This window comes from Paratissierella segnis (assembly GCF_014385195.1).
Lineage (GTDB): Bacteria > Bacillota > Clostridia > Tissierellales > Tissierellaceae > Paratissierella > Paratissierella segnis.
Genome location: NZ_JACRTG010000001.1, coordinates 1 through 57,671 on the forward strand (window position 1 = coordinate 1; position 57,671 = coordinate 57,671).

Annotated in this window: 52 protein-coding genes and 1 pseudogene (1 of these 53 running past the window's edge); 50 read left to right on the forward strand and 3 right to left on the reverse strand. The window is 34.5% G+C overall.

All coding sequences use genetic code 11. The annotated features are described in order from the left end of the window. Positions 1 to 115: 115 nt before the first annotated feature. The 8 genes and pseudogenes from nifJ to H8707_RS00040 form a co-directional block, all read left to right on the forward strand. Positions 116 to 2,905: pseudogene (gene nifJ, locus H8707_RS00005) on the forward strand (pyruvate:ferredoxin (flavodoxin) oxidoreductase); the annotation flags it as partial. Between the two features lie 124 nt (positions 2,906 to 3,029). Beyond that, positions 3,030 to 3,941: a UDP-N-acetylmuramate dehydrogenase gene (gene murB / locus H8707_RS00010; RefSeq protein WP_394354616.1), complete on the forward strand. Its 912-nt coding sequence runs from the start codon at positions 3,030 to 3,032 to the stop codon at positions 3,939 to 3,941. After that, positions 3,942 to 4,715 (forward strand): PHP domain-containing protein, encoded by a 774-nt coding sequence (locus tag H8707_RS00015; RefSeq protein ID WP_262428090.1) that lies wholly within the window; start codon positions 3,942 to 3,944, stop codon positions 4,713 to 4,715. Continuing rightward, positions 4,716 to 5,582, forward strand: a complete 867-nt coding sequence (gene rapZ, locus H8707_RS00020) for an RNase adapter RapZ (RefSeq protein ID WP_262428091.1) — start codon at positions 4,716 to 4,718, stop codon at positions 5,580 to 5,582. Further along, positions 5,583 to 6,581 carry a gluconeogenesis factor YvcK family protein gene (locus H8707_RS00025; protein WP_262428092.1) on the forward strand — a complete coding sequence of 333 codons (999 nt, stop codon included), beginning with the start codon at positions 5,583 to 5,585 and terminating at the stop codon, positions 6,579 to 6,581. A gap of 266 nt (positions 6,582 to 6,847) precedes the next feature. Next, a complete protein-coding gene (locus H8707_RS00030) occupies positions 6,848 to 7,180 on the forward strand; it encodes a PadR family transcriptional regulator (protein WP_262428093.1) in 333 nt (110 codons plus the stop codon). Beyond that, positions 7,129 to 7,965 carry a hypothetical protein gene (locus H8707_RS00035; protein ID WP_262428094.1) on the forward strand — a complete coding sequence of 279 codons (837 nt, stop codon included), beginning with the start codon at positions 7,129 to 7,131 and terminating at the stop codon, positions 7,963 to 7,965. The genes H8707_RS00030 and H8707_RS00035 overlap by 52 nt, the downstream gene beginning before the upstream one ends. Positions 7,966 to 7,983: 18 nt before the next feature. Continuing rightward, positions 7,984 to 8,673, forward strand: coding sequence for an SGNH/GDSL hydrolase family protein (locus H8707_RS00040; RefSeq protein WP_262428095.1), 690 nt, complete (start codon positions 7,984 to 7,986; stop codon positions 8,671 to 8,673). Between the two features lie 70 nt (positions 8,674 to 8,743). On the opposite strand, the gene H8707_RS00045 is transcribed toward H8707_RS00040, so the two are convergent. Then, a complete protein-coding gene (locus H8707_RS00045; protein WP_262428096.1) occupies positions 8,744 to 9,784 on the reverse strand; it encodes a M42 family metallopeptidase in 1,041 nt (346 codons plus the stop codon). A gap of 164 nt (positions 9,785 to 9,948) precedes the next feature. Between H8707_RS00045 and H8707_RS00050 the strand changes: the two genes are divergently transcribed. The 15 genes from H8707_RS00050 (at position 9,949) to H8707_RS00120 (ending at position 26,452) form a co-directional block, all read left to right on the forward strand. Next, entirely contained in the window at positions 9,949 to 10,350 is a 402-nt protein-coding gene (locus tag H8707_RS00050) for an NUDIX hydrolase (protein WP_262428097.1), read from the forward strand. A gap of 9 nt (positions 10,351 to 10,359) precedes the next feature. Next, a complete protein-coding gene (gene whiA / locus H8707_RS00055) occupies positions 10,360 to 11,313 on the forward strand; it encodes a DNA-binding protein WhiA (RefSeq protein ID WP_262428098.1) in 954 nt (317 codons plus the stop codon). A 2-nt stretch (positions 11,314 to 11,315) separates the two neighbouring features. Then, positions 11,316 to 11,582 carry an HPr family phosphocarrier protein gene (locus H8707_RS00060; protein WP_262428099.1) on the forward strand — a complete coding sequence of 89 codons (267 nt, stop codon included), beginning with the start codon at positions 11,316 to 11,318 and terminating at the stop codon, positions 11,580 to 11,582. A 2-nt stretch (positions 11,583 to 11,584) separates the two neighbouring features. Beyond that, the gene (locus H8707_RS00065) at positions 11,585 to 11,971 is read left to right on the forward strand and encodes a GrdX family protein (RefSeq protein ID WP_262428100.1); all 387 of its coding nucleotides are present in this window, start codon (positions 11,585 to 11,587) and stop codon (positions 11,969 to 11,971) included. A 901-nt stretch (positions 11,972 to 12,872) separates the two neighbouring features. Then, on the forward strand, positions 12,873 to 16,304 hold the full coding sequence (locus H8707_RS00070; protein WP_262428101.1) for a DNA polymerase III subunit alpha: 3,432 nt from the start codon (positions 12,873 to 12,875) through the stop codon (positions 16,302 to 16,304). 158 nt (positions 16,305 to 16,462) lie between these two features. Then, the gene (locus tag H8707_RS00075) at positions 16,463 to 16,657 is read left to right on the forward strand and encodes a hypothetical protein (protein ID WP_262428102.1); all 195 of its coding nucleotides are present in this window, start codon (positions 16,463 to 16,465) and stop codon (positions 16,655 to 16,657) included. Between the two features lie 29 nt (positions 16,658 to 16,686). Continuing rightward, positions 16,687 to 17,646 (forward strand): 6-phosphofructokinase, encoded by a 960-nt coding sequence (gene pfkA / locus H8707_RS00080; RefSeq protein ID WP_262428103.1) that lies wholly within the window; start codon positions 16,687 to 16,689, stop codon positions 17,644 to 17,646. A gap of 13 nt (positions 17,647 to 17,659) precedes the next feature. Next, on the forward strand, positions 17,660 to 19,417 hold the full coding sequence (gene pyk, locus H8707_RS00085) for a pyruvate kinase (RefSeq protein ID WP_262428104.1): 1,758 nt from the start codon (positions 17,660 to 17,662) through the stop codon (positions 19,415 to 19,417). A 250-nt stretch (positions 19,418 to 19,667) separates the two neighbouring features. Continuing rightward, on the forward strand, positions 19,668 to 21,326 hold the full coding sequence (locus H8707_RS00090) for a phosphoenolpyruvate carboxykinase (ATP) (protein WP_262428105.1): 1,659 nt from the start codon (positions 19,668 to 19,670) through the stop codon (positions 21,324 to 21,326). Positions 21,327 to 21,746: 420 nt separating this feature from the next. After that, the gene (locus H8707_RS00095) at positions 21,747 to 22,175 is read left to right on the forward strand and encodes a PTS sugar transporter subunit IIA (protein ID WP_262428106.1); all 429 of its coding nucleotides are present in this window, start codon (positions 21,747 to 21,749) and stop codon (positions 22,173 to 22,175) included. Between the two features lie 136 nt (positions 22,176 to 22,311). Then, positions 22,312 to 22,578, forward strand: coding sequence for a PTS sugar transporter subunit IIB (locus H8707_RS00100; protein WP_262428107.1), 267 nt, complete (start codon positions 22,312 to 22,314; stop codon positions 22,576 to 22,578). Positions 22,579 to 22,613: 35 nt separating this feature from the next. Further along, positions 22,614 to 23,918 (forward strand): PTS ascorbate transporter subunit IIC, encoded by a 1,305-nt coding sequence (locus H8707_RS00105; protein WP_262428108.1) that lies wholly within the window; start codon positions 22,614 to 22,616, stop codon positions 23,916 to 23,918. A 58-nt stretch (positions 23,919 to 23,976) separates the two neighbouring features. Next, entirely contained in the window at positions 23,977 to 24,972 is a 996-nt protein-coding gene (locus H8707_RS00110; protein ID WP_262428109.1) for a phosphotriesterase family protein, read from the forward strand. Position 24,973: 1 nt separating this feature from the next. Further along, entirely contained in the window at positions 24,974 to 25,699 is a 726-nt protein-coding gene (locus H8707_RS00115; protein ID WP_262428110.1) for a creatininase family protein, read from the forward strand. Positions 25,700 to 25,711: 12 nt separating this feature from the next. Next, positions 25,712 to 26,452 carry an SIS domain-containing protein gene (locus H8707_RS00120; protein ID WP_262428111.1) on the forward strand — a complete coding sequence of 247 codons (741 nt, stop codon included), beginning with the start codon at positions 25,712 to 25,714 and terminating at the stop codon, positions 26,450 to 26,452. Between the two features lie 49 nt (positions 26,453 to 26,501). Here the strand turns inward: H8707_RS00120 and H8707_RS00125 are convergent, their stop codons facing one another. After that, positions 26,502 to 27,218 (reverse strand): copper homeostasis protein CutC, encoded by a 717-nt coding sequence (locus H8707_RS00125; RefSeq protein WP_262428112.1) that lies wholly within the window; start codon positions 27,216 to 27,218, stop codon positions 26,502 to 26,504. A gap of 80 nt (positions 27,219 to 27,298) precedes the next feature. Further along, on the reverse strand, positions 27,299 to 29,329 hold the full coding sequence (locus tag H8707_RS00130) for a BglG family transcription antiterminator (RefSeq protein WP_262428113.1): 2,031 nt from the start codon (positions 29,327 to 29,329) through the stop codon (positions 27,299 to 27,301). A gap of 250 nt (positions 29,330 to 29,579) precedes the next feature. Between H8707_RS00130 and H8707_RS00135 the strand changes: the two genes are divergently transcribed. From H8707_RS00135 to H8707_RS15190, 27 genes are all read left to right on the forward strand, one after another. Continuing rightward, entirely contained in the window at positions 29,580 to 30,428 is an 849-nt protein-coding gene (locus H8707_RS00135) for a CvfB family protein (RefSeq protein WP_262428114.1), read from the forward strand. A gap of 64 nt (positions 30,429 to 30,492) precedes the next feature. After that, positions 30,493 to 30,813 carry a putative heavy metal-binding protein gene (locus H8707_RS00140; protein WP_262428115.1) on the forward strand — a complete coding sequence of 107 codons (321 nt, stop codon included), beginning with the start codon at positions 30,493 to 30,495 and terminating at the stop codon, positions 30,811 to 30,813. 133 nt (positions 30,814 to 30,946) lie between these two features. Further along, entirely contained in the window at positions 30,947 to 31,315 is a 369-nt protein-coding gene (locus H8707_RS00145; protein ID WP_262428116.1) for an arsenate reductase family protein, read from the forward strand. Next, positions 31,305 to 32,969, forward strand: coding sequence for a 23S rRNA (uracil(1939)-C(5))-methyltransferase RlmD (gene rlmD, locus H8707_RS00150; protein ID WP_262428117.1), 1,665 nt, complete (start codon positions 31,305 to 31,307; stop codon positions 32,967 to 32,969). Before H8707_RS00145 ends, rlmD begins: the two co-directional genes overlap by 11 nt. A 239-nt stretch (positions 32,970 to 33,208) precedes the next feature. Then, the gene (locus H8707_RS00155; RefSeq protein ID WP_262428118.1) at positions 33,209 to 34,720 is read left to right on the forward strand and encodes a hypothetical protein; all 1,512 of its coding nucleotides are present in this window, start codon (positions 33,209 to 33,211) and stop codon (positions 34,718 to 34,720) included. A 90-nt stretch (positions 34,721 to 34,810) separates the two neighbouring features. Further along, positions 34,811 to 35,119: a hypothetical protein gene (locus tag H8707_RS00160; protein ID WP_262428119.1), complete on the forward strand. Its 309-nt coding sequence runs from the start codon at positions 34,811 to 34,813 to the stop codon at positions 35,117 to 35,119. 72 nt (positions 35,120 to 35,191) lie between these two features. After that, positions 35,192 to 36,031 (forward strand): ParA family protein, encoded by an 840-nt coding sequence (locus tag H8707_RS00165; RefSeq protein ID WP_449406480.1) that lies wholly within the window; start codon positions 35,192 to 35,194, stop codon positions 36,029 to 36,031. Beyond that, positions 35,988 to 36,911 (forward strand): ParB/RepB/Spo0J family partition protein, encoded by a 924-nt coding sequence (locus H8707_RS00170; RefSeq protein ID WP_262428121.1) that lies wholly within the window; start codon positions 35,988 to 35,990, stop codon positions 36,909 to 36,911. Before H8707_RS00165 ends, H8707_RS00170 begins: the two co-directional genes overlap by 44 nt. Before the next feature lie 33 nt (positions 36,912 to 36,944). Then, the gene (locus tag H8707_RS00175; RefSeq protein ID WP_262428122.1) at positions 36,945 to 37,844 is read left to right on the forward strand and encodes a helix-turn-helix domain-containing protein; all 900 of its coding nucleotides are present in this window, start codon (positions 36,945 to 36,947) and stop codon (positions 37,842 to 37,844) included. Between the two features lie 74 nt (positions 37,845 to 37,918). Next, positions 37,919 to 38,272: a DUF7768 domain-containing protein gene (locus H8707_RS00180; protein ID WP_262428123.1), complete on the forward strand. Its 354-nt coding sequence runs from the start codon at positions 37,919 to 37,921 to the stop codon at positions 38,270 to 38,272. A gap of 69 nt (positions 38,273 to 38,341) precedes the next feature. Continuing rightward, on the forward strand, positions 38,342 to 38,821 hold the full coding sequence (locus H8707_RS00185; protein WP_262428124.1) for a PcfB family protein: 480 nt from the start codon (positions 38,342 to 38,344) through the stop codon (positions 38,819 to 38,821). Continuing rightward, positions 38,818 to 40,590: a VirD4-like conjugal transfer protein, CD1115 family gene (locus H8707_RS00190; protein WP_262428125.1), complete on the forward strand. Its 1,773-nt coding sequence runs from the start codon at positions 38,818 to 38,820 to the stop codon at positions 40,588 to 40,590. The genes H8707_RS00185 and H8707_RS00190 overlap by 4 nt, the downstream gene beginning before the upstream one ends. A 54-nt stretch (positions 40,591 to 40,644) precedes the next feature. Then, positions 40,645 to 40,860, forward strand: coding sequence for a Maff2 family mobile element protein (locus tag H8707_RS00195; protein ID WP_073184654.1), 216 nt, complete (start codon positions 40,645 to 40,647; stop codon positions 40,858 to 40,860). Positions 40,861 to 40,863: 3 nt separating this feature from the next. Beyond that, positions 40,864 to 41,733, forward strand: coding sequence for a VirB6/TrbL-like conjugal transfer protein, CD1112 family (locus H8707_RS00200; protein ID WP_262428126.1), 870 nt, complete (start codon positions 40,864 to 40,866; stop codon positions 41,731 to 41,733). A 20-nt stretch (positions 41,734 to 41,753) separates the two neighbouring features. Beyond that, positions 41,754 to 42,161 carry a PrgI family protein gene (locus H8707_RS00205; protein WP_262428127.1) on the forward strand — a complete coding sequence of 136 codons (408 nt, stop codon included), beginning with the start codon at positions 41,754 to 41,756 and terminating at the stop codon, positions 42,159 to 42,161. Next, positions 42,106 to 44,511 (forward strand): VirB4-like conjugal transfer ATPase, CD1110 family, encoded by a 2,406-nt coding sequence (locus H8707_RS00210; RefSeq protein WP_262428128.1) that lies wholly within the window; start codon positions 42,106 to 42,108, stop codon positions 44,509 to 44,511. Before H8707_RS00205 ends, H8707_RS00210 begins: the two co-directional genes overlap by 56 nt. A 60-nt stretch (positions 44,512 to 44,571) precedes the next feature. Beyond that, positions 44,572 to 45,996, forward strand: a complete 1,425-nt coding sequence (locus H8707_RS00215) for a hypothetical protein (RefSeq protein WP_262428129.1) — start codon at positions 44,572 to 44,574, stop codon at positions 45,994 to 45,996. Positions 45,997 to 46,065: 69 nt separating this feature from the next. Further along, positions 46,066 to 47,826: a C40 family peptidase gene (locus H8707_RS00220; RefSeq protein ID WP_262428130.1), complete on the forward strand. Its 1,761-nt coding sequence runs from the start codon at positions 46,066 to 46,068 to the stop codon at positions 47,824 to 47,826. Between the two features lie 10 nt (positions 47,827 to 47,836). Continuing rightward, entirely contained in the window at positions 47,837 to 48,088 is a 252-nt protein-coding gene (locus H8707_RS00225; RefSeq protein WP_262428131.1) for a DUF4315 family protein, read from the forward strand. Further along, positions 48,075 to 48,791: a DUF4366 domain-containing protein gene (locus H8707_RS00230; RefSeq protein ID WP_262428132.1), complete on the forward strand. Its 717-nt coding sequence runs from the start codon at positions 48,075 to 48,077 to the stop codon at positions 48,789 to 48,791. Before H8707_RS00225 ends, H8707_RS00230 begins: the two co-directional genes overlap by 14 nt. Then, the gene (locus H8707_RS00235; RefSeq protein WP_262428133.1) at positions 48,791 to 48,958 is read left to right on the forward strand and encodes a hypothetical protein; all 168 of its coding nucleotides are present in this window, start codon (positions 48,791 to 48,793) and stop codon (positions 48,956 to 48,958) included. The genes H8707_RS00230 and H8707_RS00235 overlap by 1 nt, the downstream gene beginning before the upstream one ends. Then, positions 48,958 to 51,042 carry a type IA DNA topoisomerase gene (locus tag H8707_RS00240; RefSeq protein WP_262428134.1) on the forward strand — a complete coding sequence of 695 codons (2,085 nt, stop codon included), beginning with the start codon at positions 48,958 to 48,960 and terminating at the stop codon, positions 51,040 to 51,042. Before H8707_RS00235 ends, H8707_RS00240 begins: the two co-directional genes overlap by 1 nt. Positions 51,043 to 51,046: 4 nt before the next feature. Further along, positions 51,047 to 51,232, forward strand: a complete 186-nt coding sequence (locus H8707_RS00245; protein ID WP_262428135.1) for a hypothetical protein — start codon at positions 51,047 to 51,049, stop codon at positions 51,230 to 51,232. Further along, entirely contained in the window at positions 51,219 to 52,787 is a 1,569-nt protein-coding gene (radC, locus tag H8707_RS00250) for a RadC family protein (RefSeq protein ID WP_262428136.1), read from the forward strand. The genes H8707_RS00245 and radC overlap by 14 nt, the downstream gene beginning before the upstream one ends. 3 nt (positions 52,788 to 52,790) lie before the next feature. Next, positions 52,791 to 53,012 carry a transposon-transfer assisting family protein gene (locus H8707_RS00255; protein WP_262428137.1) on the forward strand — a complete coding sequence of 74 codons (222 nt, stop codon included), beginning with the start codon at positions 52,791 to 52,793 and terminating at the stop codon, positions 53,010 to 53,012. Between the two features lie 86 nt (positions 53,013 to 53,098). After that, positions 53,099 to 54,274, forward strand: a complete 1,176-nt coding sequence (locus H8707_RS00260; protein WP_262428138.1) for a PIN domain-containing protein — start codon at positions 53,099 to 53,101, stop codon at positions 54,272 to 54,274. Positions 54,275 to 54,347: 73 nt separating this feature from the next. Next, positions 54,348 to 57,671, forward strand: the 5' portion of a protein-coding gene (locus H8707_RS15190; RefSeq protein ID WP_449406481.1) for an SNF2-related protein. It continues 4,185 nt past the right edge of the window; only the first 3,324 of its 7,509 coding nucleotides appear in the window; its start codon is at positions 54,348 to 54,350; its stop codon lies off the right edge, out of view.

Consider the following 57,671-nt stretch of genomic DNA (forward strand, 5'->3'; position numbering starts at 1 on the left):
GTTTATCCATTAAACTTATCATCCCCTAGCCTCCCTATGAATTGTCATAGGGTTATTATATATTTCTTCTAGAGGAATTTTCAATTAGAATTTGGGGTACTTTTAGAATATCATATACATGAGGGAAATCAGCAAATTGACCGGAAGAGAATATAAACCTTTCAATTATTACGGACATGAAGAAGCTGAAAGAATAATAGTTGCTATGGGTTCTGTGACTGAAACAGCTGAAGAAACCGTTGATTATTTAGTGGCTAAGGGTGAAAAGGTTGGCTTAATCAAAGTTCATTTATACAGACCGTTTTCAGCTAAATATTTCTTTGACGTATTACCAAAGACAGTAAAGAAAATTGCTGTTTTAGATAGAACAAAAGAAAAAGGTGCAGATGGAGAACCTCTATACCTAGATGTTAGAAATATATTTTATGAATCAGACTTTAGACCTGTCATCGTAGGCGGAAGATATGGATTAGGATCTAAGGATACGACTCCATCACAAATTTTGTCCGTATATGAAAATTTAAAGACCGATAAACCAAAGAATAGATTCACTATAGGAATTGTAGATGATGTTACCAATACTTCCTTGGAAATCAAAGAAGTAATTAAAACAGAACCTGCAGGAACAATCAAGTGTAAATTCTGGGGTTTTGGATCAGACGGTACAGTTGGAGCGAATAAACAAGCTATTAAGATAATCGGCGATGACACTGATATGTATGCACAAGGATACTTTGCATATGACAGTAAAAAATCAGGCGGAGTTACAATTTCTCACTTAAGATTTGGCCATGAACCTATTAAGTCAACATATTTAATTACAGATGCAGATTTTATGTCCTGTTCAAAGCAATCATACGTATATCAATATGATTTATTGAGAGGGCTTAAAAAGGGTGGGACATTCCTTCTTAATTGCATTTGGGATGAAGAAGAATTAGAAAAGAATTTACCGGCTAAAATGAAGAGATTTATTGCTGAAAATGATATTGACTTCTATACAATCAATGCAACTAGAATTGCAAGTGAAATTGGTTTGGGCGGAAGAACAAATATGATTATGCAATCCGCATTTTTCAAATTGGCAGAAGTGCTGCCTTTGGACGAAGCTGTAGAACATTTAAAGAAATCTATAGTAAGTGCATACGGCAGAAAAGGTGAAAAAATTGTTAATATGAACTATGAGGCAGTTGATAGAGGTATAGATTCATTAGTCAAGATCAATGTTCCGGATGCTTGGAAAAATGCTAGAGATGAAGAACCAGAGGATCATAAATCACCGGAATTCATCAAGAATGTAGTAGAACCTATGAATAGACAAGAGGGAGACGATCTACCGGTAAGTACATTTGTAGATAGAGAAGATGGAACATTCCCGCAAGGGACTGCAGCTTATGAAAAACGTGCTATAGCTGTTGATGTACCACATTGGATTAAAGAAAATTGTATCCAATGTAATCAATGTTCATTTGTGTGCCCGCATGCTGTAATCAGGCCTATATTGGTAGATGAAGAAGAAAAATCAAATTCCCCTGAAACTTTTGAAACAATAAAACCAATTGGGAAGGGATTTGACGGATTAACATATCGTATGCAAGTATCACCACTTGATTGTACAGGGTGCGGAAACTGTGCCGATGTATGTCCTGCTAAAGAAAAAGCTTTGGTTATGCATCATTTTGAAGATGAATATGAAGTACAATCAGAAAATTGGGACTTTGCAATGACTGTTAAATCAAAATCGGATTTGTTTGAGCCAACGAGCTTAAAGAATAGTCAATTCCATCAACCGTTGTTGGAATTCTCAGGAGCGTGTGCAGGATGCGGAGAAACCCCATATGTTAAATTAATGACTCAATTGTTTGGAGATAGAATGCTTATTGCAAATGCTACAGGATGTTCATCAATTTGGGGAGCATCTGCACCATCAACTCCATACTGCAAGAATCAAAAAGGTCAAGGACCTGCATGGTCTAACTCCTTATTTGAAGACAATGCTGAATATGGATATGGTATGGCAGTAGCTAACAGACAAATTAGAGAAAAAATTGAACTTGCTATGAAAGAATTTATTGAATTGGGATTGGATTCTGACATAAATCAATACTTTAACGAGTGGATGGAAGGAATGGATGATCCTAAAGCTACAAAAGCGGCTGCCGGAATGATTATTCCTAGATTAACTAAGGATACAGGAAATAAAAGAGGAAATGAAATATTAAAATCCATTTCTGAATTAAAAGATTACCTAATCAAGAGATCCGTTTGGGTTGTTGGTGGAGACGGTTGGGCATATGATATTGGATTTGGCGGCTTAGATCATGTATTAGCTTCAGGAGAAAATATTAACGTATTGGTACTTGATACAGAAGTTTATTCAAATACTGGCGGACAATCTTCAAAATCAACACCAACTGCTGCTGTTGCTAAATTTGCTGCTTCCGGTAAAAAGGTTAGAAAGAAAGATTTAGGTATGATAGCTGCAACATATGGCTATGTATATGTAGCTCAAATAGCAATAGGTGCAAATATGAACCATGCTCTAAAAGTATTTAAAGAAGCTGAGAGCTATGACGGACCATCACTAATTATTGCCTATGCTCCATGTATCAATCATGGAATAAGAACGGGTATGGGTACTACCATCAGGCAAGAAAAGAAAGCAGTTGACTCAGGATATTGGCATCTATATAGATATGACCCAAGACTAGCTGATGAAGGAAAGAATCCATTTACATTGGATTCAAAGGAACCTAAAGAATCATTCATGGATTTCATTAACACAGAAGTTAGATATACTTCATTGAAACTAGCTTTCCCGGAAGAAGCTGAAGAGTTATTTAAAGAAGCGGAAGCTAATGCAAAGGCAAGATACGAAGTATATAGGAAAATGGCAAGAGATTAATAATATAAAGGGGTTATCGGTTTAAAGCCGATAACCCTTTTTTAAGTTATCTTACATAATATGAATATGGTATAAATCCAATGTATATGATAAAATAAATAGTAATGATTATGGGGGTGAATTTTTGGAAAGGAAAGAGTTAATTAAACTTTTTGATAATAAAGATATGGGAAAAATAATGTTTGATGAGCCTATGAAAAATCATACATCATTTAAAATAGGAGGTACTGCTGATGTGATGATTATTCCATCTAGTGAAGATGAACTTGTAAGTGCAGTCAAATTATGCAGAGAGAATGATGTGGAGTACTATATTATGGGCAATGGCACTAATTTGCTTGTAAAAGACGGGGGAATGAGAGGCGCTGTTATCAAAATTAATGAAGGCTTGAATAAGGTGGATGTTGATGGAAATAAAGTATATTGTCAAGCAGGTGCATTGATTACCGGAGTAAGCAGAGTGGCATTAATTCATTCTCTTACAGGATTTGAATTTGCAAATGGCATTCCCGGCACTATAGGCGGCGCAGTGACTATGAATGCAGGTGCTTATGGTGGAGAAGTCAAAGATGTAATTACAAGAGTAAAGGCTATAGATAGGGATAATAATATTGTAGAATATACAAATTCAGAAATGAACTTCAGATATAGGGGCAGCAGGGTAGTAGATGAAGGATTGATAGTATTGTCAATGGAAATGGAACTAAAGCTGGGCAATTATGACGAAATAGATTCCATAATGAAGGACTTAACACTTAAGAGAACTTCAAAACAGCCTTTGGAATTACCAAGTGCAGGCAGTACATTCAAAAGGCCTGAGGGCTATTTTGCGGGGAAATTGATTGATGATGCAGGATTGAGAGGACTAAGATATAGGGGAGCGCAGATATCTGAAAAACACTGTGGTTTTGTTGTCAATGTTGACAATGCAACATGCGAAGAAGTCATCCATTTGATTTCCGTTGTACAAAAGACAGTCAGGGACAAATTTGGTGTAGAATTGGAAATGGAGATAAAATTAATTGGAGAGGATTAGATGATCAAAATATTGGGAGATTATCATACCCATACAATATTTAGCAGTGGTTTTAGAAAAAAAGGTACACATGCAACGGGAACCATAGAGGACAATGCCAATGTTGCATTAAAAAAAGGATTAACAACATTGGCAATAAGTGAGCATGGACCCGGCCATTATCTATATGGTGTAAGAAAAGAAAATATACCTTTGATGAAAGAAGAAATCAAAAGATTGAATGAATACTATGTACCCAGAGGACTTACTATTCTATTGGGTGTAGAGGCCAATTTAGTCGGATTGGATGGAGAACTTGATGTGGATGATGAGTTTATCAAATATTTAGATGTTTTGCTAATGGGTTATCATTATGGAGCTATGCCCAAATCTGCAAAAGACGGTTTGGGTCTTTATCTATACAATCCAATATCAAAGGCCTTTAAGATAAATCAGGAAAAGGTCGTAGAAATGAATACTAAAGCCTATTTAAAAGCTATGGATAATTATAAAATTGATATAATTACTCATCCGGGATCAAAGGCAAAGATTAATATTGCCGAGGTAGCAAAAAAAGCAAAAAAGGTCGGTACAGCGCTTGAAATCAGCGCAAAACATAGTGAGCTATCTGTTAAAAGTTTAAATCTACTTAAAGGTATAGATGTGGATTATTATATAAATAGTGATGCTCATAAGCCGGAGGATGTCGGGAATATTGAAAAAGGAATATTAAAGGCAAGAGAAGCTAAGGTACCATTTGATAGGATTAGAAATATGATAGCAGAGGGTGAGTAGATGAAGTTTCTTGTTATAACGGGAATGTCCGGGGCAGGTAAGTCACAGGCAATGAAAGTGATGGAGGATTTAGGATATTATTGTATGGACAATCTACCGCCTGCTTTACTTTCAAAATTTGCAGAACTATGCAGGGAATCAAAAAAACCTATAGATAAGGTTGCTGTGGTAGTGGATATAAGAGGTGGCGAGTTTTTTCAACATCTCTTTGAGAGCCTAAAGGAACTGTGTACCAATGGAGTAAGTTACGAAATTTTATTTTTAGATGCTACTGACAATGTGTTGATAAAGAGATATAAGGAACTTAGAAGGCCACATCCCTTAACGCCTGATGGAAGTTTAATCAATGGAATAACTAGGGAACGAGAATTGCTGCATGAAGTAAAAATAAGGGCTGATTATATCATCGACACTTCAAAGCTATCTCTGGCAATGTTTAGGGAAGAAATATCCAAGATATTTTTAGAAGGAGGAGAAAACCGCAGGATCTCAATTTCTATAACATCTTTTGGGTATAAATATGGAATCCTATTGGATGGCGATTTGATATTTGATGTAAGATTTTTACCAAACCCATATTATATTCCTGAGTTAAAGAAATATTCAGGAGAAACCGAAAGCGTTAAAGAATATGTATTTAAATGGAAGCAAACGAATATTTTTATATCAAAGGTAATAGAATTATTAGAGTTTCTTATTCCGTATTATGTAGAGGAAGGAAAGACTCAACTGGTGGTTGGTATAGGTTGTACAGGAGGATTCCACCGTTCCGTGGCTATAGCCAATAGAATAGGAGAAATACTTATAGGAAATGGACATAGAACTATAATTAGTCATAGGGATAGGGACATAGGAGGGAAGATATAAATGAGTTTAAGAAAAAATGAAGGACCAAATGTTGTTGTAATAGGAGGAGGAACAGGGTTATCCATATTGTTAAGGGGATTGAAAGAATTTACTACCAATATTACAGCAATTGTAACCGTAGCAGATGATGGCGGAGGTTCCGGCATCTTAAGGGAGGATTTGGGAATGCTCCCTCCTGGAGATATCAGAGCTTGTATACTTGCATTGGCAAATACTGAACCGACGATGGAAAAATTGCTGAATTTTAGGTTTGAAAATGGTATGCTAAAAGGTCAAAGTTTTGGGAATCTTTTTATTGCAGCAATGAATGAGATATACGGAAGCTTTGAGATGGCGGTGAAAGAAACCAGTAATGTATTGTCAATAACGGGTAAGGTCTTGCCGATGACAATTGACAATATAAATCTATATGCAGAATTGGAAAATGGAATGATAATTAAAGGGGAGTCCAATATACCTGAAGAAGTTAAAAGAACAGGAAGCAGAATAAAAAAGGTATTTATTGATTCCAAAGGTTCGTATCCGTTAGAGGATGCAATTAACGCAATAGATATTGCCGACTTGATAGTCTTAGGGCCGGGAAGCTTATATACCTCGGTAATGCCTAATTTTTTGGTGAATAATATGATAGATAAAATATATAATGCTAAAGCACCAAAGGTATATATATGTAATGTAATGACACAGCCCGGTGAAACAGACGGATATGGATTGATAGATCATGTTCAGGCAATTTTAGACCACAGCCGAGAAGATTTATTGGATTATGTCATTGTAAATACAGAAGAAATTCCGGAGGAAACCTTAAATAAATATACTACTGATGGTTCCGCTCCTGTAATAGCAAAAGAAGGAGATGAGGAGATATTAAATTCTAAAAATATAGAATTAATATCCGATAATCTTATAGATATAAAGAAGGATTATATCAGGCATGATAATATAGAATTGAGCAAGTTATTAATAAATATTGTAAGGTCAAAAGCTACAGCCATGTAGTTAGATACATGCATACAGTGCAGGTAGGTTATCACGTCTACCTGTACTTTTCTTTTATGGGATTCTTCTATAATACTTATACTATAGCCTAATCTATTTAGGCTTATTTGTGATGCTTATGTCTAAGATTCTCTATTAACTTTTCTTGGCCTTCTTAAAATTATATAATTTTTTCTTAAGAGCAATTTTTAAAATTTTAATTATTGACGGATATTAACAATAATGTTACAATATATCTAACCTGATTAGGTATCGGAGGAGATGAATTGAGTTATTCAAGCGAAATTTTAAGAGGTAATACAGAAACCATTATTTTAGCCATTCTCATTGAAAAAGATTCTTATGGTTATGAAATTATGAAAACTATCATAGAACGCGGAAAAGGGTTAATAGATATAAAAGATGCTACTATCTATACTGCCTTTAAACGTATGGAAAAGGATAAATGGATTGAAAGTTATTGGGGAAATGAAGAAAGTGGCGCAAGAAGGAAATACTATAGAATTACCCCCGAAGGTAGGGATACATATATTCAGAAAGTTAATGAATGGAAAGAAATAATTACTATAATGAACAATTTGATTGGGAGTGGATTATAATGGAGGAAAAATTAAAAGAATATGTAAATAGAAAGTTTCGACTATATCCCAAAACAAAAGAGATTGTAGAAATCCGCGATGAGCTATATTCCATAATGATAGATAAGTATAATGATTGTTTGAATATGGGGATTACAAAGGAGGAGGCTTATAAAAGCGCAATTGAAATGATGGTTGATTATAAGGATGCAATTAGAGAAGTGGAAAAAAGTGGTACTCTTGGAGCCTTAAAAAAGGTCATTGTAAATATGGGCTCATTTACTACATTTTACTTCATTACTCTAACATTTATATATTTATTTGTAAGTGTGGTCATTCTAAAATCCTTCAAGAAAACATGGTTAATAGCTGTAGGTGGATCCTTTATATATTTAATATATTTTTCAATAAGTTTATATAAATACGCCAAGTTATTTAATTTCAAAACACTTAGCAGATGGGGGATAGCATTTATTTATATTAGCTTAATACCATTAATCTATGTTTTTCCATCATTATATTTATCTGTGGTACATTCAAAAAATATATGGAATCGTAGCTGGCTTGTAGTTATAATTATAGTATTTTTTTACATAATAACAGATTATATAGTAAATAAAAAGTATATGTCAATTGTAGAGAAGGATATTCTGATTTTTGCTTCAGGGCTTTTATTAACAACATTTTTATATTTATTTATATCAATGAAGTTTAACGTTTGGGGAATTGCTTGGATTTTATATGTGCTTTATTTATCATTGATATCGCTTATATTCTATATTTGTAGAAATAAAAGAAGGAATTAAAAAAGAGAGGTATTAATTATGAGCCTTATAGATATTTGTGTTTTTGGAGATTCTATTGGCAAAGGAATAGTATTACAGCCTGAAACCAGCCAATATAAAATAATTAGAGTGAATTTCGAGAAAATATTTGGATTTAAAGAAGTAAATATTAAAAACTATTCTATGTTTGGATGTACTGTTTCGAAAGGTTTATCAAATGTTGAGAGGCATGCAACTGAACTTACGAAATATAAGAATATTTTTTTAGAATTAGGAGGAAATGATTGTGACTTTAATTGGAAGGAGATAGCAGAGAATCCGGGAAAAGAACATCTTCCTAAAACACCTATTATTGAATTTAGAAGATTATATGAGAACTTAATAGAAGAAATACGTAATAACAGCGGTAGCCCAATAATGATTAATCTCCCTCCTATTGATCCGGAAAGATATTTTAATTGGATTTCCAAGGGGCTAAATAAGAAAGGCATATTGCAGTGGCTTGGCGATGTTAATATGATTTATCGATGGCAGGAAATGTATAATGTAGAGATTATGCTATTGGCTACTAAAATGAGTGTACCAATAATAGATATACGTTCCGCATTTTTAAAACATAATAATTATAATGAATTCTTATGCCTTGATGGTATTCATCCAAATAGTGATGGGTATGAATTAATCTATAAGACTGTTGGTGAGCAGTATATGTTTACTAAGGGGTATTAAAAGCTCCTCGTGTCAGGTGAGTTACACGAGGAACTTTTAATTTTCATCAATTGTGACTGTTATGATGATTTTATTTACTCATTAGATAGGCTATTCCAAGCTTTATAGTATTTTCTATTGCATCTCTATGGGTTCTTTCAAAGGAATGAGAAGCATCTACTCCGGGTCCTATCAGCCCAACTTTGAAGTCATGTCCGGCTCTTAAAGCAGCCGAACCATCGGATCCGTAATATGGATAAATATCAATTTTATAATTCAAATTATTTTCTTTAGCCAAATTGATTAAATTTTTCCTTAACCCATAATCATAAGGCCCTGAGCTATCCTTTGCACATATGGTTACGGAGAATTCATCCGAGGTTTGTCCTTCACCGGGGGCTGCCATGTCTACCGCAATAAATTCGAAAGTTTTTTCGGGAATAGAGGCAGCTGCACCATGACCAACTTCCTCATAATTGCTAATGAAAAAATTTGTAGTATATTCAGGTTTTATATTATTTTCCATTAAATATTTGCCAATTCCCAGTAATGCTGCAACTCCTGCTTTGTCATCTAAATGACGAGATTTAATAAATCCTGAATTTGTAAAAATACATCTCGGGTCAAAGAAAACAAAATCGCCGACATTGATTCCTAATTCTTTAACATCTTCAGCTGTATTTACAATCTCATCAATTCTTATTTCCATATTTTCCATATTTCTTTTGATGGTTTCAGTTTCTTCTCCGTGAACATGGGATGAAGCTTTTGTAGTCATGAAGGTTCCTGTATATTTTTTCCCTTCCAAAGTCTCTATTTCCACATGTTCTCCTTCAATTGTATTCCAAACATAGCCACCCAATTGAGTAATCTTCAATCTTCCATTACCTTTAATTTCCTTTACCATACCACCTAAGGTGTCAACATGACCGGATAAGGTAATCTCCTTTTCCTTATTTTTACCTTCTATTGTAGCAATAAGGGCATTTTTATTAGTCCTCTTTGTAGTAAGTCCAAGTGTTCTAAACTCATTTTCTACAAAATTAATAGCTTTTTCTGTGTTTCCGGTAGGACTTGGGGTTTTTAATAAGATTTCTAATTTTTCTAACACATAATCCATAGATATATTCATAATTTCACTCTCCTTATATTCTCTATTGTAATTATACCCTATTTGGGAAGCATATGGTATTTAAGTATATTTTTTAAAATAGAATAAAAGTTCTTCAAAAGTGTAAACAAATGTAGTATAATTGTAATAATATTCTAATTACGATTTATCAGGAGTTGGTATGTATGGAAGAGATAAGCTCTGGAGGTGTAGTTGTATTTGGAAATACTATTTTATTGTTAAAGAAATATAATGGAGATTGGGTATTGCCAAAAGGACGTTTAGAAAAAGGTGAAAACATTAAAAAGGCGGCACTGCGTGAAGTGTTGGAAGAATCAGGAGTTAAAGGTGAAATCATTGATTATATAGGATCAGTGCATTATAATTACAAGAACTTAAAAGAAGATGAAATGGTGTCAAAAACAGTGCATTGGTATTTGATGAAGAGCAATACTATGGATTGTATTCCTCAAAAAAAGGAAGGGTTCATAGATGCCATGTTTGTACACAAGGAGAAAGCAAAGGACCTAGTAAGATATGCTGACGAAAGAAAAATAATTCTCAAGGGAATTGAGTTGATAAAATGAGGTGATATTATGTCCTTTTCTTCAAATACAAAGAATGAATTGTCAAGAATTGCGATTACAGACAGCTGTTGTTCACTAGCTGAATTAGCAGCTATGGTGAGGATGAATGGTACAATACAAATATCGGGCAAAGCCACAATAAATTTGAAATTTACCACTGAAAACGCAGCAATAGCAAGAAGAATTTTTTCTTTATTAAAGTTTCTTTACAATACGGAAGTTGAAGTGATGGTGAGGAGAAATAGACAATTAAAAAAGAATAATAATTATTTGATTGTAGTAAATGATAAGAATATATCCAGTAAAATATTACAGGATATTGGATTTATTGATGAATATAATTTAAGCATTTTTAAACCTTATTTTAAGGTTCCCGAAAAAATAATTGAGAAAAGATGCTGCAAACGTTCCTATATAAGAGGCGCTTTTTTAGGAGGAGGCTCTATTAGTAATCCTGAGAAGACATATCATCTGGAGTTTGTCACCAATAATGAGGAACATGCAGTTGACCTATTAAATATAATTAATTATTTTGGGTTAAATTCAAAAATAGTTACTCGAAAAGAGAATTTTGTAGTATATTTAAAAGAAGGCGAGCAAATAGTTGATTTATTGAATATTATAGGGGCGCATCAAGCCTTACTTAAATTAGAAGATATTAGGGTATTAAAGGATGTAAGAAACAATATCAATCGCATAGTCAACTGTGAAACTGCTAACCTTGGTAAGACAATAGATGCATCATTGAGACAGATCGAAAGCATTGAAATAATAAGGGATAAGATGGGATTAAATAAATTGCCCAAAAATTTAAGAGAAATTGCAGAGATAAGGATAGAAAATACTGACGCAAGCCTTAAAGAGATAGGTATGATGCTAGACCCTCCGGTTGGAAAGTCCGGGGTAAATCATCGATTTAAAAAATTGGAAGAAATAGCTGATAAATTGAAAGGGGAGAATTAATAATGGAGAAAATAACAGTAAAGCTTACAAATCCAGAAGGATTACATGCCAGACCGGCAGCTTTATTTGTTCAAGCCGCAAATAAATACTCAAGTGATTTGGAATTGGAAGCTAATGGGAAAATAGTAAATGGTAAAAGCATAATTGGAATTATGTCTTTAGGCGCTTTTCAAGGTGAAGATATTACCATGACTGCAAAAGGGCATGATCAAAAAGAAATGCTTGAAGAATTAAAAAAGTTATTGGAAGGTGGCTTTAATACGATTTAAAAATGGATAATAGTATAATAGTCACTAACAATAAACTCGTATTTGATAAATATAAGGAAAGTATGGAAGTAGACTATCTGGAGGATATGAATTACTTAAATATCCTTTGTTATGTAAGAGATAGAATACATCAAGGTCATAAATTGTTGACTCATCCCTTGTCTGGGAGTATAAAACCAAATGAAACTCCGTATAAGAGTATAATAATTTCTAAGAATAAACAAAATTTAGATGAAAAAGGCTTAATAATCATTGAAGAAAGTATATTAACTGCAAGAAAATTTCTGGAAAATAAAGCTACACCTAATTGGACAGATAGGGTCTTAAATGATTTCATGATTATTGATTTATCACTTATGGAAAATGTAATCGATAAATTAGAACGTTAAATAAATTAATAAAGTTATTAGTAAAGAATTGGAGATTCCTTTGCATTGCTCGGAATCTCCTTTTTTTATTCTCTTAAATCTCGACCCTAGCAACTCTTCACTCTTAGTTCTTCACTATCTTTTAAATGTATAGATCCTTCGTTTCACTCAAGGATGACACCAGCAGTGAATTGGGGTCTATGAATGCAGTATAATAAATGCTTGCGTCATCCTGAGGTTGGCAGTATAAACTTTACTATCGAAGGATCTCCTCTTTTCAGACCCTAAAGCTTACCCCTAGCAACTCTTCACTCTTGACTCTTCGCTCTTCGCTATCTTTTAAATGTATAGATCCTTCGTTTCACTCAAGGATGACACCAGCAGTGAATTGGGGTCTATAAATGCAGTATAATCAATGCTTGCGTCATCCTGAGGTTGGCAGTATAAACTTTACTATTGAAGGATCTCCTCCTTTCAGACCCTAAATCTCGACCCTAGCAACTCTTCACTCTTGACTCTTAGTTCTTCACTATCTTTTAAATGTATAGATTCTTCGTTTCACTCAAAGATGACACCAGCAGTGAATTGGGGTCTATAAATGCAGTATAATAAATGCTTGCGTCATCCTGAGGTTGGCAGTATAAACTTTACTATCGAAGGATCTCCTCTTTTCAGACCCTAAAGCTCACCCCTAGCAACTCTTCACTCTTAACTCTTAGTTCTTCGCTATCTTTTAAATTGTGAATTGTGAACTGTGAATTGTGAATTGAATTAGGTTGTGAACTGTGAACTGTGAATTGAATTAGGTTGTGAATTGAATTAGGTTGTGAATTGAATTAGGTTGTGAATTGAAACTGTGAATTATATCAATTATATGGTAGAATTGATATAGGAAATAAGTTATATTGAAGGGAAAATTGAAATGACTATAGACAAATTTGTTCATCTGCATGTTCATACGGAATACAGTCTCTTAGACGGCTCCGCTAGGATCAAGGATTTAATTCAAAGGACAAAGGAATTGGGCATGGAGGCTGTCGCCATAACGGATCATGGCTCCATGTTTGGAGTTATTCAGTTGTATAAAGAGGCTAAAAAAAATGGTATCAAACCGATTATTGGTTCGGAAGTTTATGTTGCAATAAATAAATATACGGAAAAAGAGCAAAAAGATAAAAATCAATATCATTTAGTCTTGTTGGCCGAAAACAACATAGGATATCAAAACTTAATGAAAATTGTTTCAGAAGGGTATGTCAATGGATTTTATTATAAACCAAGGGTGGACCATGACATATTGAGAAAATATAGTGAAGGTATCATTTGCTTATCTGCATGTTTAGGAGGAGAAGTCCAGCAGCATATATTGAACAATAATATGGATAGAGCTATAGAAGTGGCATCCATATATAGGGATATCTTTGGGAAAGATAATTTCTTTTTAGAATTGCAAAATCATGGATTGCAAGAACAGATTCAAGTGAACAACGCTTTGATAAATATAAGCAACAAATTGGACATACCTTTGGTAGCTACCAATGATGTGCATTACTTAAAAAGGGAAGATTCCTTAGTACATGATGTGCTTTTATGTATTCAAACAGGCAAGACGGTAGATGAAAAAGACAGAATGAAGTTTCCAAATGATGAATTTTATTTAAAATCTCCGGAAGAAATGGAAAGCCTATTTAAAGGTCAAAAAGAAGCTTTAGAAAATACTATTTGGATTGGGAATAGGTGCAATGTAGAGCTGGATTTTGACACTCTCCATTTGCCTGAATTCAAGGTACCTGATGGATATACAAATGTTGAGTACCTTAGGGAATTGAGCCTGAATGGTATAAAGCTAAGATATGGGGAAATTTCCAAGGAAATTATGGATAGATTTGAATTTGAATTTAATACGATTGTAAATATGGGATATACAGATTATTTTTTGATCGTATGGGATTTTATAAGATTTGCTAAAGACAACGATATTATGGTCGGGCCCGGCAGAGGTTCAGCTGCAGGCAGTATAATCTCATATGGGTTAGGTATAATTGATATTGATCCTTTGGAATATGGTTTATTATTTGAAAGATTTCTAAATCCGGAAAGGGTAACTATGCCGGATATAGATATAGATTTTTGTTATGAACGCAGAGAAGAAGTAATTCAATATGTCGTAGAAAAATACGGAGCGGATAGGGTTGCTCAAATAGTGACGTTCGGAACTATGGCTGCAAGGGGCGCTATAAGGGATGTAGGCAGAGCTCTTAATATGCCGTATGGTCAGGTTGACTATATTGCAAAACAAATCCCCAATGAGTTGGGGATTAATATAACAAGAGCTTTGGAAATAAGCAAGATTTTAAAAGAAGAATATGATAACAATGAGGAAGTCAGGCATTTAATTGATATGGCAATAGCAGTCGAAGGGTTGCCCAGGCATACTTCAACTCACGCTGCCGGTGTTGTCATATCAAAGGAACCTTTGACCAATTATGCGCCATTATTGAAGAATAATGATGTTATAGCTACCCAATACAATATGACAGAATTAGAAGAATTAGGGCTTCTAAAAATGGACTTTTTAGGTTTAAGAACTTTGACGGTAATTCGAGATGCGGTCAATTTGATAGAAAAAGACCATGAAATAAAAATTGACTTTGGTAATATGACCTATGATGATCCCGTGGTTTTTGAAATGTTTGCTAAGGCGGAAACCCTAGGCATATTTCAATTTGAAAGTCCGGGGATGCGTGCTTTCTTAAAAGAATTGAAACCCAATGTATTTGAAAATCTTATAGCTGCAAACTCACTATATAGACCCGGACCCATGAATCAGATACCCACTTTTGTGGAGTGTAAAGAGGACCCAAACAAAATAAAATATTTACATCCCAAATTGGAGCCTATACTCAATGTAACCTATGGCTGTATAGTCTACCAAGAGCAGGTTATGCAGATTGTAAGGGATATTGGTGGATATTCAATGGGTAGGGCTGATTTAGTCCGCAGAGCTATGGGTAAAAAGAAAATGGATGTAATGGAGAAGGAAAGACAGAACTTTATAAACGGTGCGCTTTCTAATGGAGTAGATGAAAAATCAGCATCAAAGATATTTGATTTGATGATTGACTTTGCCAAATATGCCTTCAACAAATCCCATTCAGCTGCTTATGCAGTAGTTGCATATAGAACCGGTTGGCTTAAATGTTATTATCCTGTGGAGTTTATGGCTGCTTTAATATCTTCAGTTATGAATAGTACCACATCAGTATCTTTATATATTCAGGAATGTAAAAGATTAGGCATAGAGGTACTGCCCCCAAATATAAATGAATCCTATGGTAAATTTACCGTAATAGATAATAAGATTCAATTTGGTCTTAGTGCAGTAAAAAATGTTGGAGAAGGGCTAATTAAAGTTATTGTAAATGCAAGAGAAGACGGCCGATTTAAAAGCTTTACCGATTTTGTAGAGAGGATAGTTAAAATCGATTCTTCAGTAATAAATAAAAGGGCTATAGAAAGCTTGATTAGATGCGGGGCAATGGATTCGTTGGGCGGAAACAGAGCTCAATTGTTGTCGATTTTTGAAAGAGCAATTGATGGAATTACTACTGACATGAAGAGGAATATAGAGGGTCAATTTTCGTTATTCGACTCGGATGAAGAAAGTTTTCATAAGGACAATTTACCTGATTTAAAGGAATTTCCACAAAAAAACCTGCTTGATATGGAAAAAGAAATGCTGGGTATTTATGTGTCCGGGCATCCATTAGAACCATATGAAAAGGAACTAAAAATGGTATCCACAATTACCACGTCGGATTTGACTCATGATTTGGATGAGATTTCTTTGGATAACAATCTAATAAGAGATGATCAAAGAGTCACTATTGGCGGAATAATAGTTGAAAAGAAAAATAAGATTACTAAAAATAACAATATGATGGCATTTATTACTTTGGAAGATTTGTATGGCACTATTGAATGCATTGTGTTTCCGACAACCTACGATAGATACAACAATTTAATCAAAGAGGATGAAGTAGTGGTTGTAGAGGGGAAATTATCAGTTTCAGAGGTGGATGAACCAAAGATTATATGTGAGAAATTATCGCCTTTAAATAGATATAAATTGGATAAAATTTATGTAAAGATTTCAAAAGAAAGTAGAAATGACATACTTAATGATATAAAAAAAATCTTGATAAAATACAGAGGAGATACTCCTGTATACCTGTTTATAGAAAAACAAAATAAAACTGTAGTAGCCGATAGATCTCTTTGGATTAAAATGGATAATATAGTGATTAATGAATTGAAAGCATTGCTTGGCAATTCAAATGTCAAAATTTGTTGAAATAGCTTAAAATTATTTATATCATATGTTATAATAAATGCTATTAAGGTATAAAATTTACAGTCTATATTGATGTATTTATTGAAACGGTGTGAGCAATTCAATTAGCGATTTCACTTATGTTTTATACTGATAGTAATTTACAAGGGGGATATACAATGTGGACTACAGTTTATGTAGCTTCAGGTAAGGAGTGGGCAATTGAAGTTGAAAACAAATTGATAGCTGAAGGCTTCCTTGTAAAAAAAGAACTTGTTGAACTAGGAGATGAGGAAGAGATTTATGAGATCTTAGTCCCGGAACTTGAGGCATCCGATGTCCAAGTATTATTATATGAGTTGGGGATTATATAACAAAGGCATAAATATAAGAGGGGGAAATTATGAAAACTATAGGCGTACTAACAAGCGGGGGAGATGCCCCAGGCATGAATGCTGCCATTAGAGGTGTTATAAGGACTGGCATCTACAATAATATGAGAATGATGGGAGTCAAACATGGATTCAATGGGTTAATCACCGGAGATATTGATGACATGGACATCTCATCGGTATCCGATATCATACAAAGAGGAGGAACAATTTTAAGGACGGCACGTTGTGATGAATTTAAAACTGAAGAAGGACAGAAAAAAGCCATAAACGTATTAGAAGTTTTCAATATTGACGGGTTGATTATATTGGGCGGAGACGGGTCATTAAGAGGTGCAAAAGCACTTTCTGATAAGGGCATACCGACTATTGGGGTTCCTTGTACTATAGATAATGATTTAGGTTATACTGATTATAGTATAGGATTTTACACAGCAGTAGAGACTGTTGTAGATGCAATTAGCAAAATAAGAGATACATCATATTCTCACGGAAGATCCAATATTGTTGAGGTAATGGGCAGACATTGCGGTGATATTGCATTATATTCAGGATTAGCCGGTGGAGTTGAAAGTATTCTTTTACCAGAGGTGCCCTTTGATATTGATTCTATTTGTAAAAAGGTTATACAAGGCAAGAACAGAGGTAAGCTTCATAACATAATAGTATTGGCTGAAGGGGTAAGCAACGCTTATGATGTTGCAAAACAAATACTTGATAAGACAGGTATAGAAACAAGAGTAACAGTACTTGGTCATATACAAAGGGGAGGCAGCCCTGTACCATTTGATAGAATTCTTGCAAGCGAAATGGGAAAAATGGCGGTTGAGTTATTGATGGAAGATAAATCCGGTCGAGCGCTAGGTGTAAAATGCAATGATATTTTTGATATGGATATAAGTGAAGCGCTTGAAGTAGAAAAACAATTTGACGTAAATAGATATAACACCGCTAAAATACTATCTATATAGGAGGATAAAATATATGAAAAAAACAAAAATAGTGTGTACAATAGGTCCTGCTTCTGAATCTGAAAGTGTTCTGAAACAGTTGTTTGAAAATGGACTTAATGTATGTAGATTGAACTTTTCACATGGAAGCCATGAGGAACATAAAGGAAGAATAGATACTATTAAAAAGGTTCGAGAAGAAATGAATTTACCAATAGGTATTATGCTGGATACAAAAGGTCCGGAGATAAGACTGGGAAATTTTAAAGATGAAGCTATTGAATTGGAAGAAGGAGATATATTCACTCTTACATCAAGGGATATCATAGGAGATAAAACTATCATAAACGTATCTTATGAAGGCCTTCCAAATGATGTGGTGCCAAACGATAGAATTTTAATAGATGATGGCTTAGTTGAGCTAAATGTATTAGAAATAATAGATGGAACAGATATAAAATGTGTGGCATTGAATGGTGGAGTACTTAAAAATCATAAAGGAGTAAATGTTCCAAATGTAAAAATCAAATTACCGGCAATAACTAAGAAAGACCGAGATGATATTTTATTTGGTATAGAAAACGGAATAGATTTTATTGCTGCTTCATTTATAAGAAAAGCAGATGACGTAACTGAAATAAGGAGAATATTAGAAGAAAATGGCGGGCAAGGAATTGAAATAATCTCTAAGATAGAAAGTCAAGAAGGCGTAGATAATATTGACGAAATTATTGCCGTTTCAGATGGGATTATGGTTGCCAGAGGGGATTTAGGAGTTGAAATTCAAACGGAAGAAATTCCGCTGGTACAAAAAGAATTGATTAAAAAATGTAATATCGTTGGAAAACCTGTAATTACCGCAACTCAAATGCTGGATTCCATGATAAGAAATCCCAGACCGACAAGAGCTGAAGTTACAGATGTAGCCAATGCAATATTTGACGGTACAAGTGCCATTATGCTTTCCGGAGAAACTGCAGCAGGTAAATATCCTGTGGAATCAGTAAAAACCATGTACAATATTGCAATAACTACGGAAAATTCGCTGAATTATCCTGAGATATTAAGATCAAAATCAATGCAGCATGAATTAACAACAACAAATGCTATAGGAAAAGCTACCTGTACAACTGCACAGGATTTGGAAGCAGCAGCAATTATAACATCTACTTCTTCAGGATATACATCAAAGGCAATATCAAAATTCAAACCCAAGGCTCCAATAATAGCAGCTACTCCTTCAGAAGCAGTAGAGAGAAAATTGAGCTTAATATGGGGAGTATATCCTGTGTTAGCGGCTGTCAGCAGCACTACTGATGAAATCATAGATTTCTCCATTGCTTCAGCAATGGCTCATAATTATGTTAAAGAAGGAGATCTGGTTGTAATTACTGCAGGTGTTCCGGCAGGACTTTCAGGTTCTACAAATCTTATTAAAGTTCATACAATAGGTAAAGTGTTGCTAATAGGTACGGGAATTGGCAATAAAGTCGGAACAGGAAGAGTATGTATAGCAAATACGGAAGAAGAACTACTGGCTAAATTTGAAGATAAGGATATTATAGTTTGCTCATATACCGATAAAGAGATGTTAAAATTTATGGAAAGAGCTTCAGCATTTATCATAGAAGAGGGCGGATTGACTTCACATGGAGCTATTCTTGGTATAAATCTGGAAAAGCCAACCGTAGTAGGAGCACATAATGCTACAAAACTGCTTAAGGATGGGGATATAATTACAGTAGATAGTTCTACAGGGCAAATTTATAAAGGTGAAGTCAGAATAATGTAAATAGTTAAAGCTGGTATTATTCTCACGTCAGTGGAGGGTTTTCAATACCCTAATTTATTGCTTGAGTCATTCTTAACGATAGTGAAGAATCCTATATAGGTTTGGATTTAGATATTGTTGGAATATGCAAAAATTAGGGTTTTAATCTTTTTATTGGGGAGAAAATTAATGCAAGGTAGACGCTTTCCCGTTGTTTATTTATTTTAAAATGATATACTTAAAGTAACATATTCAAGGGAGGGGTATTTATATGTCAACTATTAGTAATTTCAGAAGAGAAGAAATTGTTAAGGATAATAAAATATTCAGCTCTATTCGTTCTACCATTGAAACCAGCTTTTATGGAAACAATGTAGTCAAGGTTAATTCTATTAAAGAAGCGTATAAATTGGCAAAAGATTCGCCGGGAACTATAGTAACCGATATGCCGGTTTATAGTCCTGAAGAGATAGGATTGGACTCTGATGCAAAGGTTTTACTATTTAATGACGGAGCAACTGTAGGCAGATTTGCAGGTGCAAGAGTTATAATAGGTGAGCCAAATGTTGATATTAAAGAGTATGAGTTAATATCAAGAGAAGCCATATACGAAAGCAGATATAAAAAATTATATCATTCTGAAGCTATAATAGGCTTACATCCGGATTTTATGATCAAGGCACATTTATTAATTCCGGAAAATTTTGATAATATAATGTATTCTTGGCTGTTAAATTTTCAGTTTTTAAGTCAAAAATATATGCAGATGTACAAAGATTCAAAACAATATCCTGAAGGGGATTTATATGTATTTTCAAATCCGGATTATATTCCGCCATCTCATCCAAATGGGTTAGCTCTGTTTGATCCAATACATAATTGTGCGATGCTTTTAGGGATGAGATATTTTGGAGAACATAAAAAAGGTACCCTTACTTTGGGGTGGAGCTTGGCAAATCGAAATGGTTTTGCTTCCTGTCATGGGGGAATGAAAAGATATAATTTGGAAAATGACAGCAAATTTACCATAGGAGTATTCGGATTATCAGGTTCAGGAAAATCCACATTAACACATGAAAAACATGACGGAAAATATGATATAAATGTACTCCATGATGATGCCTATATAATATCTACAGAAGATGGCTCATCAATTGCATTGGAACCTGCTTATTTTGACAAGACACAGGATTATCCGACTACCCATCCCGCAAATAAATACCTGCTAACAGTACAAAATTGTGGTGTGACATTAGATGAGAATGGGAAAAAGGTAATAGTTGCTGAAGATATAAGAAATGGAAATGGGCGAGCAGTAAAATCTATACTTTGGACCGAAAACAGAGTAAATAAAATAGATGAACCTGTAGATGCCATAGCGTGGTTAATGAAGGATGCAACGATGCCGCCAATACTAAAAATAAAAAATCCTATATTGGCATCAGTTATGGGAGCAACCCTTGCAACCAAAAGAACAACAGCTGAAAAACTTGCAAAAGGAGTGGATATGAATGCATTGGTCATTGAACCATATGCTAATCCGTTTAGAACCTATCCTTTGGCAAATGATTATGAGAAATTTAAAGAGCTTTTTGAAAATAGAAATGTAGAGTGCTATATAATAAATACCAGTCACTTCATTGATAAAAAAATTCCTAAAGAAGTAACATTGAAATTATTGGAGGAATTAGCCCTCAAAAAAGCAAAATTTAAACAGCTTGGAGGATTTACAGAAATAGAATATATGGAAGTTGAAGGCTATAAACCGGATATGAGAGATAAAGACTATAAGGGTATGTGGAAGAACAGTTTGGATTATAGAAAGAAGTTTTTATTAGATATGGAAAGCTTCAAAGGAGGCATAGACAAACTTCCGAAAGAAGCGTTGGATGCAATAATTAGATTAGAAAAAGAACTCTTAGATATGTAAAGAATACTTTTGCAGATGATATTATAAATGCATTGAGATGTGAAATCTTGATGCATTTATTTTATTGTTCAATAAACTTCTCAGACAATTGATTTGTGCAATCTTTGAAGTAGATTCTATCATAAATCCAGTAATTTAAAAATTGCACATTAGTTGTGCAAATATATGCTCTGTTATTTATCTATAAAATAAGTTATCCTTTATTCAGGGTTAATGAATAACCTTATGATCCTTTTTCTGGGAAAATAAATCATACAATTTTTCAAATTTGTAGTGGTATTGCTCTAGTACAAATAAAGTGTAAATGACATTATTAAGTTATAAGTGTTACTAATATTATATATATATTAATGAGGAAAGTGTTATAAATAATCAAACTAATTGAATTGATATATCAATATCATTATATGGAGGTTAAAAGTGATTGAATATAAGTATATTCAGGTAAAAGATGCTATTAAGGATTGGAAAGAAGCGATTAGGATAGGAGCAAAACCTTTACTAGAAGATAATATAATTAGCGATAATTATATTGAACAGATGATAAATAATGTAATTAAAATGGGTCCTTATATAGTTATTGCAGAAAATATAGCTATACCTCATGCAAGACCAGAAGATGGAGCCTATAAATCAGCAATATCTATACTAAAACTAAGAGATAAGGTTAAATTCGGTGAAGAGAGGCAGGTAAATACTATTATTGTTTTAGCTAGTGCAAATGATGAAAAACATATAGAAACATTGAAAAAAATATCAAATGTATTGTCAGATAAAACTAATTATAATAAATTGATCAATACTGAGTCCGTAGCAGAAATATATAATATTTGGAATCATAAAGATTAAATATCTGGATATATGCCCGTAGAATTATTTAATAAGTAATCTAAAATGATATCAAAAACACTTCATAAAATTCTGTGATTCCGGATGCTATGAATTGTGATTAATGCTTTGATTAATGAGGAAAGGAGTTGAATGAATGAAAAACATCTTATGTGTATGTGGCTTAGGACAGGGTTCAAGTTTATTGCTTAGAATGAATGTGGAAGAAGTATTGAAAGAGATGGGTATCAAAGCAAATGTAGATAATGCAGATGTAAGCAGTGCATCAAGCATGAAGGCAGACTATATCATAAGCAATAAAGTATTTGCTGGAGAAATCAGGAGTGATGCTAAAAAGATTTTTGTTGAGAATTATTTTGATAAGGATGAAATAAGATCTGCCTTATCTAAAGAATTGTTGTAGGTGATTTAAGAAATTCAGTAGAAGGGGGAATTAAGATGTCAAACGTTTTCTTATGGATTGCTAATAATATCTTTGGAGTTCCAGCATTTTTAATCGGCATAATAGTTTTATTAGGTCTAGTATTACAAAAATCTGATATTTCCAAAATAATATCTGGAACATTAAAAGCGATCATCGGATTTCTAATAATTAATATAGGTTCTGACATTATAGTAGGGGCATTAAATGTTTTCCAGCCTATGTGGGCAGAAGTTTTTGGGCTATCAAGTAATACTATGCCAACAGGATTTATGGGGTTTGATAAATTTAATGCGACATTTGGCGGATATATCGCTTTAATAATGACATTGGGATTTTTAGTAAATATTTTATTGGCAAGATTCACTAAATTTAAGTTTATTTATTTGACAGGACATATGATGTTTTGGACTACCGCTGTATTTTTAGGTATTATTACACATGTAAAACCCGATGTATCAATGACTTTAGTTGTTCCAATTTTATCTATTATTATGGGTACCTATTGGACGCTTCAACCAGCTTTGACTCAGAAATATATGGTTAAAATTACAGGTACGGATTCAGTTGCTCTTGGACATACCGTTGGAATAGGTGCATGGTTATCTGCAGTTTTGGGGAAATTTGTTGGAGGGAAGAATCCAAAATCTTCAGAAGATATTAAGATTTCCGAGAAATTATCATTTCTAAGAGACTCAAATGTAATTACAGCTTTAACGATGGGTTCACTGTTTATTATAGGAGCAATAGTTTTGATGTTAAAGGGTACGGATGTATCAAAGGAGTTAATAGCAGCTGCGGGAACGCAAAATTTTATTATTTACAGTATAATTGAATCCATAAAATTTGCTGCAGGTATTGCAGTAGTATTATTTGGCGTTAGATTATTTATTGGAGAATTAATACCAGCATTTAAAGGTATATCTACCAAAATTGTGCCCGGTGCTGTTCCGGCAATAGATGCTCCAATAGTATATCCATATGCTCCAAATGCAGTAATATTTGGGTTTTTAGGTGCATTTATTGGTGGGCTAATATGGATGGTTATATTAGGAAATACCGTAGGGTATGTTTTTGTTCCAACAATGATAGTATTATTTTTCCATGGTGCTGCTGCAGGAGTATTTGGGAATTTGACTGGTGGATATAAGGGGGCATTGTTAGGAGGATTCATTATAGCTACTATAGTAGCTATTGGACAATTCTATACAGTTATGTACTTACTTCCTTCCACTATTCCAGATACAGCAGCTTGGGCAGCTGATACAGATATGTTTATAATTGGACCAGTACTTTACTTTATAACAAAGATATTTAGATAATAAATTTCAAAGCAGAGTGGTGGGTTTCTCACTACTCTGCTTTGAGGGGGGTATAAATATGACATTCATTCGAACTCTTTTAGGAGATATACATCCTAAAAACTTAGGAATAGTAAATGGTCATGAGCACATAATATGTAGTCCGCCTTACTGGGTTGAAAAAGGTGAGGATGATCTTATACTAGATAATACTGAGAAATCTCTTGCCGATGTTTTAGACTTTAAAATGTATGGAGGAAATGCAATTGTAGATGCTACTGCTATAGACTACGGGAGAAATGTAGAAGAAGTAGCAAATATTTCTAGATTATCTGGAATACACATTATAGGTACTGCCGGATTTAATAAGAGTTTTTTATGGAAAGCTAAAATTCCAGAACACTTAAAGGAATATACAGGTGAATATGAAACTTTTGAGGATATGATTGAAAAAAAATCTATAGAAAATTTGGTAGAAATGGTAAGAATGGAAATTGAAGTTGGATTAGAAGGAACAAATTACAAAGCGGGGCAAGTTAAATTTGGCACTGGATACAATTCCATAAATCCTCTTGAAATTAAAACCATAAAAGCAGCAGTCATGGTTCATAAATTAACGGGTGCTCCAGTACACTCCCATACTGAAGCAGGAACCATGGCAATAGAACAAATAGAGATACTTGAAAAAGAAGGAATGGATTTAAAAAACGTATCTTTTGGTCATATGGATAGAAATATTGATTTATATTATTATGAACAAATAGCATCTACTGGTGCCTATCTATCTTTCGATGGATTGGGAAAGAACAAATATGGTCCTGAAAGTAATAGGATAAATGCAATAATTAATTTAATCAAAATGGGATATATAAATCAAATTTTACTAGGTGGAGATACAGCCAGAAAGTCTTATTACAGGAGTTATGGATATGGTTTGGGTTTGGAATGGTTATTAAAAAGATGGATTCCACGATTCAGGATTGAATGCGAGAGAGAAGGGCTAGATAGTGAAGAAGTAGTAAACAAATTATTAATTGAAAATCCTAAAAGATATTTAACATTTAAAGAGGTGTAGTATGTATAAAGTAAGTGATTACAATTCAGGAAATATAATGGATGCGTTTGAGGAAAAGAAAAATGTAATCTTACCCCTTGGAGCCATAGAGGCACATTCAGATCATTTACCCTTATCAACAGATATTCTGCTGGTTGAAAAATATACTTTACGTCTAGCAGAGATGACAAATTCTCTGGTTCTTCCTGTTATGCCTTTTGGACAAGTATGGAGCCTTTCCGAGGCACCGGGGAGCATAAATATTAAAGAAGAAAACCTTGTGGGAGTTTTAGTTGATATTATAGAAAGCCTTAACAAAAATGGAGTTAAAATGGTTACTTTAATATCATCACATTTTGGTAACTCCAATGTAATGAAAACTGCTGCCAGAATAGCATATGAGAAGTATCCAATAAAGGTAATATATTTCATCTATCCAGGTATAGATGAAGTTAAGGATGAGTTTATAAACCTAAATGATCATCATTTCTTTTTACATGCTTGTGAGGTAGAAACATCAATGATGTTATATGCAGCTAGTGAACATGTCAATATGGATAAAGCTAAAAAAGGTACTATGAAGGTTCCAAAGGATGTGGATTATACTCCGGTTAAATGGACGGAGTTTAGCGATAATTATATTATAGGAGATGCAAGATTGGCTACGAAGGAAAAAGGAGAAAATGTATTTAGGCATATACTGAAAAAAGCATCTGATATTATTCTATTGGAAAAATCCAAACTATAAGGGGGGTTAGCTTTGAGATTTGAGTATATTGACAAAATCAAACAAATACTTAAAGATGTTGAAGAACTTGAGAGTGAAAATATTATAAAGTCTTGTGAAATCCTTGTGGATGCAATATTGAATAAGAAATCCATATTTATATTTGGAGCGTCGCATGCTGGCATATTGGCAGAAGAAGTGTATTATAGAGCAGGTGGGCTGGTACTATTTAATCCAATATTTGCTAAGGGACTCTCTCTAGATACAAGTCCTATTTCTCTTACGAGTCAGATGGAAAGATTAGAAGGCTATGGAACATTACTGGCTGAAAAGACACCTATAAAATCGGGGGATGTGGTATTTATTCATTCAGTTTCAGGAAGGAACCCTGTTAGCATAGAGTTAGCAATTGAATCTAAAAGAAAGGGTGCTAAGATTATTGCTATTACAAATTTAACATATTCAAAATCTGTATTATCAAGGCATAAATCCAATAAAAATTTATATGAAGTAACGGATTTGGTGATAGACAATCATGGAGATATTGGAGATGCTGCTATAGAAATAAAAGGCCATCGGCAAAAGGTAGGGGCTACTTCTACTGTAATTGGAGCAACTATATTAAATACTATAGTAACGGAGGTTACAAAAATACTTATAGACATGGGTATAGATGTTCCACCTGTTTTCTATAGTGCGAATTTAGATGGTGGAGATGAAAAAAATAAAAAGATAATAGACGAATATAAAGATGTAATTCACTATGAGCTATAGAAATAGGAAATAAATACCTAAGATTTTATTAAATTCTTGGGTATTGATTTTAATTATTTCTAATCGAACTTAAAATATTATTTAAGATATGTTTAGATACTTTTAGATATTTTTCGTTTGTAGAAGGATCAACTGCATATTCTTTTGCTGAAAAGTGAATGAATTTGCATTTAGTTGTATTAAGTAGTCTTGAAACATTTCCTGCATTTACTCCGCCTGCCGGTGATATAGTAATCTTATCTCCATATTTTTCTTGAAGATAAGTGATCATTTCCATTCCTTTTAATATATCACCACTGTGATTTCCACCTTCAGTTAAGACTCGATCAACCCCTAGATCTATTAATTGGATTATACTTTCCTCTAGATCTCTTGAAAAATCAAACGCTTTATGAAAAACTACTTCTTTTGTTCCAATAACGTCAACCATTCTTTTGATATACTCTTTATTTAATTCTCTATTGGATTGTAAGGATCCGAATACTATACCATCGGCACCATTTTTTAAGAGCAATTTAGCGTCTTCTAACATTATTTGTAAATCATATTCATTATAAGAGAAACCGGCTCCCCTTGTTCTGATAATAGTTACTATTGGTAGGGAACACAGTTGTTTAGCCTTCCTAAGAGTACTTATAGTAGGTGTAAGACCAATCAACTCCATGGCTTGATTTAACTCTATTTGATCGACTCCTTCAGCTTCAGATGCAGTTATAACATCTTCCAGCGAGCCACACATTATTTCTACTTTAATTCCATTTATCATATTAACACCACCCTTATTTGATAAAGAATTAATTTTATTGATTATACGTATATAAGTATTTACTGCTGTTTTGGCACTTATTAAAATTTTGAAATAATATTGTATATCTTTTTAGGGGTATCAGCTTTTCTTAAATTGATCATTGATTTTTTATTTTCAAATAACTTGATTAACTTTGTTAGTATATTCATGTAATTATCTTTAGAGGAAGCTATGGTAAAAATTAAAAAAGCTGTTTTATCGTTTTGAAAATTTACTTCCTTGTTTAACTTTAGAATACTTATACCAAAATCCAATACCCCATCCTCTTCCCTAGCATGTGCTAAAGCTACACCTGGGTGAATTATTATATATGGACCATATCTTTCAATATTATTTAGCATAGCTTCTATATAGCTTTTTGATATTAGCCTTTTATCTAATAGAGGGTTTGCAGAGAGGCGTATAGCTTCTTTCCAATTATTTGCACAGTCACAAACTTGAATATTTGAAATATCAACGAGTCCGCCGAGTTTTATATCTATTTTTTGGGAACTATAAATATTATATGATAGTGCATTTGAACTTACATTAATTATTTCTTTAGTAAGATCTTTTTTAACTTTTTCATCAATATTTGAACTATTTATAATGCTAACGATTTCATCTATTGTGTTATTACTAACGACTTTATTAAAGGAATTAATATGTTGGAAAATTCTAATTTTATCGTATTCAGAAAGAATTGGGTGAACATGCAATACTGGACATGATAGTTGAGCTTCAATTGGTATTGTCGTTAATATTAGATCAATATGACCATATTCATTAAATTCATCGACAGTGCTACATTGGATTATACTAGCGGTATCAATTAATAATTCAACTTCTTTTTTCAATAGACTAGAAGTTGTGACACCATTGGGACACATAACAAGGATTTTTATTGGGTCATCCTTTTTCGAATCGATTTCAGTAAAATGTAATGCAAAGTGTAAAGTAATAAAAGCTATTTCATCTGCTATAAGGCATCTGTGGAAGTAATTCTCCAGATGGTGGCTTACAACTTTTACTAAATTATATATATAGTTGTATTTATTCTTAACTTCATTTAAAAAAGGATTTGTTATTATTAAACCATTCTCATATCTAAATTTAGAAGACATTATATGCGCAGTTAATCCTTTGATAAGTTTAGCTCGGTTTTTAAAATTAGTCATGCTTATCAATTCTAAATCTGATACCATTGATGAAACGATACTCCGAACTTCCTGTTTTGTATTAGAATCATCATTTTCATTAGACAACTTGCTAAGTTTATTATCATTTATTAGGTGAAAAGCTATATAGCCGACGAAATTATTATTCTTATTATTAAGTCTTTCATATATGAATCTAAATTCAGGTTGTTCCATTATAAAATCTAGCAACTCTTTGGAAAAGATAACATATTCTCTTTCTTCGATTCTATAGAAAAATATTGATAGCACATCAATTATTTCGTTAAATGAATTAGGCTGGAATCTTTTATTCATTTCCCATAATAAATCTTCATAGAACTTTGATTTTTCTGAAATAAACAGATCTTTGAAAGAAGGGATTTTTATTATTTTTCTTAGCTCCATAATACTGTGCAAGAAAACTATTCTAATAATTTTCTCATCACCTGTGAAATAATATCCCTTATTATTGTCGTTGTTTAAAGATATTTCATATGTTTTACATAATAAACGAAGTGTAACAAAATCATTTAAGATAGTAGTTTTGCTTACATTTAAAATGTCAGCTATTAATTCAAGCGTCAGACATCTTTTATCTGTTATAATTAGGAACACGTAAAACCATTTGCGCTCTTCAGGTGAAAGAATATAGTTATCCATATTATGTTTTAAAATATTTAATAGCTCATCAATATTTTCTCTATCCCTTTCACTAATACTAATTCCTTTATTTCTTACAGTAGAAAGTTCATCCAGATTATTTTGGGATAAACATTCATTGATTATTGCAAGGTCATTGTACAGAGTTCTTCTAGATATGGAAACGTGATTTTCTATTATATCAAGGGGAATATAGCCATCACTTTTCGAAATAAGTGAAAGTATTTGTAAAATTCTTTTTGTAATATACATTTATTTTCACCCCTTAAATAGATGATAACTTATTTTATTTATAAATGACAGGTCATTTATTTGCGCGATTAATGTGCAATTTTTAATATATCATATTTGTACGGGTGAATGTTAAAATATAGTGAAATATCGAAAACTTACCCAAGTATAAGTTTAAGGATATGTGTAAACCGTAAATAGTATTGCTAATTGTGAATTGGGTATACTTGTGGTAAAATAAAGCTATTAATAGGAGGATGGGTGTATTATAATGATAAACTTAGGTGAATATCAAGAATTAATTATAAAAAGATTTACATCAGTAGGTGCATTTCTAAACGTAGAAGATTCAGAAGAAGATTCAAAAGAGGAAGATGTGCTGCTTCCAAAAGCACAAATTCCAAAAGATGCAAAAATAGGTGATGCAATTGAAGTATTTATCTATAAGGATTCCAAAGATAGAACAATAGCTACAGTCAAAAAGCCCAAAATAGCCATTGGAGAGCTTGCTCATTTAACAGTAGTTAGCAAGTCAAAAATAGGTTCATTTCTCGACTGGGGGTTGGAGAAAGATTTGTTCCTACCATTTAGTGAGACAGTAGGTTCTGTAGTCGTTGGTAAAAGCTACTTGGTTGGTGCGTATGTGGACAAATCAAATAGAATATGCGGGACGATGAAGGTAAAAGACTTGCTCATAAAAGATTCTCCCTATAAGGAAAATGAATGGGTGGAAGGTACTGTCTATAGCATCAATAGAGATATCGGTGCATTTGTCGCAGTAGAAGATAAATATGATGGGCTAATACCTAACAGGGAATTGTATGGAGCACATGAAGTAGGCGAAACCATCGAAGTAAGAGTAAACAAGGTTTTAGAGGACGGTAAATTGGACCTTAGTTTAAGAGATAGGGCACATTTGCAGATGGATGAGGATGCAAAGATTATACTAGATAAATTAAGCGAAAACAAAGGAACATTAAATTTAAATGACCACAGTTCTCCGGAACAAATTAAAAAGGTACTAAACATGAGTAAATCCGGATTCAAACGAGCAATTGGAAAACTATACAAAGAAGAAATAATTGAAATTACTAACAAGGGCATTAAATTTAGGGATTAAGGGTAATATAAATAATTGCAATATCCTATTTATAGCACAATAATTATTAAGGGAGGAGTTTCCAATGATAATAACTACAACACCAACAATTCAAGGTAAAGAAATTATAGAATACAAAAATATAGTATTCGGTGAAGTTATATCCGGGGTTGATTTTATAAAAGACATTGCAGCAGGGCTTTCAAATTTCTTTGGAGGTAGATCAAATACTTATGAAGGTGAATTGATAAAAGCAAGAGAGGATGCAATAAAAGAAATGGAGTCAAGAGCTTTGCAATTAGGAGCCAATGCTGTGGTAGGTGTAGATATAGATTATGAAGTATTGGGTTCCGGTAACGATATGTTGATGGTAACAGCTTCAGGTACTGCAGTAGTAGTGAAATAATAGAATTTGGCATGAAAGTGCTTTATTAAAGAGAATAATGGGTGCAGTGCATCCATTATTTTTGTATACTAAATAGTTGAAGGAATTAATAATGGTATAATATACAAATAAACATAAAATACGGAGGAAGATTATGAAATATATATTTATTTGTTATCCGAGATGCACAACTTGTAAAAAGGCAAAGGATTGGCTGGATAAAAATAATATAGAATATGATGAACGAAATATAAAAGAAAATAATCCAAGCAAGAGCGAACTAAAAGAATGGATTTCTAAGAGCGGGAAGCCTATTAAAAAATTTTTCAATACAAGTGGAACACTATATAGAGAACTCAATGTAAAGGATAAACTTCCAAATATGAATGAAGATGAACAAATTGAATTGCTTTCAACTGACGGAATGTTGGTAAAAAGACCTATATTGGTTGGAGAGAATACAGTTTTAGTAGGATTTAAAGAAGATGCATGGAGTAGTCTGGGAGGCAAAGATGGGATTTAATATAGGAGATATATTACAGGGAGAGATACTAGATTTTACTCACGAAGGTAATGGGGTATTGAAGGTGAATAATTTTACCTTTTTCATCCCAAATGGTGTTATTGGAGACAAGGTAGAATTTAAGATAACAGAACTTAAAAAGAATTTTGGAATTGGCTCAATTGTTAATTTGATTGAGCCTTCAAAAGATAGAGTAATTGATATGGACATTGAAAGCGGTGAGATTCCATTAATCAATTATGACTATAAGAAACAATTGGAATGGAAGAAGCATAAGGTTGAAATGGATTTAATGAAATTTGCAGGTCTTTCAAATATTAATATTAATGATACCATTGCGATGGATAATCCATATAGATATAGAAATCACACACAGATTCCGGTTGGGAACAAAAACGGGAAAACAGTAATAGGATTTTACGCCAAAGGGAGCCATGATGTCGTAGATATGCGGGATAGTATACTACAACCTGAAATTGCAGATGAAATTCTTAATGTTATTAGAGAATGGATTAATAAATGCAATATAAAACCCTATGATAGTAAATCAAATAAAGGTGAACTTAAACATATCGGTATCAGAACAAATATAGATAATCAAGCAATGGTTATCATGGTTACTGCTACGGACTATTTACCTAAAAGTGATGAATTGATTAAGATGTTAAAAAGTGAGGTTAAGGAAGTAATAAGCATTTATCATAATATTAACAATATGAAATCTGCACCTACCTATGGAAGAAAGTATATAAAACTATATGGAGAGGATAGATTAATAGATTATTTGGGCAAGTTTAAATTCAAAATTTCCCCCAATTCCTTTTTTCAGGTAAATAGAACTCAAGCAGAAATTTTATATGATAAAGCTATTGAGTTTTTGGATTTACATAGTGAGGATGAAGTTTTCGATATTTATTGCGGAATAGGGACAATATCACTATATATAGCTAACAAGGCAAAGAAAGTCTATGGAATAGAGTCTGTAAAATCAGCTATTGATGATGCAAAAGAAAATGCAATGCTAAACAATATAGACAATGTTGAATTTATAGTGGGAAAGGCTGAAGAAGTATTTCCTAAACTTACGAATGAAGGAGTTAGAGGCAATAAAGTAGTAGTAGATCCTCCAAGAAAGGGTTGTGAAAAGGAAGTACTAGAAGCCATAGTAAAATTAAACCCTGAGCGAGTAGTATATGTATCCTGTAATCCAACAACTATGGCTAGAGATGTGAAGTATCTTTTGGATAATGGATATGAGATAAAGGAAGTTCAGCCTGTGGATATGTTCCCGCATACGAGTAACGTTGAGACGGTTGTATCATTGTCCCACAAAAAAGCAGATACACATATCAACATAAATGTAGAGTTTGGTGATGATAAAGGGCAGATTCCTATTGATGAGATAGCGAGAAAAGCTGAAGAATATAGACCAAGCGAAAGAGTAACCTATAAAATGATACAAGAGTATATAGAAAGTAAGTATAATTTCAAGGTGCATACTGCCTATATAGCAGAAGTAAAAAGAGATTTGGGATTACCCATGTACGATGCCCCTAATGCAGTAGAAGAATTAAAACATGAACGAAAGCACCCAACTCCTGAAAAGGTAGAAGCTATTAAAGATGCCTTAAGGCATTTTGGAGTTATCCAATAATTAAAATTGAATATGAAAACAAAAAGTTGCTTGCTCTAAAAAAATGAGTGGGCAACTTTTTTATATATACAAAACTTAATAGGTACTTACATCTCAATAGGAGTTAATTACATGGGTATCTTCTTTTTTTGTACCCAAATTTGGAAGGAGGAACAGAAGTATACTTCTTAAATATGATATAATATTGTAAAGAATATTGGGATGAAGTAAAGGATATTTAATTATCGATCAAAGGAGGAATGGCATTTATGGTACAACATTTTAATTTTTTTTATGATGAATCAGAGCACAGCAGAAAAATTAATCATTCTACAATTGTTTCAGAAAATTATTATGATAATTTTATTACAACAATTGTTGGGTGGCAGACTGCAGATGAAAAAATTGTACTGAAAAAATACCTTGATTTCGAGGAGAAGTATTCGGATCGCAAATCAGATGGAGAGTTAAAAAGTACTACACTGAAAAAAAGACAATTTAAAAATGGATTTGCTTCTTTAAATCGAGATAATATAGAATTTATTCTTGATCTTTTTTCTATATTTGATGATAATGTATTATTGTATTTTTCTATTACCAGTAAAATTGAATATATAATAAATCAACTGTTTTTAAATTATAAAAATAATATTTGGGAAGATATGGATATGATGAGATATTCCATAGTTAAGGCAATAGTGATGTATCAACCAGAAGAAATTATTTCGGGCATGTATGAAAATACGGGTGAATTAGTTCAGTTGTTGAAGACTTTTTTTAATAAAAGAATTAATGTTAATAAAACTAATCCAAAATTGAAAGAACACGAAACTCTTGCATTTACACAAATTTTGATATTGTTAGATGATATAAACGTAAAATTTGATATTAATTGGAATTATGATATCGCTTTTCATGGTTTTAAAAAGTATCTGATAGAAAAGGATATCTCTAAGTATTCATTATTTTTAGATAGAGAGGGTGACGATGGTAATACATTAAAGGCCGCAAAACAAGTAGGATTGACTTTTGTAACAGAAGTTGATTCAAAAGAAATAACAGGGATTAGAATGGCTGATATGCTTGTAGGTATAATTTCTAAATTACTTAAATCTTTACATGAGGAATTAAGATATGATTCTATTGAAGACGGGTTAAATAAAAAAATATTAGGGGAAGGTTGGTTCAATTTAAATGAACAACAATTGTTTCTATATAAACAGTTAACACATATTATTTGCGAAGTTAACAATGCTTGGTATAAGTCATTTTGTGGGATTTATTCTGATGATTTTATTATTTTAGTTTCTCTACTTAACTATATAAGCAGTTTTGATACAGTTAATGAAATTAAAGCCGTAGATAAGAAAATGCATGGCGAGCACTTTAATGCATATGTTTGCAAGGAATTAGAAAGTTATTTTGGAAGAATGGAATCGAAGTTACCAATTGACCCAATTCCAGGAGGGAAAAAAGACTATTTTTATAATCAAAGAGGGGCAAAAGTGTTCTTCAATTCATCAAAACAACCGTTGTTAAAAATAAATGAAGGATGTAATATTTTTAACGTCTTGTCAGTTGGTTTTTCAAATGATGGTAACGCAATGATAACGATTTCTGAGAATAAGAATTTTCTGTGCTATAGACTCCCTAAGGAATTATTTGAATGGGCAATGACTTGTGTGGCCTTTGCAAATAGGGGTGATAATGTATTTCCGTCAAAAGTACAGTTTACAAAAAATGGTGACAGATATTATGCAGATGTCCTATAAAAGTAAAACGATTTGATAGTATTTATTAATGAGGGTTAGTTTATATAACTAGCTCTTTTTTTGTGCCTAAAATTGAAAGGAGGGACAGAATTGGACGTAAAAATATATAGAACAAAGGATGGACAAAATTTCTCGCTTGAACCTATTTTAAATGATGGTAGGTATTGTACAGAGAATGAATGTGATGTTGCTGGTATATATACTATTCCTGAAGATGTAAAAATAATAACTTCTGGAGGTAGATTGCGATTCGATGGTTCTGTGTACCTGATTAATGACAAAGGAAAACCAGCAATCGGGATATACAAACCTAAAGATGGTGTATTGAAGCTTGAAAAGGCAATTGCATTGGAGGAGAGGAGGCAGACAAAAATCAAAACTAAAGATATTTCACGATAAAGCTAAGAATAATTCTTACTAAAAGTAAAAAGCCGTTTTCTTTATTGAAAGATAAAGTGAGCGGTTTTTTGTGTGAAAGGAGGAACAAAATTGAATGCAAAAATCATTGCCATAGCCAACCAAAAAGGCGGTGTTGGCAAAACAACCACCTGTGCCAACTTAGGTATAGGTTTAGTTATGGAAAATAAGAAAGTATTACTTGTGGATGCAGATCCTCAAGGCAGTTTATCTATTAGCTTGGGGCATTCACAGCCAGATAGTATTGACACTACCCTTGCTACTATCATGGGAAAGGTGATTACTGATACAGCCTTTGAACCTAAAGAGGGTATTTTAAAACATGATGAAGGAGTGGATTTACTCCCTGCTAATATTGAGTTATCTAGCATGGAAGTATCCCTTGTTAATGCTATGAGCCGAGAAACCATACTTAAACAATACCTTGATACGGTGAAGAAGCAGTATGACTATATTCTTTTAGACTGTATGCCCTCTTTAGGAATGCTGACAATTAATGCCCTTGCTGCGGCAGATAGTGTAATCGTTCCTGTACAAGCCGATTATCTGCCAGCAAAAGGATTAGAACAGCTATTACAGACCATTGGAAAGGTACGCAGACAGATAAATCCCAAACTGAAAATTGACGGTATTCTCTTAACTATGGTAGATGGGCGTACTAATTTTGCAAAGGACATCAGTGCATTGGTAAGAGAGACTTATGGAGGCAGTATTAAAGTATTTAATGCTGAGATACCCCGTTCAGTAAAAGCAGCAGAAATTAGTGCGGAGGGAAAAAGCATCTTCGCCCATGACCCAAAAGGAAAGGTTGCAGAAGGATATAAAAGTTTGACTAAGGAGGTGTTGAAAATTGAAAAGATCCGCCAAAAACATAAAGCTGGCATCAGTAGATGATTTATTTTCCACAGAGGAAAGCAGAGCTGATGAAAACAGAGAGAAAATAGTGGAACTTCCTTTGACGGAACTATTTCCCTTTAAAGACCACCCATTTAAGGTAATTGACAATGAAGCCATGTTTGACACAGCAGAAAGTGTTAAACAATATGGTGTTCTTGTTCCAGCCATTGCAAGACCTCGTGATGAAGGTGGTTATGAACTTGTTGCAGGACATCGAAGAAAGAGAGCCTGTGAACTTGCTGAGCTTGATACAATGCCTGTAATAGTTCGTAACCTTGACGATGATGAAGCTGTTATTATTATGGTTGACAGCAACTTGCAGAGAGAAAATATCTTACCAAGTGAACGAGCCTTTGCATTTAAGTTAAAATTAGAGGCTATTAAGAGACAAGGTGCAAGGACTGATTTAACTTCTACGCAAGTTGCACAGAAGTTATCTGCTGAGAAAGTTGGTGATGATGCAGGGGTTAGTAAAGACCAAGTGCGTAGATATATCCGCCTTACCCACCTTATCCCAGAAATACTTTCAATGGTAGATGAAAAGAAAATAGCATTTAATCCTGCTGTAGAGCTATCATTCCTTAAAAATGAGGAACAGACCAACTTGCTTGATGCTATGGATATGGAGCAAGCTACTCCCTCGCTTTCACAGGCACAGAGGCTAAAGAAGTTTAGCAACGAAGGAAAATTAACCCTTGAGGTAATGAGTGCCATTATGAGTGAGGAAAAAAAAGGTGATTTAGATAAGGTAACCCTTACCGGAGATAAGTTAAAAAAATATTTTCCAAAGTCATATACACCTAAACAAATGGAGGAAACCATTATGAAACTACTTGAAGGATGGCATAAAAAACGGACAAGAGATCAAGAACGATAGACATTAGTATAGGCAGGAAAAGAGGTGATACTTATGGCAGTATTCAGAGTAGAAAAAACACGAGATTATACAGTTATGTCAAATCATCATTTGAGGAATACCGAGCTTTCATTAAAGGCAAAAGGATTACTATCCCTTATGCTTTCTCTTCCGGAGAACTGGGATTATACAACAAAGGGACTTTCACGCATATGTAAGGATGGTATTGATAGTATTAACAGTGGGGTAAAGGAACTTGAAGCCAATGGCTATGTTATTCGTAGGAGGTTACGCAATGAAAAGGGTCAACTTACCACTACAGAATATACTATTTTTGAGCAACCTCAACCCCTTGATACTAATGATATTCCACCTAAAGGGGAAAATCCAATCTTGGATAATCCAACACAGGAGAAACCAATACTGGAAAACCCAATCTTGGATAAACCTATCTTGGAAAAACCCCACCAATTAAGTACTAATATATTAAATACTGATTTATTAAGTATGGAGGTATCAAATCCTTATCCATCAAATCAATATCCAGCAAATAAAGAACCACAAGAAAAAAAGATGGGATATGATTCGATTGGATTGAAAAGCGTAAAAGAAGTCAGAGGACTGGTATTAAAAAATATTGAATACGAGTATATAAAAACTCACCATGACCGTGGACGCCTAGAAGAAATTGTAGAGCTTATGGTAGAAACTCTGTGCTCCACAAAGGACACTATCAATATTTCAGGAGATGATTACCCTGCACAGCTTGTTAAAGAAAAGCTGTTACGAATTAACAGCTTGCATATTGATTATGTATTTGAGTGCCTGAAAAAGACTACCACCTATATTCGTAACATCAAGAGATATCTACTGACAACACTTTTTAATGCTCCCTCAACTATAGACAACTACTACTCAGCACTTGTAAATCACGATTTTAAAGGAAAATATTAAGGCTTTTGCACCTGTTTTATAGGAATAGCAAGATGCCTTTTTTGTACCCAAAATTAGGAAAGGAGTTTTGAAGAATGAGAAGACCAATGGCATATATTACAGCTGCTTGGGGAAAGAACGAGTTTGAAAACACGGAAACCGCCGCTAAATATTGTAGAAAAATCTATGAGGCAGGGTTTACCCCCATGTGTCCCCTTTTATTTCTCCCCCTCTATTTAAACGATGAAATTCCAGAGGAGCATAAGGACGGGATTGATATGGCAAGGGATATGTTAAGGCGTTCCCGTGTGCTTGTGGTTTGCGGTGATGTGATAGATGAAAATGTAAAAAATGACATTGCCACTGCCGAGCGACTTCGTATTACAGCTACCACCCTTGAGGGAATTTTGACAGTCAAGGGACATGGGAGGGAAAAAGCCAATGGCTGACTATCTCCTTAGACGGTTGCTTGTTCCACCGTAATAAATATTTTCAAACCATGAAAGGAGGATTTTATTATGCAAGAAGAAGTAGAAAACAGGTCGGTAGCACTTGTTATCAACGGTACAAAGCTGACAGCAAGAACATTAAAATCAGCTATTCTTAAATATTTAGCATGGCGTAAAAACAAGAAAGTAAAAGAACCTGTAATTCCTCGTGGAAAGCAGAGCGTCAAAAACCTTGCAAAGCAAGACCAAGGACTAAGTAACATTGAGGTAACGGACAAAAATATCAAAAGTTTTGAACGTGTAGCAAAGAAATATGGTGTGGACTTTGCCATCAAAAAAGATAAATCTGTATCACCACCTAAATACCTTGTCTTTTTCAAGGGCAGGGATGCAGATGCCATTACTTCTGCCTTTACTGAATTTACAGCAAAGACTATGAGGAAAGCAGCAAGACCCTCTGTCTTAGCACAGCTTAAAAAGTTTACTGAGCTTGTAAAAAATACTATTACCGACAGGGTAAAATCCAAAAGCAAGGAGCAAAGCCTATGAATGGAAAAATTAGAAAGCTCCTTATTCTGAATATCCCCTATTTCTTGCTTGCCCTCTTCTTTACAAAGGTATCCCAGGCATGGAGGTATTCAGCAGGATTTGACCTTGGACAAAAGATATTAAATCTTAGGGAGGGTTTTTCAATAGCTTTTAATAGTCCACTCCCAAGCTTTTACCCACAGGATTTGCTCTTTGGTATTTTGATTGCCGCTATAATCCGTCTTGTTGTTTATATTAAAGGCAAGAACGCCAAGAAATATAGAAAAGGTATAGAGTATGGCTCTGCACGTTGGGGTAATGCCGGAGATATTCGCCCTTTTACAGACCCCGTATTCCAAAACAACGTAATACTAACGCATACAGAACGGCTTATGATGTCAAACCGTCCAAAGAATCCCAAGAATTCAAGAAATAAAAATGTGCTTATTGTAGGTGGCTCTGGTTCTGGTAAAACAAGATTTTGGCTGAAACCTAATCTCATGCAATGTCACAGCTCCTATGTGGTCACTGATCCAAAGGGTAGCATTGTTGTGGAGTGCGGGAAGTTATTACAACGAGAGGGTTATAAAATTAAAATTCTTAATACTATAAACTTTAAAAAATCCATGCGCTATAATCCCTTTGCCTACATCAAAAGCGAAAAGGATATCTTGAAATTAGTTACCACCCTGATTGCCAATACCAAAGGAGAAGGAAAGGCAGGAGATGATTTTTGGGTAAAGGCAGAAACTCTACTCTATACTGCTCTCATTGGATACATCTATTTTGAGGCTCCTGAACATGAGCAAAATTTCTCCACCCTCATTGAGTTTATTAATGCCTCTGAAGTTCGGGAAGATGATGAGGATTTTAAAAATCCTGTAGATTTAATGTTTGATGCCTTAGAGGAAAAAGACCCAGAGCATTTTGCTGTAAGGCAGTACAAGAAATATAAGCTGGCGGCAGGCAAAACTGCAAAATCTATTCTTATCTCCTGCGGTGCAAGACTGGCTCCCTTTGACATTAGGGAATTACGGGAGTTGACTGCCTATGACGAAATGGAACTGGATACCTTGGGAGATAGAAAAACTGCCCTATTTATAATCATCAGCGATACAGACGATACTTTTAATTTCTTGGTATCTATGGCATATACACAACTTTTCAATCTTCTATGCGACAAGGCAGATGATATTTATGGAGGTAGACTCCCCATTCATGTAAGATGCCTAATTGATGAAGCTGCAAACATTGGACAAATACCAAAATTGGAGAAATTGATGGCGACCATTCGTTCAAGAGAGATTTCTGCTTGCCTTGTTTTACAGGCACAAAGTCAACTAAAGGCTCTCTATAAAGACAATGCAGATACCATTATCGGCAACTGCGATAGCATGATTTTCCTTGGAGGAAAGGAGAAAACCACCCTCAAGGATTTATCAGAAACCCTTGGTAAAGAAACCATTGATATGTTTAACACTTCTGATACCAGAGGAACACAAAGAAGTTACGGGCTTAATTATCAAAAGCTGGGAAAGGAGCTTATGAGTATGGATGAACTTGCTGTAATGGATGGTGGCAAGTGCATTTTACAGCTAAGAGGTGTTCGCCCGTTTCTCTCCGAAAAGTATGATATTACACAGCACCCCAATTACAAATACTTATCGGATTTTGATAAAAGAAACACCTTTGATATTGAAAAATTTCTGTCCACAAAACTAAAACCAAAGCCTAATGAGGTATACGATGTTTACGAAGTTGACCTTACAGATGAGACTGAAACCGTATAGTAGCGGTTATTTTTTTACCTAAAAATAAAATAAAGAAATTAGGAGGATATGATTATGGCATTTTTTAATTCAGCAGTAGATGTATTACAGACACTTGTTATTGCCCTTGGAGCAGGACTTGGAATTTGGGGGGTTATTAATTTACTTGAAGGCTATGGAAATGATAATCCAGGTGCAAAATCACAAGGTATGAAACAACTCATGGCTGGCGGTGGCGTAGCACTGATCGGCATGACCCTTGTACCTTTGCTTTCCGGATTGTTCGGCTAAATTATGCAAAGCATCATCGACAGCATTACTGAGTGGCTCAAAGAGATGTTAGTCGGTGGTATTACGGAAAACTTATCGGGAATGTTTGATAACGTCAACCAAAAGGTTGGCGAAATCGCAGGGGAAGTAGGAATGACACCGTCAGCATGGAATGGCGGTGTCTTCTCTATGATACAATCCCTTTCCGAAACCGTAATTATACCAATTGCCGGCATCATCTTGACCTTTGTCATGTGCTACGAACTGATACAAATGGTCATTGAGAAAAATAATCTTCACGATATTGAAACTTTCATGTTCTTTAAATGGATTTTCAAAACCTTTGTAGCTGTAATGATAGTAACCAATACCTTTAACATCATTATGGGGATTTTTGATATGTCACAGCATGTGGTATCCAATGCCGCAGGAGTAATTATCTCAGATACCAGTATTGATATTACCGCCTCTATAGCAGATATGGAAACCCGGCTTATGGAAATGGAGCTTGGCCCACTGCTTGGAATATGGCTGCAAAGTATGTTTATAGGACTCACTATGAATGCCTTAACTATCTGCATTTTTGTAGTCATCTATGGACGTATGATTGAGATTTATCTTATGACTTCCCTTGGAGCAATCCCTTTTGCCACTATGGTAAACCGTGAATGGGGAGGCATGGGACAAAACTACCTGAAATCAATGTTGGCTCTTGGCTTTCAAGCCTTTCTCATTATGGTATGTGTAGGTATTTATGCAGTATTAGTACAATCTATTGCCACGGACAGCGACATTATGGCTGCGATTTGGACTTGTGTAGGCTATACGGTACTCCTATGCTTTACCCTATTTAAGACAGGTTCATTGTCAAAGAGTATTTTCAGTGCCCATTAACAAAATGAAAGGAGAATTTTATGGCTTATGTACCTGTACCAAAGGATTTAAGTAATGTAAAAACAAAGGTTGTATTCAATCTTACTAAAAGGCAGATAATCTGCTTTTCCATGGCTCTTGTGGTTGGATTGCCTTTGTTCTTCCTGCTAAAGGATAGGACAAATACAAGTCTTGCATCTCTGGTAATGATTTTCTCTATGTTACCTTTTTTCATGTTCGCTATGTATGAAAAGCATGGGCAACCTCTTGAGGTTATTTTAAAACATTACTTTGCTGTGCGTTTCTTAAATCCAAAACAAAGACCCTATAGAACAAATAACTTCTATGCCGTTATCATGCGGCAAGCAAAGCTAGATAAGGAGGTAAAGCACATTGTCACAGGCAAACAAAGTAACTCGCTCAAAGGCAAAGCTGACAAGAGCAGATAGGAAAGAAATTAATGCTGCTATTTTACGGGCAAGGAATACTAATAAAAAGGAAAAGTCAGCACAGGACAGTATTCCTTATCTGCGTATGTTTCCCGATGGTATTTGTCAAGTTACGGATCAGCTCTATACAAAGACCATAGGTTTTCAAGACATCAACTATCAACTGGCTCAAAATGAGGATAAGACAGCTATCTTTGAAAGTTGGTGCGACTTCTTAAACTACTTTGATAGCTCTATTTACTTTCAATTATCCTTTCTCAATATGACTGCCAACGCTAAAGATTATGAGAGCAGTATTGCTATCAAGCCACAGGATGACGATTTTGACAGTATCCGTACTGAATATGCAGATATGCTCCATAATCAGCTTGCAAAGGGAAATAACGGTTTGACGAAAACCAAGTATCTAACCTTTGGCATTGAGGCTGATAACATTAGAGTTGCAAAACCCAGATTAGAGAGAATTGAAAATGACCTATGGAATGGACTAAAGCGAATGGGAGTATCGGTAGAATCCCTTGATGGAAAAGAACGGCTAAAACTTTGCCATAATATTATTAGAATGGATGGCAATGAGCAGTTTAATTTTGACTGGAAATGGCTTGTGCCATCAGGACTATCCACTAAGGATTTTATTGCCCCCTCATCTTTTGAATTTCATGGGGGCAGAAGTTTCAAGACAGGTAATAAATATGGTGCAGTTTCCTTTTTGCAGATACTGGCCCCCGAGCTGAATGACAGGGTACTTGCTGATTTTCTTGATATGGAAAGCAATCTTTTAATTACCATGCACATTCAGTCCCTCGACCAAGTAAAGGCGATTAAGACCATCAAGCGTAAAATTACCGACCTTGATAAAATGAAAATCGAGGAACAAAAAAAGGCAGTCCGCTCAGGCTATGACATGGACATAATCCCCTCTGACCTTGCTACCTACGGTGGAGAGGCTAAAAAGCTCCTTGCAGATTTACAGAGCAGAAATGAGCGAATGTTCCTTATGACATTTCTTGTAATGAATACCGCCGATAATAAACAAGAGCTTGAAAATATTGCATTTCAGGCATCTGGAATTGCACAAAAACACAACTGTATGCTAATAAGATTGGACTTTCAGCAAGAGCAGGGCTTTATGTCCTCTTTACCTCTTGGATTAAATCAGATTAAGATACAAAGAAGTCTTACTACTTCTGCTACAGCAATCTTTGTCCCTTTTACCACACAGGAGCTATTTCAATCAAGGGGAGAGCCTTTGTATTACGGCTTAAATGCCCTAAGCAACAATCTCATCATGGTAGACCGAAAAAGGCTGAAAAACCCCAATGGTTTAATTTTGGGAACTCCGGGAAGTGGTAAGTCCTTTTCTGCAAAGCGTGAAATAACCAATATCTTTCTTATTACCAGTGATGACATTATCATCTGTGACCCCGAAGCAGAGTATTATCCCCTTGTAGACCGATTAGGAGGGCAGGTAATTAAGATTTCCCCTACATCTGGAGACTATATCAACCCTATGGATATTAACCTTAATTATTCTGATGATGAAAGCCCCTTATCCTTAAAATCGGATTTTATATTATCCTTGTGTGAATTAATTGTAGGTGGTAAAGAAGGATTACAGCCTGTGGAAAAAAGTATTATAGACCGTTGTGTCCGACTTATTTATGCTGATTACCTTGCTGACCCTGTAGCAGAAAAGATGCCTATATTGGAAGATTTATATAATGCCCTTGCAAATCAGCAGGAAAAAGAGGCACAGCATATTAGAGCCGCCCTTGAAATCTATGTAACTGGATCATTAAATGTATTTAATCACCGTACCAATGTGGATATTACTAATCGTCTTGTCTGCTTTGATATAAAGGAATTAGGTAAGCAATTAAAGAAACTAGGTATGCTCGTGGTACAAGACCAAGTTTGGAATAGAGTAACAGTAAACCGTGCTGAAAAGAGAGCGACCCGTTACTATATGGATGAATTCCACCTGCTTTTGAAGGAAGAACAGACAGCTGCCTATTCTGTGGAGATATGGAAAAGGTTTAGAAAATGGGGAGGAATTCCTACAGGCATTACCCAAAATGTTAAAGACCTACTATCTTCTCGTGAAGTTGAGAATATCTTTGAAAACTCCGACTTCATCTATATGCTTAATCAAGCATCGGGAGATAGACAAATTTTAGCAAGACAGCTTAACATCTCCCCACATCAGCTTTCCTATGTAACTCAATCAGGAGAAGGTGAAGGACTATTATTTTATGGGAATGTGATATTACCATTTACAGATAAATTCCCAAAAGATACGGAACTCTACCGTATTATGACCACTAAGCCAACTGAAACACATGAAAAATGATTAATAATATGCTACTATATACAAAGAGATGATAAAATAATTTCTTTGTGGAGTGAGATAATGAATAAGATAACAGACTTAATGGATTTAAAAAATAATTCTCCATTTATAAAAATAATGATAGCTGAAACTGAAGTGGAAATTCAAGTATTTTTTAGTATGAATTGTTGTAAAGTTTTTTTTGAATGTCGCGATAATGGAGATAGTTTTCGTACTGCTTTTGCCAAATCAATTTTCCATATGTATAAACAGGAAAAAAGTAACGAAGATCTTTTTACAGAAAATGACTTTATAGGAATTACAGATACTGAATTAATTCTTATTCTTGATACGATTCTTGCACAAGATAATAGAGTTAAATTAGAGTATGAAAAAATAGATTGTCCAAATGTATATGAGAAATTTTATATTGCTAATAAAGAAGTTTTAAAAAGTGCAACAGCTGGAATCTCTATGTCGCTGAAAAGAATGTCAAGAACATTTGAATTGCAAAATAAACCTTTAATAACTTCAATTAGCAGTGCAATAAGTAATATTTTAGTTCCAACAGAATCCTTGTCTGGTTTGGCATCTACGGCATCTAAGATGACCCATTATGACTTTACTTCATTTCAATCTGTATTAAATAGTGTACCAAAACTTCAATTACCAGAACTAACCACTGTTTTATCCAATATTCCTAAACCCATCTTTGATATACAAACTATATTTTATCCACTTCATAATATGATGGAAAACTTGCACTCTATTAATGATAACTTAGCACATAGATTACATGACTCTATAATGCAGATGTCAGAAGTGACTCAAAAAATAATATCTTCCATAGACTTTTCATTATTAATTTATCGTAAAGAGTGGAGCGAGCAAAGAGAAACATTGTTAAGATATGGATGGTTTTATTCGGACGAATTACCAGAAGAACTTGTCAATAGCATTCATATCAAGAGAGAAGAATTGAGCATTGAAGATGTTGATAAAATCATTGTAGATTATTTTCGCCAGAACAGGTGCGAAGCTTTAAAAAAAATGGTTAAACGATGGGAAACTTTAGATTACTTTCATTGTCGCGAAAGAATATTCCATGAGGCTTTGGTCAATCACTCTAGGAAATATTATAACTCTTCAGTAACGCTATTAACTATACATACTGAAGGTATAATAACTGATTTTGTAAGAACAAACCTGAAAAATCCTAGATTTAAAGTGCAAAAAGCGATTGAGGATATAAAAATAGAGCTAAATGAAAAGGAAGATGTATCGATTTATGAGTTTGAAGTATACAGTGATGTTATTGAACGAATTGAGGAGGCTTTCAATGAAAACTTTAATCATGCCGACCCAGATACAGCGTCAAATAAGTCACGGCATAAAATAGCCCATGGACATGCCTATGAAATAGAAAATGAAGTTAATTCTTTAAAACGATTTTTATATCTCAATGAAATACATTGTTTATTTTCAAGACTTAGCAATCTAGAATAATTTAAACATAACCCGTCAATTGGCGGGTTATTTTATATTAAAATTAAATCTAAGAATAGGAGGTGTTTTATGAGCCAAAACAGTAAAAGACCATTCCGTCCTGCTGGAAAGGTATCAAGGCTTACATTTACTAATGAAGAACGTGCCGACCCTGAACTTGAAAAACCCTTAAAGAAAGCAGAAAAAGCAGGGGATAAATTAGAAAAGGCACAGGATAAAATACCGAAGAAAAAATATATCAATAAAGAACGCACTTTTGATGCCCAAACAGGCAAAGCAAAGGTGCGTTTATATTTTGAAGAAACAGATAAACCCAAACCACCATCTAAGCTGCATCATGCTGTTAAGACAATTCCACAGAGGGAGTTGCTTAATAAAATTCATAAGGAGATCCGTGAGGGTGAACAGGACAATGTAGGCGTGGAGGCAGCTCATAAGACAGAGCAAGGCATGGAGTTTGGAGCAAGACGAATACACAGTGGCTATCGTAGTCATAAGCTGAAACCCTATCAAACCCTTGCCAAAGCAGAAAAACAGACAGTTAAAGCAGAGGTAAATTATCTTTATAAAAAGAGTTTACGAGATAATCCCAAAGTTAGCGCCAATCCAATATCCCGTTGGCAGCAAAAGCAAGCAATTAAAAAACAATACATTGCAAATCGGTATGGAAAAGGTGCTAAGACAGCTCACCAAACAGCTAAGAATACAAAAACAGCAGTAAAAAAGACAACAAGTGCCACTGAAAAAATCACACAATTTATTGTCAGAAATAAAAAGGGCATTTTGATTGCCCTTGGAATTGGGGCAGTCCTTATGTTTTTAATAAGTGCAATATCTTCCTGCTCCATTATGATGGAGGGCGGTTTTCAAAGTATAGTAGGAACTTCTTACACTTCTGAGGACGAGGATATAATAGCCGTAGATGATGATTATACCCTACTGGAACGAGCATTACAGGCACGCATTAACAATATAGAAAGCGAGTATTCAGGGTATGACGAGTACCAATATCATTTAGATGAAATCGGACACAATCCCTTTACCCTTGCCTCTTATCTAACCGCAAAGTTACAGGTATATAAAAGGTCCGAGGTACAGGATGAACTTAGGGTCTTGTTTGATGAACAATACTCCCTTACTACCCATGAAGAAATAGAAGTACGTTACCGAACAGAAACACGCACTGATACATGGATGGATGAGGAGGGGAATATCCACAGTGACACTTATACGGTAGAAGTTCCCTATGACTATTACATTCTTCATATTACTCTGAAGAATAAAGACATCAGCATTATTGCTGACAGCCATTTAACTGGGGAGCAGTATGAAATGTTCAGTGTGTATATGGAAACCCAAGGTAATAAGTCTTACTTGTTTGAGGGTAATATTTATGCTCCTAATATGGGTGAATATACAGATTATGATATACCACCAGATGCACTGACCGACCCTGCTTTTGCTGCTCTTATTCATGAGGCGGAAAAGTATTTAGGCTATCCCTATGTATGGGGTGGCAGCTCCCCCTCTACCAGTTTTGACTGTTCTGGCTTTGTATGCTGGGTGTTAAACCAATCAGGAGTATACTCCATAAGCCGAACAACTGCACAAGGTATTTTTAATCAATGTGCCATAATACCACCAAGTGAAGCAAGACCCGGAGATATTATCTTCTTTACAGGGACTTATGCAAGCAGTGGTGCAGTATCTCATGTTGGTATTTATGTTGGAAATGGCATGATGATCCACTGCGGAAACCCCATACAGTATACCTCTGTAAATAGCACCTATTGGACACAACATTTCTATGCCTATGGGCGTTTGGATTAGGAGGGATTCAATGAGTAAGAAGAAAGAAAAAGTAATTTTAGAAATAGCAAAAACAAAGGAAAAAATATCTGTTTTACAGAGTAAGCTCCGAGAATTGGAGCGAAAGAAAACAGAACTAGAAAATACGGAGATTGTAGAACTTGTTCGCAGTACCAAAATGAATACCACTGAACTATCTGAATTTTTAAAGGCGTATCGAGAAAAAAACGATGCGTCTTTTTTTATTCACAAACAGGAGGAAATAAACCATGAAGAAAATTAACATTCGTATCTTTGCTACTTTATTTGCAGTATTTCTTTGCTTATTAGCATTTCCAATAACAGCTTTTGCAGGTGGTGGTGAAGAAATTCCACTCATTCCTGAAGAAGGTGAAATGCCAAAAACTGACTCTGCTCCTCTCACTCCCGATGGCAATTTAACCCTTGTAGATGATATTTCAGAGGAAGAAGCCGAGGATAAGCAATTCGTGACCCTTGTTTCCAAGAACGGAAACTACTTCTACTTAATAATCGACCGGGCTGGAGACAAAGAAAATGTCTACTTCCTAAATCTTGTAGATGAGGCTGACTTGCTTGCACTTATTGAGGGAGAAACTCCAGAACAGCCCCAAGTATCACAAGTATGCAATTGTACTGACCTTTGTGAAGATGGCAAGGTAGACCAGAATTGTCCTCTTTGCAGAAATGACCTTACTAAGTGTACAGGAAAGACCACAACTCATACTCCTGAACCTGAAACTACTGAAGAAAAAGGTAATACTGCAGGAAGTACATTACTTATCTTACTGATTGTAGGTATAGCAGGTGGTGGATTTTACTATTTCAAGGTTCTAAAAAATAAGGAAAACACCAAGGGCAATACATTACTTGAAGAATATGATTTTGAAGATGATGAGGACTACGACGATGAATATGAATACGAAAATGAAGATGAGGATGAAGAAGATGAAAGTGAGGATATTTGATGACCTATTTTACAGACAGTGTTTATGAAAAAATGATGGTACAAAAACCTATATACGGGCGGGAGAAAACATCTCCTGCCCCTGATAATAAAAGACGTAAAAAAAGAGATGGTTCTATAAATAAAAAAGAGACTACACCTACACATAAAGAAAGGAAGAAAAAATAATGAAACTCGTTATAGCAGAAAAACCATCTGTGGCACAAAGTATTGCCACTGTAATTGGGGCTACAAATAGAAAAGATGGATATATGGAAGGCAAATACTATCTTGTGTCATGGTGTGTGGGTCATTTGGTGGAACTTGCATCTGCCGATTGCTATGATGAAAAATATGCTAAATGGCAGTATGAAGATTTGCCTATCCTACCCTCTAATTGGAAATATGTCATCTCAAAGGGCAAAGAAAAGCAGATGAAAATCATTGGAGGATTGATGAAACGCAGTGATGTTACGGAGATTATTGCAGCTACAGATGCAGGCCGTGAAGGAGAACTCATCTTCCGATTGGTATATGAAAAGTTCTCTTGTAAAAAGCCCATTAAAAGGCTTTGGATTTCATCAATGGAGGAAAGTGCCATTGATGAGGGTTTTAAAAATCTTCGTAATGGATCAGATTATGAATTACTTTATCAATCTGCACTCTGCCGAGCCAAAGCAGACTGGATTGTAGGCATTAATGCCACCAGATTGTTTTCCCTTCTCTATGGGCAGACCTTAAATGTAGGTAGAGTCATGTCTCCTACCCTTGCCATGATGGTAGAGCGTGAAGAAAACATAGCCAACTTTAAAGTAACGCCTTTCTATATCGTACAGCTTGATTTAGGCAATCTTACTCTATCAGGAGAAAGACTTCAAGAAAAAGAGGAGGCAGAAACTTTACGCAATGCCTGTGACGGGCAGAACATAACCATTGAATCGGTGGAAAGCAAAGAAAAGTCAGAAAAGCCGCCTAAACTCTATGACCTAACTACTTTGCAAAGGGAGACAAACAGACAGCTGGGCTTTACCGCAGAGCAGACCTTAGAATATGTTCAAAGTCTTTATGAAAAGAAATTAGTAACCTATCCTCGAACAGACAGCTGTTATGTTACTGAGGATATGAAAGACAGTATCCCTGCTTTGGTAAAAATGACAGCAGGATTTTTTATGCCTGAAGATGTACAACTATCTATCAATACAGGACAAATAATTGATAATAGCAAGGTAAGTGACCATCATGGGATTATTACTACTTTGGGTGTAGAAAACTATGATATTCACTCCCTTCCCTTCGGCGAAAGAGAAGTCTTACTCCGTATCGCCCTACGTTTAGTTTGTGCAGTTGGAGACAACTGTCGCTATGCAGAAACCCTTATAACTGCAAAATATAGTGGTGCAATATTTACAGCAAAGGGAAAAACCATACTTGAGGATGGTTGGAAGTCAGTTCAGAAAATATATCTTGATACTAAAAAGGAACAACATCAAGAAGAAAAATATACTACCCTGCCACCTATTACCCAAGGTGAAGTATTTACTGCAAAGGCTACAATTAAGGAAGGAAAGACCAGTCCACCAAAGCATTTTACCGATGATACCCTACTTTCTGCTATGGAAAATTCAAACAATGCAGTAGATGATACAGAGCGTAAAGGCATTGGTACTCCAGCCACCCGTGCAGGAATTTTAGAAAAACTCATTAAAACAGGATTAGCAGAGCGTAAGGGGCAGAAAAAGACAAAGCACTTTATTCCTACTCATAAGGGAATTGCTTTGATTACAGTTTTACCGGAAGTCATAAAATCAGCACAACTTACCGCTGAATGGGAGGAACAGCTAAAGCAAATTGAACATGGAACACTCTCTCCAATGACCTTTTTAGATGGTATATCCCATATGACAAAAGACCTTGTATCCACTTATAAGATAATTGATGGTGCAAATACTCTTTTTCCTTCAAAATCCAAAGAAGAATCTATTGGCAAATGTCCTCGCTGTGGTAGTCATGTAAAAGAAAACAAGAAAGGATTTTGCTGTGAAAACAGAGCCTGTGGTTTTGCTCTATGGAAAGAAAATAAGTTTTTTACTGCAAAGAAAAAGAAATTAACCAAGAACATAGCAAGAGAACTTTTGAAAAATGGGAAAGTAGAATTAAAAGGCTGTTACTCTGAAAAAACAGGTAAGACCTATGATGCTATTATCATTCTCAATGATACAGGTGGTAAGTATGTGAATTTTAAAATGGAGTTTCCTGCAAAGAAAGGATGGTAAAAACATGAATATTAAAAATTTGATTAAGACACTCTTAGATATTGAAGTAAATACAGAGGATATATTAAAGTTACGTGAAAACCCCAAGGAATATATCGCAAAAGAAGAGGATGCTGAAAAGCTAAAGGATTTGTTCTTACTCATGGATTTAGCAGAGGACCAGGAGGTGGATAAAGATGGCAACTACTGATGAACTTCGCTATATTCAAGCCTTTTCAAGAATTATCGGTGTTAAAGAGGATGACGCTATAGAATATGCCCAGAGAAAGGGATTAAATGCCTTGGTGGACAATGCCACACAGCTCCTTGCTACTCCAGTTCAACGGGAAAAACATCAAGCCTTTCTCGATTTATATAGAATGAGCCGTGGTATAAATACTCGAAACCCTGTAATTAATTCACCTGAAAGTGCATCTGGCTTTTTTCATTCGGTGATGGATAATATTTATGATAAGGAAGCATTTGTCGTAGCATTTCTCAACACCAAAAATCGTGTTATTGACCATGAAGTTGTGTCCGTTGGGACGATTAATAGCTCACTGGTACACCCAAGGGAAGTATTTAGAAATGCCATCATTAACAAAGCAAATTCCGTGATTCTTTGCCATAACCATCCATCTGGAGATTTAACTCCAAGTACAGAGGATATTAACATTACCAGACGCTTAGAGGAGACTGGAAAACTATTAGGGATTAAAGTTTTAGATCACTTAATTATTAATGGCATTAATCATAAAGAGCTATATTCCTTTAAGGCAAAGGGAGTACTGGAAACAGTAGAAACTTATGATATTAACGCATCACAATCAATAAAAGAAGGGGAAAATGGTTTTACTGGGACAGAAAAGGAACAAGAATCTGATTTTATGATACCAATACAAGAACATACCTATCCTTTGCCTGATCCTGACATAAGCATTAAAGACCGCAATTCTTACGGATATTTAGATGATGAGATGCTACCACTATCAAGAGAACGTGTCGCAGAATTATTTGAACAAGATTTGTCAGTATACCTGCTTTATGAAGATGATACTGAGGCAATGGCACTTGATTATGAGGATATAGATAAGCACAGTGGAATATTTGGGATTCAGCGTACAGACTGGATAGCCTTACAGGATTATGAGACCATGAAAGACCAAGAAAAATCTTCTGTATCGGAACTTGAACAGAGATTTTTAGAAACTTCAGCTGACTCCTTTGCAATTTATCAGATTAAAAGTGGAGAGGAACTCCGGGATTATCGATTTGAAGGATTAGAACGATTGCAAAATACTGGACTCTCTGTAGACCATGATAATTATGAGATTATCTATACCGCACCCCTACCCAATTATAACGGAGATCAAAATCATACTCTTAATAAGTTATATGAACAGTTTAATATAAACCATCCTACTAATTTTAAGGGACACTCCCTTTCCGTCAGCGACATCATTGCACTAAAAGTAAATGATAGGTTATCCTTTCATTACGTTGACAGCTTTGGTTTTGCTGAACAACCCTACTTTCTACCTGAAATAAACTATTTAGAAACTGCTGAAAAATCAGTAGAACAAAATTATAACCAACTGGACGGTATTATCAATAATAAGCCTACTGTAGCAGCGTTGGTGCAAACTGTAAAAGCAGAAAGAAAGGACAGGAAATCTTCTGTAGTGGAACAGCTTAAAACAAAGCCATTCATAGAAAAAGATAAGCAGAAAAGAATACCTCAAATAGGTACAGAAAAGGAGCGATGATTAATGAGTAAATTTACCGTGGAAGAAAGGAATTTAATATGTATCTACAGTGCAGGCACAAGAATGGATTTGCTTTCGGAACTTGCAGAAATGAAAACTCATTTGGGAAAAGATGAAACTGAACTTTTGGAACTTACACAATCAGTTATAGATAAGATAACTGCTATGAATGATGGAGAGTTTGACAGTATTACAGCAGAAATGATTGCTGATTTTGGGGGATAGTTAGAAATAACTTATTGATTTTGAAATATGATACTTGTATAATTTGACATATAGTCACACTAATACAATAAGGGAGGTAATATAGGATGCTTAAGTATCCAATTTCTGTCTTTTTAGACACTAATATTTTTGTTGCTACAAAATATGATTTTAGCGAAAAAGGTATTTTTAATATCCTTGAGAAGTTTATAGCTACTGGTAAAATTAATCTATATATTAGCAGCGTAGTAAAAGGAGAGATACTAAATCGTATTAAGGGTGAAATATCGAAAATAGATAACAAATTTAAAGAAGCAAGAAACTTTTCATTTAAAACAATTTCAATTAATTATTTAGAACAGTGGAGTTTCTCTTATTTATTTTCTAAGCCTGACAAAAAGCAAATGCTTACAGAAATAATTATGGATTTTGAAACATTTTTAAAAAATACAAATACGACTATATTAGATTGTTCTGACATTGATTGTAATCAAATTATAGAAGATTATTTTGAAGGAAATCCGCCGTTTGCTAATAGTGATAATAAAAGATTCGAGTTTCCCGATGCAATAATGATATCCAAGCTTAAATCTATTTTCAATGAGGAAAATTCGGTTTTTGTTGTTAGTGATGACAATAAATTTAGAGAGGCACTGAAAGGACATAAGGGTATAGAAACATATGATTCATTAAAAGAAATCTTTAACTTGATTAACAAAGAACAGGAAATAGCATACGGAATAATAGTGGATTTGATTTCAGATGATATGCGAAGCATACTATGCCAATCCATTTATTCAGCTTTAGATAAGAAGGATATAGATGTTGACGGAACTGATTGTGATCGAAAAGGAATATGTCATGGATACTATTATGATGATGTTTATATTGATTCCATTAAAGATGTTGATTACAAGTTTATTTCAATTAATGAAATTTCTGCTGATACAGTTAGTGTAATTGTCGAGGCAAAAGCATTTATTTCTGCAATTTGCTCATACGTTGATGAGGATAACTCTATTTGGGATTCCGAAGAAAAAGAGTATATATTCCTTGAACGTATTAATGTTTATGAGGAGCATACTCCTGAATTTGAATGTGAATTTATTTTTAAAAATGAAATTGATGAGCATAAGGCTGAATTAGATATTATATCAATAAATTTTGATTTGCAGTTGAATAAAGATACAAGATATAAGAGAGAAATCATTCCATCAAGCAATCCAGAAGAAGATGCTTATGCAGATAAAATGGATGCTTTGGAGGAATATTATAACCATTAGTCAATGATAAATAAAACAACCATGTCTCTTTGAAGACGTGGTTGTTTTATTTTGGATAAAAGGGAGGACGAATATGGTAAATAAAGCACAAGTTTTTACACAGTTGGCAGAGAAAACCGCCAAACGTCTTACAAGCAGTCTTGAAGATTGGACTGGTTTTCTTAATACTGTGGGAAGGCTTTACAGATACAACTACCATGAACAGCTCATGATTTATGCACAAAGACCTGATGCTACGGCTTGTGCTGAATATGACCTGTGGAACAACAAAATGAACAGATATGTCCGCCGTGGCTCAAAGGGAATTGCATTATTTGACCCCACTGGCGACACTCTAAAATTAAGGTATGTTTTTGATGTCTCCGATACAGGAGGCAGAGAAAATTCTCGTTATCCTTATCTTTGGAATATGCAGGAACATCATAAAGAACAGATTTTAGAAATGCTAAAGAATAAATTTGATGCAGAGGATAATAATCTTCCCAATGCCTTTTATAACATTGCAAGGAATATGTCTAAGGAGTATTATGATAATCACAAAGAGGATATAAATTATCTCATAGAAAACAGCTTTTTAGAGGAATATGATGAGGACAATATCCGAAAGGCTTTTGAAGATGCCGCTACCGTTAGCACAGCATATACTTTGATGAAACGATGCGGATTAGATTCTGATGGATACTTTGAGCATGAAGATTTTCTACCCATATTTGACTTTAATATTGCTGATACCGTTGCACTACTAGGTACAGCGGTTAGTGAACAATCAGAGCAGATATTTAGAGAAATAGCAGTTACTATTATTAAAACAGAACGTGAAAGGAGCCAGAAATATGAACGAAATCACTTATATCAAGAACGGGGATTATCTGATACCCAACATCGGGTTGACAGAGCAGACGGACAACAAGGAACAGAGTCCACTAGGCAAATACGGCAGAATGAGAAAGAAATATCTTCAGGAACATCGAACACCCTTATTCAATTCCCTGCTGTTGAGGGAGAAACTATTTCTCCATCTATTGGAGATAGACAAAACATCCAACAGGAGATTAACACAGATAATGGAGGACTTACAGAAAGTTCAGCCAGCACCAGACAAGATGAAAAATCAGATGGAATGGGTGGGTTACATGAACAACTTGAAAGCACAGGCAGAGGAAATCATACTGACGGAGCTTATATACAGTTAACTCTGTTTCCAACGGAAGAAGAACAGATACAAAGAATAACGGGGAAAGAAAGGATTAACAAACCTTTTACTTACCCCGTTTTTTCTATGCCACAAAATCAAATTGACTCTATTTTAAGAACAGGAAGTAATAGTAATAATAGCTTATTAAGAATCATTTCATTCTACCAAAAGGACAAATCATTAGAAGAAAAAGCAGACTTTTTACAAAGTGAATGCCAAGGTGGCAAAGGACTATATATAGATGGACAAAAGATATCTATATGGTTTCATACTGATGGTATCCATATTTCTAAAGGAGAAACTGCTCTTTACTCTCCTTCCAAGGAAGTTATTAGTTGGATAGATGTTGCAGAAAGAATTGAGGAACTTCTAAAGGATGGACAATTTGTAACACAGGATATATTAGATAAGGCAGGAGCCTATGAAAGACAAGAGCTTGCACAAACATTTTGGTATTTACATCAGGATTTTTCCGATAAGATAAAAGGACAATTTTTTAATGAGGAAATATTTAAAGGTGGCTTTCCTGATTCCACCAATCATATAGCACAGCTATTAGGTGACTCCAATGACAGAGAAATGATTATTAAATCATTACAAGAGTTTACCTCTACTTATGAACAAGACCATACAATTCTGCGTTTTCACTTTCATAAACCACAAAGGCTACTCTCTGATTTGATGGATTTAGATTTACCAAGACGAGAGTTTTCCTCTACCCTTACTAATATTGATGATTTTACCATGTTCATTACACAGGACGAGGTTGATAAGGAACTTACAAGTGGAAGTGGTGTTCAAGATGGAAAATATCGTATTTATGACTTTTTTACACAATCCCATAGCCCTAAAGAAAAAGCAGATTTTTTAAAGCAGGAATATGGTACAGGAGGCAGAAGTCATGCCCTTTCTGGGGCGGACAATAGCAATCAAATGCACGATGCAAAAGGCATTGTGTATAGTCGTAGGGAAAATGATGATAAGTTACTTCTAAATTGGAGTAAAGTTGCTAAACGAATTGACTACCTTATTTCCATTGACCGCTATATGACTTCTGAAGAAAAAAAAATGTTTGAAGAACTACAGCGTGAAAAGGCTGGAATTATAGAAAGACCACCTGTATCTGATACAAGAGAGACTATAGAAGAACCTATTGCTCCCACTCCTATCCCTATAGAAAATTCAGAGGAAGGAGTAAAACAAGAAGAAACAACCCAAGAAATGACACAGGAGATTATAGAAGAAACTATTCCTATTCCTTATAGCAAAGGCGATACCGTATATTTAGAAAACGGTACGCCTTTTTTAGTTGAGGAAATAACAGATTATCATGTAACATTGCGTGACCCATCTTTGCTATATCCCATCTTAAGATCAGAAAGTAGGGAAAGCTTTTTAAGGTTTTTAGAACTTTATCCTCAATCAGAAATGTCTCAAGAAAAAGCTGAAAACTTTCGCATTACTGATGAACATTTAGGTGAAAGAAATAAACGTGAGAAATTTTTACAAAATATAGCAGCCATTACTACTTTGCAAATCATAGAAAAAGAAGGTCGCTCTGCTACAAAAGAGGAACAAGAAATCCTATCCCACTATGTTGGCTGGGGAGGTTTATCCGAAGTCTTTGATAAGGATAATAGTAGTTTTATTAGTGAATATTCACAATTAAAATCCCTGTTATCTGAAGATGAGTACAGCACGGCAAGAGCGTCTACCCTCAATGCCCACTACACAAGTCCTACAGTTATTAAAGCCATTTATGATGCAGTAGAAAATATGGGATTTACCACAGGAAATATCTTAGAGCCTGCCTGTGGAATTGGACATTTTTTTGGTATGCTCCCTGATAGTATGCAAAACTCCAATCTATATGGTATTGAACTAGATGGCCTTACTGGTAGAATTGCAAAACAGCTTTATCCTAATGCCAACATTTCTATTACAGGATTTGAAAAGACAGAACTACCTGATAGTTTTTTTGACCTTGCTATTGGTAATGTACCCTTTGGAAACTATAAAATAAATGAAAAGCGTTATGATAGCAACAATTTTCTCATTCATGACCACTTCTTTGCAAAGGCACTGGACAAAGTTCGTCCAGGAGGTGTAGTTGCCTTTATTACCTCAAAGGGAACAATGGATAAACAAAATCCTGATGTTCGCCGATATCTTGCACAGAGAGCTGAATTACTTGGCGCAATC

What these genes read in the sequence shown, in the direction of transcription:
- H8707_RS00015 (WP_262428090.1), top strand. Translation starts at nt 3,942, where the DNA reads ATGATCAAAATATTGGGAGATTATCATACCCATACAATATTTAGCAGT.
- rapZ (WP_262428091.1), top strand. Translation starts at nt 4,716, where the DNA reads ATGAAGTTTCTTGTTATAACGGGAATGTCCGGGGCAGGTAAGTCACAG.
- H8707_RS00025 (WP_262428092.1), top strand. Translation starts at nt 5,583, where the DNA reads ATGAGTTTAAGAAAAAATGAAGGACCAAATGTTGTTGTAATAGGAGGA.
- H8707_RS00035 (WP_262428094.1), top strand. Translation starts at nt 7,129, where the DNA reads ATGGAAAGAAATAATTACTATAATGAACAATTTGATTGGGAGTGGATT.
- H8707_RS00040 (WP_262428095.1), top strand. Translation starts at nt 7,984, where the DNA reads ATGAGCCTTATAGATATTTGTGTTTTTGGAGATTCTATTGGCAAAGGA.
- H8707_RS00045 (WP_262428096.1), bottom strand. Translation starts at nt 9,784, where the DNA reads ATGAATATATCTATGGATTATGTGTTAGAAAAATTAGAAATCTTATTA.
- H8707_RS00050 (WP_262428097.1), top strand. Translation starts at nt 9,949, where the DNA reads ATGGAAGAGATAAGCTCTGGAGGTGTAGTTGTATTTGGAAATACTATT.
- whiA (WP_262428098.1), top strand. Translation starts at nt 10,360, where the DNA reads ATGTCCTTTTCTTCAAATACAAAGAATGAATTGTCAAGAATTGCGATT.
- H8707_RS00060 (WP_262428099.1), top strand. Translation starts at nt 11,316, where the DNA reads ATGGAGAAAATAACAGTAAAGCTTACAAATCCAGAAGGATTACATGCC.
- H8707_RS00065 (WP_262428100.1), top strand. Translation starts at nt 11,585, where the DNA reads ATGGATAATAGTATAATAGTCACTAACAATAAACTCGTATTTGATAAA.
- H8707_RS00070 (WP_262428101.1), top strand. Translation starts at nt 12,873, where the DNA reads ATGACTATAGACAAATTTGTTCATCTGCATGTTCATACGGAATACAGT.
- H8707_RS00075 (WP_262428102.1), top strand. Translation starts at nt 16,463, where the DNA reads ATGTGGACTACAGTTTATGTAGCTTCAGGTAAGGAGTGGGCAATTGAA.
- pfkA (WP_262428103.1), top strand. Translation starts at nt 16,687, where the DNA reads ATGAAAACTATAGGCGTACTAACAAGCGGGGGAGATGCCCCAGGCATG.
- pyk (WP_262428104.1), top strand. Translation starts at nt 17,660, where the DNA reads ATGAAAAAAACAAAAATAGTGTGTACAATAGGTCCTGCTTCTGAATCT.
- H8707_RS00090 (WP_262428105.1), top strand. Translation starts at nt 19,668, where the DNA reads ATGTCAACTATTAGTAATTTCAGAAGAGAAGAAATTGTTAAGGATAAT.
- H8707_RS00100 (WP_262428107.1), top strand. Translation starts at nt 22,312, where the DNA reads ATGAAAAACATCTTATGTGTATGTGGCTTAGGACAGGGTTCAAGTTTA.
- H8707_RS00105 (WP_262428108.1), top strand. Translation starts at nt 22,614, where the DNA reads ATGTCAAACGTTTTCTTATGGATTGCTAATAATATCTTTGGAGTTCCA.
- H8707_RS00110 (WP_262428109.1), top strand. Translation starts at nt 23,977, where the DNA reads ATGACATTCATTCGAACTCTTTTAGGAGATATACATCCTAAAAACTTA.
- H8707_RS00115 (WP_262428110.1), top strand. Translation starts at nt 24,974, where the DNA reads ATGTATAAAGTAAGTGATTACAATTCAGGAAATATAATGGATGCGTTT.
- H8707_RS00125 (WP_262428112.1), bottom strand. Translation starts at nt 27,218, where the DNA reads ATGATAAATGGAATTAAAGTAGAAATAATGTGTGGCTCGCTGGAAGAT.
- H8707_RS00130 (WP_262428113.1), bottom strand. Translation starts at nt 29,329, where the DNA reads ATGTATATTACAAAAAGAATTTTACAAATACTTTCACTTATTTCGAAA.
- H8707_RS00135 (WP_262428114.1), top strand. Translation starts at nt 29,580, where the DNA reads ATGATAAACTTAGGTGAATATCAAGAATTAATTATAAAAAGATTTACA.
- H8707_RS00140 (WP_262428115.1), top strand. Translation starts at nt 30,493, where the DNA reads ATGATAATAACTACAACACCAACAATTCAAGGTAAAGAAATTATAGAA.
- H8707_RS00145 (WP_262428116.1), top strand. Translation starts at nt 30,947, where the DNA reads ATGAAATATATATTTATTTGTTATCCGAGATGCACAACTTGTAAAAAG.
- rlmD (WP_262428117.1), top strand. Translation starts at nt 31,305, where the DNA reads ATGGGATTTAATATAGGAGATATATTACAGGGAGAGATACTAGATTTT.
- H8707_RS00155 (WP_262428118.1), top strand. Translation starts at nt 33,209, where the DNA reads ATGGCATTTATGGTACAACATTTTAATTTTTTTTATGATGAATCAGAG.
- H8707_RS00175 (WP_262428122.1), top strand. Translation starts at nt 36,945, where the DNA reads ATGGCAGTATTCAGAGTAGAAAAAACACGAGATTATACAGTTATGTCA.
- H8707_RS00180 (WP_262428123.1), top strand. Translation starts at nt 37,919, where the DNA reads ATGAGAAGACCAATGGCATATATTACAGCTGCTTGGGGAAAGAACGAG.
- H8707_RS00185 (WP_262428124.1), top strand. Translation starts at nt 38,342, where the DNA reads ATGCAAGAAGAAGTAGAAAACAGGTCGGTAGCACTTGTTATCAACGGT.
- H8707_RS00190 (WP_262428125.1), top strand. Translation starts at nt 38,818, where the DNA reads ATGAATGGAAAAATTAGAAAGCTCCTTATTCTGAATATCCCCTATTTC.
- H8707_RS00195 (WP_073184654.1), top strand. Translation starts at nt 40,645, where the DNA reads ATGGCATTTTTTAATTCAGCAGTAGATGTATTACAGACACTTGTTATT.
- H8707_RS00200 (WP_262428126.1), top strand. Translation starts at nt 40,864, where the DNA reads ATGCAAAGCATCATCGACAGCATTACTGAGTGGCTCAAAGAGATGTTA.
- H8707_RS00205 (WP_262428127.1), top strand. Translation starts at nt 41,754, where the DNA reads ATGGCTTATGTACCTGTACCAAAGGATTTAAGTAATGTAAAAACAAAG.
- H8707_RS00215 (WP_262428129.1), top strand. Translation starts at nt 44,572, where the DNA reads ATGAATAAGATAACAGACTTAATGGATTTAAAAAATAATTCTCCATTT.
- H8707_RS00220 (WP_262428130.1), top strand. Translation starts at nt 46,066, where the DNA reads ATGAGCCAAAACAGTAAAAGACCATTCCGTCCTGCTGGAAAGGTATCA.
- H8707_RS00225 (WP_262428131.1), top strand. Translation starts at nt 47,837, where the DNA reads ATGAGTAAGAAGAAAGAAAAAGTAATTTTAGAAATAGCAAAAACAAAG.
- H8707_RS00230 (WP_262428132.1), top strand. Translation starts at nt 48,075, where the DNA reads ATGAAGAAAATTAACATTCGTATCTTTGCTACTTTATTTGCAGTATTT.
- H8707_RS00235 (WP_262428133.1), top strand. Translation starts at nt 48,791, where the DNA reads ATGACCTATTTTACAGACAGTGTTTATGAAAAAATGATGGTACAAAAA.
- H8707_RS00240 (WP_262428134.1), top strand. Translation starts at nt 48,958, where the DNA reads ATGAAACTCGTTATAGCAGAAAAACCATCTGTGGCACAAAGTATTGCC.
- H8707_RS00245 (WP_262428135.1), top strand. Translation starts at nt 51,047, where the DNA reads ATGAATATTAAAAATTTGATTAAGACACTCTTAGATATTGAAGTAAAT.
- radC (WP_262428136.1), top strand. Translation starts at nt 51,219, where the DNA reads ATGGCAACTACTGATGAACTTCGCTATATTCAAGCCTTTTCAAGAATT.
- H8707_RS00255 (WP_262428137.1), top strand. Translation starts at nt 52,791, where the DNA reads ATGAGTAAATTTACCGTGGAAGAAAGGAATTTAATATGTATCTACAGT.
- H8707_RS00260 (WP_262428138.1), top strand. Translation starts at nt 53,099, where the DNA reads ATGCTTAAGTATCCAATTTCTGTCTTTTTAGACACTAATATTTTTGTT.